The sequence below is a fragment of the Phenylobacterium sp. genome, from assembly GCF_036821595.1.
Taxonomy (GTDB): Bacteria; Pseudomonadota; Alphaproteobacteria; order Caulobacterales; family Caulobacteraceae; genus Phenylobacterium.
In genome coordinates, this window is the sequence record NZ_DAISJG010000026.1 from 1 (window position 1) to 42,242 (window position 42,242).

The following is a 42,242-nucleotide window of genomic DNA, read 5'->3' on the forward strand; positions in this document are numbered from 1 at the left end:
CTTCAATCCCCGGCGGCAGTCCTGGGTCAACGAGCTCGGCGCGGCGGTGATCATCCCCAACGTCCGGGGCTCGTCCGGCTACGGCAAGAGCTACATCAACCTCGACAACGCCGAGAAGCGCGAGGACTCGGTGAAGGACATCGGCGCCCTGCTGGACTGGGTAGCCAAGCAGCCCGACCTGGACGCCAGCCGCGTCGCCGTCGTCGGACAGTCGTACGGGGGCTACATGGTCCTGGCGGTGGCCGGCCACTACAACGACCGGGTGGCCGGGATCATCGACCTCTACGGCATCTCCGACTTCGTGACCTTCCTCAACAACACCGAGGGCTACCGCCGCGACCTGCGCCGGGCGGAGTACGGCGACGAGCGGGATCCGAAGATGCGCGCGGTCTTCGACCGCATCGCCCCGATCCGGATGAGCGACCGGATGAAGAAGCCGATGATGGTCTTCCAGGGCGCCAACGACCCGCGCGTGCCGAAGAGCGAGTCCGACCAGATGGTGGCCCGCCTCAGGGCCCAGGGCACCGAGGTCTGGTACGTGGTCGCCAAGGACGAGGGCCATGGCATCCAGAAGAAGGCCAACCAGGAAGCCGTCCGCGCCACCGAGGTGGTGTTCCTGAAGAAGGTGCTGGGGGTTCCCTAGGCAGGCGCCTCCGCGGTCGCGGCCTCCTCGGTCGCGGCCGGCCCGCTCGCGGGAGGATCGGGCTGCAGGAACGGCAGGTTCTCCGCCCGGATGCGCGCGCCGGCCTCGTCGTAGAGGAACGGCAGGTAGGCGTAGCGGCGGCCCCGGGTCACCGGCGTCGCCTCGTGCAGCAGGGTGCAGGAGAACACCACCGCGCCGCCCGTGGGCGGCCGGTAGGTGCGCGGCCCGAACTCGGGGAAGCGCAGATCCCCGCCCTCGAACTCCTCCGCGTTCAGGTTGATGGAGACGGCGAACTTGCGGTGCGCCGTGCCCTTGGTGGTGTTGTCCCGGTGCGGCCGGAAGTAGCCGCCCTCCTCGGCGTCGTAGCTGGCGACGATGTAGCGCTCGATGCGCGTCGCCTCGAACTGGAAGGCCTTGGCGATCTCCGGCAGCAGCCGGCGGCCGAGCCGGGTCCGGAGCGCCGCCTGCAGGGCCGGGTCGCGGATGAACACGTCCCGCCGCTTCTTGAAATCGTCGAGGACGCCGACCGTGCGGCCATCCACCTCGCGCATGACGCCGGACGGCTGGCCGCCCTCGGCCTCGTAGAGGTCGATCAGCCGCCGGCAGAGGTCGGGCTCCAGCACCCGCGGGACGATGAGCACCGGCGCGTGCAGGGTGACACCGGCGTGATCCTCGACCTTGGGGAGCGTGGCCAGCCGCGCCAGCATGGCGTCCGCGGCGTCCAGAGGGGCGATGGACAGCACCCGCAGGGCGGGGTCGAGCAGCACCCACATGGGCTTCTCGCCGCCCGTCTCGTCGAGCGCGCCCCACAGGCGCGAGACCTCTCCGTCGGCGTCGAGGAACCAGCGAAGCCCGCGCCCGTCACGCGCCCGCTCGATGGCGTGGGCGTCCCGGAGCACCACGAAGGCCGACACGGTGTTGTCGTCCAGCAGCGCCCGGCGCGCCTGCAGCGCCGTCAGCGCCGCCGTCTGCGCCTCGCCGCCGGCCGGCATGAAGCCCAGCAGGACGTAGCGGCCGGCGATGCTGGAGAAATGGAAGCGCGGATTGGTCGGTGTCGGGGCGGTGAACCAGGGCGCCGGCTCCCCGAGCGCGAACCGGCTCACGGCCGCGGGCCCCGGCGCGGCGGGGCGGCGAGCGCGGCGAAGATGATCAGCGGGGCGGCGGCCATCGGCGTCTCCGTCGCCCCGGACGCGGTCCTCCGGCCTTCTGGCCGGATGTGCTCCGGCGCCGCGCCCGGGGTCGCCTGAGAGATGCGGCCGGACACCCCGGGAGCCAAGCATAAGAAACTTATAAGTCAGTGACTTAGACGCCCCATAAGGCGCCCATAATTGACCTCCCGGCCCAGCCGTCCACTGTGGGGTCGGCCCGCGCTCCCCCCGCGGTCCGCGCCGGCGATGCATATCGCCCCCGCATCCTCGGGCGCTATGCTCGCCGGCGCTCCTCTTCCCCCGACAAGGCGACATGCCGCTCACGCCCGCGACCTCTACCAGCCTCTGGAGATACCCCGCCGCCCTGGCCATCGTGGCGGCGTCCTCCGGCGCGGCCGAGATCCTGTACCGGGTGACCGAGAACACCCGCCTGTCGATGGTCTTCCTGGCGGGCGTGCTGGTGACCGCCTTCCTGTTCGGCTCGGGCCCGGCCTACTTCGCCGCCGCCGCCGCCTTCCTGGTCTACAACTTCTACCTGGTGGAGCCGCGCTTCACCTTCTCCTTCGAGGCGGAGGACGCCGCCACCCTGGCCGTCTTCCTCGCGGTGGCCATGCTCACCGGCCACCTGACCGGCCGCATCCGCGACGAGGCCAAGCGCACTGCGGCGCGTGCCCGCGCCACCCAGGTCCTGCTCGACGCCACGCGCGACTTCTCGGCCAGCGACGACGAGGCCGTGGTCCGCGAGCGGCTCGCCCGCCGGCTCGGCGAGGCGGCCAGGGGCAAGGCGATCGTCCGGGACGCCGAGGGGACGTCGCGCGACGGCGGCCCCGGCCGGGCGGCGGTCATGGAGGCTTTCGCCCTCGCCCGGGCCGGACGGCTCGCCACCACCCGCGCCGAGGGCTGGGCGCTGCGCCCGCTGTGGGCCGACGGGGACCCGCAAGGGGTCGCCGCCTGGCGCAGCGACGCCGACCAGGTGCTCGGCCCGGACGAGCACGCCCTGCTGGACATCCTGGTGGACACCGCCGCCGCGGCGATCGCCCGCGCGCGGCTGGCCGCCGCCAAGACCGACGCCGAGACGCGGGCCCGTACGGAGACGCTGCGCAACGCCCTGCTCTCGTCCGTGTCCCACGACCTGCGCACGCCGCTGGCGGCGATCATGGCCTCGGCCAGCAGCCTGCAGGAGTTCGGCGAGACCTTCACGCCGGAGGTGCGCAACGACCTCGCCGCCACCATCCAGGAGGAGGCCGTGCGGCTGGACGCCTTCGTCGCTAACCTGCTCAACATGACCCGCCTGGAGGCCGGCGCGCTCGCCGCCCAGCGGATCGCCTTCAGCGTGCCCGAGGTGGTGGAGCGCACGCTTTCACGCCATGGCGGCGGATCCGGCCGGCGGGTCTCGTTCGGCGCGCCCGGCGACCTGCCGGAGGCGGTGGGGGACCCGGTGCTGTTCGAGCAGGCCCTGGGCAATGTGGTGGAGAACGCCCTGCGCTACGCCGCGCCCGGACGCCCGGTGGAGGTTTCGGCCCGGGTGGCGGCCGACCGGCTGGAGGTTGAGGTCCGGGACGAGGGCGCGGGCGTCGCCGAGCCCGACCTCGAGCGGATCTTCGAGAAGTTCTTCCGCGCCGCCGACGCGGCCCGGCGTCCGGGCGCGGGCCTCGGCCTGTCGATCACCCGCGGCCTGATGGAGGGCATGGGCGGGCGCGTGTCCGCCCGCAACCGGGCCGACGGCGTGGCGGGCCTCGCGGTGACCATGACCCTGCCGGTGGCCGCATGACCGCCGCCGGACGCCTCCTCCTGGTCGACGACGAGCCGCAGATCGTCCGCGCGCTCACGCCCGCCCTCACCGCCGCCGGCTACGTGGTGGAGACGGCGGCGAACGGCGAGGCGGCGCTCACCTGCATGGCCGCGGAGCCTTGCGACGTGGTGATCCTGGACCTCGGCCTGCCCGACATGGACGGCAAGGCGGTGATCGAGCGGCTGCGGGAATGGACCGACGCGCCGATCATCGTGCTCTCCGCGCGCGACCTGGAGGCGGAGAAGATCGCCGCCCTCGACCTGGGCGCCGACGACTTCGTCAACAAGCCGGTGGGCGTGGGCGAGCTGCTGGCCCGGGTGCGGGCCTCGCTGCGCGGGCGCGAGCGCCGGTTCGCCTCCCAGGCCCGGTTCCGATCCGGCGACCTGCAGATCGACTTCGCCATGCGCCGGGTGTCGGTGCAGGACGAGGAGGTCAGGCTGACACCGCGGGAATACGACCTGCTCCGCATCCTCGCCCGGCACGCCGGCCGAGTGGTCACCCACCGGCAGGTGATCACCGCCGTCTGGGGCCCGAGCGCCCAGGTTGACGCCCAGTTCGTCCGGGTGCTGATCGGCCAGCTTCGGCAGAAGCTGGAGGCCGAGCCCTCCGCCCCCCGGCTGGTGCTCACCGAGCCCGGCGTCGGCTACCGGCTGCGGGCCGAAGAGGGCTCCTGAGGGCGCTGGCGCCGGGCGGCCCGCTGCCGCTAGGCTGCCCCTACAGTCAGGGGGCTTCGCCGTATGTTCAGGACCTTCACCCTCGCCGCGGCCGCGGCGGCGCTCGCCGGCGGTGCGGCGGCCCAGCCGGTCACGCCCTATTCGTCGGCCGCGGCGCAGCAGCAGGCGATGCGCGCCGGAGCGGTCACCTCCGAGCAGCTGGTGCGGCTGTCGCTCGACCGGATCGCCCAGATCGACAAGGCCGGGCCGAAGCTGAACAGCGTCCTGGCGATCAACCCGCATGTCATGGCCGACGCGCGCAAGGTCGACGCCGAGCGGAGGGCCGGTCGGGTGCGTGGGCCGCTGCACGGCGTGCCGGTGCTTCTCAAGGACAACATCGAGAGCTGGGACGGCACGGCGACCACCGCCGGCTCCCTCGCCCTCCTCGACAACGTGCCGCAGCGCGACGCGCCGGTCGTGCGGCGGCTGACCGACGCCGGGGCGGTGATCCTGGGCAAGACCAACCTGTCGGAATGGGCGAACTTCCGCTCCACCCGCTCGATCAGCGGCTGGAGCGCGGTGGGCGGGCTGGTGCGCAACCCCTACTCGCTCGACCGCACCGCCTGCGGCTCCTCCTCCGGCTCCGGCGTCGCGGTGGCGGCAGGCCTCGCGGCCATCGCCATCGGCACCGAGACCGACGGCTCTGTGACCTGTCCGGCGGCGATGAACGGCGTGGTCGGGCTGAAGCCCACGGTCGGCCTGGTCTCGCGCACCTTCATCGTGCCGATCTCTCCGGAGCAGGACACCGCGGGGCCGATGACCCGCACCGTCGCCGACGCCGCCGCCGTTCTCACGGTCATCGCCGGGACCGACCCGGCCGATCCGGCCACCGCCGAGGCCGACAAACGACGCACGGACTATGTGGCCGCCCTGGACGCCAATTCGCTGAAGGGCGCGCGCATCGGGGTGCTGCGCAACCTGGCCGGCCGGCACCCGGACACCGACGCGGTCTACGAGAAGGCGCTGGCGGCGATGCGCGAGGCCGGCGCCGTGCTGGTGGACGTGAAAGGGCCGGAGGACTCCGTCCTGGCCCAGGTCGGGGCGGCCGAGGGCGACACCCTGCGGGCCGAGTTCAAGGCGGCGCTCGACGCCTATCTCGCCAGCACGCCCGAGGCGGTGAAGACCCGCAGCCTGGAGGCGCTGATCGCCTTCAATTCCGCCGAGCCGCGCGAGACCCCGCTGTTCGGCCAGGAGATCTTCGAGCAGTCGGCCAAGGCGCCGGCGCTCACCGACCCGGCCTACCGGAAGCAGCGGGCCGACGCGAAGACGCTCGCCGCCCAGACCCTGGACAGGCTGATGCGCGAGGCCGGCGTCGAGGTCCTGGTCTCGCCGAGCGGCGGGCCGGCCTCCATCGTCGACCCGGTGAACGGCAGCCGCTTCTTCGGCTCCCCCTCCAGCCTGCCGGCGGTCTCCGGCTATCCGCACCTGACCGTGCCCATGGGCTATGTCCGCGGGCTGCCGGTGGGGATCTCCTTCATCGGCCCGGCCTGGTCGGAGGCGCGCCTGCTGTCGCTGGGCCATGCCTTCGAGCTCGCCACCGAGGCACGGCGGCCCCCGGAATTCTTGCCTTCCGTCAATGCGCGACCCGAGGTGGCGCGCGCATACGATCCACGCTGAGGCCCTTGCCGGGCCCGGCTTCCGCCCCAATCTGGGAGCGAAGCTTGGGCGTGGCGCGAAGGCGCGTCGCGGAACGTGAGGACAGGGAGGCCGCGCCGACCGTGGGAGATCGTGCAACCTCGTTCGCCCGCGGGGGGTTCATGGGACGCCGGGGCCGCCGGCCCTTCCCCAATGAACGGAGTTTCCCATGAGGATCAGCGAGATCATGTCGCGTGACGTGAAGGTCGCGCGACCGCAGGACACCATCCAGGACGTCGCCCGCCGCATGGTCGAGATCGACGCCGGGGCCATCCCGGTGTGCGACGGCGACCGCCTGCAGGGCATGGTCACCGACCGGGACATCGTGGTGCGCGCGGTAAGCGAGGGCCGCAGCTTCCAGTCACCGGTTTCCGAGGTGATGACGCCCGACGTGGAGTGCTGCTACGAAGACGACGACATCGGCGAGGCCGCCGACCGGATGGCCGAGCTCCAGGTCCGCAGGCTCGCGGTGGTCGACCGCGACAAGCGCCTGGTCGGGATCGTCGCGCTGGGCGACATCGCAAGGCAGGCGAAGGACAAGACCACTGGCCAGACTCTGGAAGAGATCAGCGAGCCGAACCGCTCCGTCTAAGGTGCGGGCGATGAAGCAGCGCGGCCGGGATCGTTCGGCCGCGCTGTTCGTTGCCGCTTCAACGAGCATCATCGAGAGACCGAGGGCACGCCGAATGTTCGACGTCGTCGCGCCGGAGCACGAGAACCTCATCCGGCTTGACCCCGCCGAGGCGCCCGCCTTCCCCGGTGACGCGGAGGGCTTCCACCTCATCGACACGACCATGATGTACGCGCCGAAGTCCGGCGGCGTGAAACGCTATCTGATGGCCAAGCGGGCCTGGCTGGCGAAGCGGCGGCCGGACGTGCGCCACACCCTGGTGGTGCCGGGCGCCCGCACCCAGGCCGACGGCGACGGCCTGGTGACCATCTCCGCGGCCCGCCTGCCCTTCGGCGACGGCTACCGCATGCCCGCCAGCCTGACCAAGTGGGAGACGGTGATCCGGATGCTGGAGCCGGACATCGTGGAAGCCGGCGACGTCTTCGTGCCCGGCCACGCGGCGCTGGAGGCCGGTGAGGCTCTGGGCGTGCCGGTGGTGGGCTTCTGCCACACCGACGCCGCGACGCTGGCGGCCCTGCACTTCGGCGAGTGGGCCGAGGCGCCGACCTTCAACTTCTGGGCCCAGGCCTACCAGCGCTTCGACCATGTGGTGGCGCCCAGCCAGCATATGGCCAACCGCCTGCGCGAGGCGGGCGTCGAGCGGCTGACCGTCCAGCAGCTCGGCGTCGACACCGACCTGTTCCACCCGGCCCGCGGCGACCGCGCCCGGCTGCTGAAGCGCCTGGGCCTCGCCGCCGACACCCGCCTGCTGGTCTTCGCCGGCCGCCCGGCCCGGGAGAAGAACATCGATTCCATGGTGGCCGCCGTGGAGCGGCTGGGCGCCCCCTACAAGCTGCTGCTGATCGGGGCCGGCAAGGACGTGGGCTATTCGCCGAACGTCATCTGCCTGGACTACGAGCGCGACCCGGTGAAGCTCGCCGGCATGATCGCCTCCTGCGACGCCTGCCTGCACGCCAACGAGAACGAGATCTTCGGCCTCGTGGTGCTGGAGGCCATGGCCGCGGGCCTTCCGGTGGTCGGCGCGGGCAAGGGCGGCGTGGCCGAGCTGATCGACGAGACCGTGGGCCAGCGCGCCCGCAACGTGGAGCCCGCGGGCCTGGCCGAGGCCATCGAGGCCCTGTTCGCCCGCGACCTCGACGCCCTGAAGGCCGCCGCCCGCCGGCGCGCAGAGACCCGGCACGGCTGGGACACCACCTTCGAGGGCCTGACCCGCCTCTACGCCCAGCTGCTCGGGACGAACACCCGCCGGAGCCCGCTCGCGCTCAGCGCCTGAGCGACAGCTCCTCCCCACGTGCGGGGGATGCGCGGGCTCACCGCCCCGTCGGCATGTCCTTGAAGGGCACGTCCTTGTCGACGCGGATATCGCCGGGCAGGCCCAGCACGCGCTCGGCGATGATGTTCTTCAGGATCTCGTCGGTGCCGCCGGCGATGCGCAGGCCGGCCGCGCCCATCAGCGAGCCGTGGAAGCCGCCGCGCAGGGGCGCCAGGGCCGGGTCGTTGATGATCCCGTACTGGTCCAGCATCTCCACCGCGGTGTTGGCCAGGTCCTGCATCTGCAGCGCCGAGACCACCTTGCCGATCGAGCTCTCCGGGCCCGGAGTCTGGCCGCGCGACAGCGCCGTCAGGGTCCGGTTGCGGGTGTGCTTCAGGCCCTCGGTGGCCACGTACCAGTCGGCGATCTTCTCGCGCAGCGCCTGGTCCTTGAGCGCCGGGCCGCCATCGAGCCCCGGGATGTGGCGCGCCGCCTCCATGAACTCGGAAGGCCCGGCGCCCGAAGGCCCGCCCACCGCCAGCCGTTCGTTCATCAGGGTGACCAGGCTGACCCGCCAGCCGTCGTCCACCGCCCCCAGCCGCTGGCTGTCCTTGACGCGGACGTTGGTGAAGAACACCTCGTTGAAGCCGGAGCCGCCGGACATCTGGTGGATCGGCCGCACCTCGATCCCCGGGTCCTTCATGTCGACCCAGAACATGGTAAGGCCCTTGTGCTTGGGCGCGTCGGGGTTGGTCCGCGTGACGACGATCCCGAAGTCGGAGAACTGGGCCCCGGTGGTCCACACCTTCTGCCCGTTGATCACCCACTCGTCGCCGTCGCGCACCGCCCGCGTCCGGGCCGCCGCCACGTCGGAGCCGCCGGAGGGTTCGGAGAACAGCTGGCACCAGATCTCCTCCCCGCGCAGGGCGGGCCCGACGAACCGCTTCTTGGTCTCCTCGTCGGCGAAGGTCATCACCGTGGGCACGCACATGCCCAGGCCGATCTGGAACGGGTTCGGCGGGATCGGGTGCTTCGCCTCCTCCTGGTTGAAGATCACCTGCTGGATCGGCGTGCCGCCGGGGCCGCCCCATTCCTTCGGCCAAGTGATCTGGGCGTAGCCGGCGGCGGCCTTCTTAGCCTGCCAGGCCTTCGACGCCGGCATGGTGTCGCCGCCGCCCTCCAGGTCGTTGCCGGAGACCGGCTTCTTCGGCGCGTTGGCCTCCAGCCAGGCGCGGACCTGGGCGCGGTAGGCGGCTTCTTCGGGGGAGTCGTTGAAGTCCATGATCTGATCCTCAGGCCGCGTTGCGACGCTCGAGCTGGCTCACCAGCCGCTCCTTCCAGACGCGCGGGGCGCCGGCGACCAGGGCCAGTTGGCGCGAGCGGCGGTAGAACAGGTGGCAGTCCATCTCCCAGGTGAAGCCGATGCCGCCGTGGGTCTGGATGTTCTCCTTGGCGGCGAACCAGTAGGCCTCCGACCCCGAGATCCGTGCGGCGCTCGCCGCCACCGGCAGCTCGGCGGCGCCCGTGTTGAGCGCCCAGGCGCCGTAGTAGGCGTTGGACCGGGCGAGCTCGTTCTTCACGTACATGTCGGCCAGCTTGTGCTTGATCGCCTGGTAGGAGGCGATCACCCGGCCGAAGGCGTAGCGCTCCAGCGCATAGGCCTTGGCCATCTCCAGGCAGCGGTCGGCGCCGCCCACCTGCTCGAAGGCCAGCAGCACCGCGGCGCGGTCGAGCACCTGCTCCAGCAGGCTGAAACCCTCCCCCGCCCCGCCGAGCCGCCTGGCCGGCGCCCCGTTGAAGGAGAGCTTGGCCGCGTCGCGGGTCGGGTCGAGGGTCTGCAGCGCCTCGCGACCGACGCCTTCGCCGGTAAGGTCGACGACATAGAGCCCAGCCTGACCGTTCTCCTTGGCGAGCACCAGGGCCAGGGTGGCGACGTCGCCGTCGGTCACGGGCAGCTTGGTCCCGGTCAGCCTGCCGCCCGAGACGCTGGCCTGGATCGAGCCGGGCGTCACCGGGCCCGGGCCCTCGGAGGTGGCCAGCGCGCCGATCACCTCGCCCGCGGCGATCTTCGGCAGCAGCTCGGCCTTCTGCCCCTCGTCGCCGGCCAGCATCACCGCCTCGGCCAGCATGTAGACGGTGGAGGCGAACGGAATCGGGGCGGCCGCGCGGCCCAGTTCCTCGGCGATCACGCAGAGCTCGAGGTGGCCCAGGCCGAGGCCGCCGTATTCCTCGGGGATCGCCGCGCCCAGCCAGCCCTGGGCGGCCACGGCCTTCCAGAGCGCCTCGTCATGGGTCCTGGCGTCCTCGTCCAGCACCTTGCGCACCTGGGCCGTGGAGCTGTTGGCCTCCAGGAACTTGCGCGCCTCGGATTTCAGGAACTTCTGGTCGTCTGAGAAGTCGAAATTCATGCCCTGCTTCCCGCCGTTGGCCGGCTCGGAGTGTTTCCTCCCCGGCACCATACGCCGGGGCGGCGGGCTGAAAAGCGTGACCTCGCGTCAGGCTTCCGCAGGGGTGAAGACGCCGAGCTTGGAGACGCGGCCGATCAGCCGGCCGCCCTCCCAGAGCTCCATGGCGGCGGGGCGGCCGAGCGCCTGCACGTGAGTGACGGCGCCCTCGTCGTCCGGGGCCTCGAAGGTCTCGCCAAGCTGCAGGCGGCCGCCGGCGGCGACGACATATGCTCGATAGGTGGCCACTGATCCGGCTCCGACGCCCCCGCCGCCCCCCTTCTACGGGCGTGGCGCGGGCCGTCTGTCGGGCGCCCGACGCCCGGAGCAGATTTGCACGCAGGAACTCCTCCGCCGCCTCGGCGGTTGGCGGCCGATGTCTGTCGAGAAGTCGACCCCCATGCAGATCCTGGTGGCATGGCGGGTCAACAAGTGGGTGGTGTCGCGCGACACGGTCGAGGTGGGCGCCTACGCCTACCGGACACACGCCATGGATATGGCCAAGCGCCTGCATGCCGAGGCGATCGCGCTCGGGATCGAGTGCTACATGCTCCTCAGGGAGAAGGACGGCGGCTGGGAGGAACGCCGCTGCCCTTCCCCTCCGAGGGCGGAGAGCCGGGGCTGAGGGAGGGCCCGGGCGCCGGCGCTAGAACTTGTAGCCCACGCCCGCGGAGACGACCCACGGGTCGAGGTTCACCTTGGACTTCACCCCGTTGTAGGGGTCCTTCGCGTCGGTCTCGAAGAAGATCTTCTTCACGTCGACATTGGCGCTCCAGGGACCCTGGATGGCCACGTCCGCGCCGGCCTGCAGGGCCAGGCCGAAGCCGTTGTCGATGTCGAGGCCGAAGCCGTTGTGGTCCTTGTCCGCGTAGAACAGCATGTAGTTCACGCCCGCGCCCACGTAGGGGCTGACCTTGGCGGACGGGGCGAAGTGGTACTGGACGCTGAGGGTCGGCGGCAGGACCCAGGTCTCCTTCACCTTCACGTCGACGCCCGCGCCCTGGGCGCGCACGGTGTGCTTGGTGGTCCCGGCGATGATCTCGACGGCCACGTTGTCGGTGACGAAGTAGCTGAGGCCGATGGTCGGCATGATGCTGTCGCCGACGTCGGCCTTGAGGCCCGTGGGCGCGCCGGCGAGCGTGGTGATCGGGTCGCCGGCGTCAGGCGCGACGTCGGTCACGCGGACGTTCAGCATGATCGTGCCGGCCTGCTTCGGCTGGAAGTCCTGCGCCTGGGCGGCGCCCGCGACGGCGAGCGCCGCGCCAGCGGCGAGCGCGAGACGGATCGAGTTCATGGTCTATCCCCTTGATTGGCGGCAGAGCCGCGGGGCGTAGGTGCGCGCGCCCGGCAAGCGCCGCCTTGATCCGTCTCAATCCTTAGTTTGCTTCAGGACGCCCGGAACCGGCGGTGGCGGGTGGCGAGGCGCGTCGAGCGGGTCTAAATCCCTGGGATGCGCACAGAGACCCCCCAGCCCATCCGGCTCTCCGACTACCGTCCGCCTGCGTACCTCGTGGACGAGGTCCATCTGTCCTTCGATCTGCAGCCCAACGCCACGCGGGTGAAAGCCCGCCTGCAGGTCCGCCGCAACGGCGACCACGCCGAGCCGCTGAGGTTCAACGGCGAGCGGCTGAAGCCCGTCTCGGTGGCGGTCGACGGCCGCGTGCTGGCCGAGACCGAGCGGACCATCGACGGCGAGTTCCTGACCATCCCGGACGTTCCAGGCCGGTTCGTGCTGGAGACCGAGGTCGAGATCGATCCGGAGAACAACAAGGCGCTGGAGGGCCTCTACATGTCCGGCGGCCGCTTCTGCACCCAGTGCGAGGCGGAGGGCTTCCGAAAGATCACCTTCTGGCCCGACCGGCCGGACGTGCTGTCCCGCTTCACGGTGCGGATAGAGGCGGACAGGAGGTTCCAGCACCTGCTGTCCAACGGCAATCTGATGGAGGCGGGCGACCTGCCGGGCGGGCGCCACTACGCCGTCTGGAACGACCCCTTCCCGAAGCCCTGCTACCTGTTCGCCCTGGTGGCCGGCGAGCTGGACGTGCTGGAGGACCGGCTCGTCACCATGAGCGGGCGGACGGTGGAGCTGAAGATCTTCGTCGATCCCGGCATGGCGCCGCGCGCCGCCTACGCCATGGACGCCCTGAAGCGGTCGATGAAGTGGGACGAGGAGGCCTTCGGCCGGGAGTACGACCTCGACCTGTTCATGATCGTCGCCGTGCGCGACTTCAACTTCGGGGCCATGGAGAACAAGGGGCTGAACATCTTCAACTCCTCGCTCCTGCTGGCCGACCCGGCGACGGCGACGGACATGGACTACGAGCGCATCGAGAGCGTCGTGGCCCACGAGTACTTCCACAACTGGACCGGCGACCGGATCACCTGCCGCGACTGGTTCCAGCTCTGCCTCAAGGAGGGGTTGACCGTCTTCCGCGACCAGAGCTTCTCCGGCGACATGCGCGGCCACGCCGTGCAGCGCATCAAGGACGTGAAGGCGCTGCGGGCCCGGCAGTTCGCCGAGGACCAGGGGCCGCTGGCCCACCCGGTGCGGCCGTCCAGCTACCTGAAGATCGACAACTTCTACACCGCGACCATCTACGAGAAGGGCTCCGAGGTCATCCGGATGCTGAAGACCCTGATCGGGCCGGAGGCGTTCCGGCAGGGCATGGACGCCTACTTCGAGCGCTGGGACGGCCAGGCCACGACGGTCGAGGCCTTCATCGCCTGCTTCGAGGAGGCCTCCGGCCGCGACCTCGCCGACTTCTTCGCCTGGTACGAGCAGGCCGGCACGCCGAAGGTGACGCTGAAGAGCCGCTACGACGAGGCTGCCCGGACGCTCGAGCTGGAGCTTGCCCAGGAGACGCCGCCCACGCCGGGGCAGCCGACCAAGCGGCCGCTGCCGATCCCGGTCACCGTGGGCCTGCTGGACCAGGAGGGCCGCACCCTGGCCTTCGAGCGCGACGGCCAGGCGGTGGACGAGACGGTGGTGGTGCTGGACGCGGCCCGGGCCAAGGTGACGCTGAGCGGCGTGGACTCCCGCCCGGTCGTGTCAGCGCTGCGCGGCTTCTCGGCGCCGGTGCTGCTGGAGACCGACGCCCCCGCCAAGGACCGCTACGTCCAGCTGGCCGGCGACCCGGACCTGTTCAACCGCTGGGAGGCCGGCCAGGACCTGGCCCGGGCGCTGATCCTGGCCCGCGCCGGCGGCAAGCCGGACGAGGTGAACGAGGAGCGCTACGCCGAGGCTGTTGGCCGGGCGCTGGCCGACCAGGCCGCCGATCCGGCGTTCAAGGCCCTGCTGCTGACCCTGCCTTCTGAGTCCGACCTGGCGCTGGCCATGAAGCCCGCCGACCCCGCCGCCCTGCACGAGGCGCGCGAGGCCCTGCGGGTGCGGCTCGCCCTGCACCTGAACGGCGAGCTGCGCCACCTGCACACCGGCCTTCAGGACCTCGGCGAGTTCTCGCCCGACGCCGCGGGCGCGGGCCGCCGGGCGCTGCGCAACGCCGCGCTGGAGCTGATGGCCGCCAATCCGCGCAGCGACATCGCCGACATCGCCGAGGGCCACTACCGCGCCGCCGCCAACATGACCGACGCCATGGGCGGGCTCTCCGCCCTGATGCAGATCGGCGGCCAGGCCTACGAGGCGGCGCTCGAGGACTTCTACACGCGGTGGAAGAGCGAACCCCTGGTGATCGACAAGTGGTTCGCCGTGCAGGCGCGCGACCCGTCGGAGACGGCGCTCGGCCGGGTCATGGGCCTGACCGCGCACCCGGCCTTCGACGCCAAGAACCCCAACCGGCTTCGGGCGCTGGTCTCCAGCTTCGCCAACTTCAATCCTGCGCGATTCCACGACCCCAGCGGCGCGGGCTACCGCTTCCTCGCCGACCAGATCCTGGCGGTCGACGGCTTCAACCCGATGATCGCGGCCAGGCTCGTCGACCCGCTCGGCGGCTGGCGGCGCTACACGCCGGAACTGGGCGCCCTGATGAAGGCCGAGCTGCAGCGGATCCTTGCGACCAAGGGCCTGTCGAAGAACGTCTACGAGCTGACCAGCCGGGCGCTGGGCGAGGACGGCGGCGGCTGAAACGCCGCGCCGCGGACCGGTGACGGATTCCGCGACGCACCTTAGACTCAGCCTCCGAGTGGGTGACTCGGCTCGGAGGGGGGCGGCAGGCGTTGGCCAGGCGCGGTGGCGAGGACGCGGCTGACGCGGCGCGGCAGGATCGGCCGTCCGATCGCGGGGCCGTGCCCGGCCCGCCGTCCTACCGCTTCGGCCGCATCGCCATCCTCGCCGCCCTGCTGCTCATGGCGATCTACGCCGCCGTGGCGGTGGCCCGCCTGCAGGCCGGCTCGCCCGGGCCGCGGGAGCAGATCGTCTGGCTGACCGCGCCCCTGGCGGCGGCCTTCGGGCTGGGGCTGATCCTCCTGCTGGAATGGCGGCGGGTGGAGCGGGCGCACGCCGCCTATTCGGATTCCGAGCACCGCTTCCGACTGGCCGTGGAGGCCGCGCGCTGCGGCATCTGGGAGTGGGACCTCACCGCCGACCGGATCTTCATGTCGGACGTGACCGGCGCCCTGTTCGGCTGGCGCGGCGGGGTGGTGGACGGCCAGCAGGTGCTGGACCGCGTCTCGCCCGGCCATCGTGACGGCCTGCGCGATGCGCTCGCCAACGCCGCCATCTACGGCGGCTTCGACGTCTCCTTCCAGGTGCCCTCCCCGATCGGCGGCCGGCCGGTATGGATCGACGCCCGCGGCCAGGGTTTCGGCCATGCGGCGGAGGGCGGCTACGCGCGGATCATCGGCGTTGCCCTGGACGTCACCGAGGAGCGGCTGGCCCAGGCCCGCGCCCAGACCGCCGAGACCCGGCTGCGCGACGCCATCGAGAGCGTCTCGGAGGCCTTCGTGCTCTGGGACCGGCACGGCCGGCTGCTGATGTGCAACAAGAACTACCGCAGCTTCTTCCGGCTCGATCCCCAGCTCCTGAAGCCCGGCGTGCAGCGCGAGCAGGTGGACCGCTTCGCCCAGCTGGCGGTCCGCCAGGAGCTGCCGACCCAGGGCGGTGCGCGCGGCGTGCGCGAGGCCGAGCTGGTGGACGGCCGCTGGGTGCAGATCTCCGAGCGTGGGACGGCCGAGGGCGGCCTGGTGGTGACCGCCGCCGACATCACCGCGCTCAAGACCCAGGAGGAGGCGCGCCGGCGCAACGAGGAGGCCCTGCGCAAGGCGGTGGCCAACCTGGAATCCAGCCAGACCGAGCTGTCCGACCTCGCCCGCAAGTACGAGGCCGAGAAGGTCCGCGCCGAGAGCGCCAACCAGGCCAAGAGCGAGTTCCTGGCCAACATGTCCCACGAGCTTCGGACCCCGCTGAACGCCATCAACGGCTTCTCGGAGATCATGCTGGGCGAGATGTACGGGCCGCTGGGCGACAAGCGCTACAAGGACTACGCCCGCGACATCCTGCATTCCGGTCAGCACCTGCTGGCGCTGATCAACGACATCCTCGACATGTCGAAGATCGAGGCCGGCAAGATGAGCCTGCGCTTCGAGCCGGTGTCGCTGGAGGAGGTGGCCGAGGACGCCGCCCGGCTGGTGCGCAACCGGGCTGAGAGCGCGGGCCTGTCGCTGGCGGTGGACTTCCCGAACCTGCCGGAGGTGGAGGCCGACTACCGGGCGGTGAAGCAGGTGCTGCTGAACCTGCTCTCCAACGCCATCAAGTTCACGCCGCGGGGCGGGCGGATCACCATCCGCGCCGAGCTGCGCGCCGAGCACCTCGGCGAGCGGGTGCGGGTGAGCGTGCACGACACCGGCATCGGCATCGCCCGCGAGGACCTAACCCGGCTCGCCCGCCCCTTCGAGCAGATCGAGAGCCAGCACGCCAAGACCCAGCAGGGCACGGGCCTGGGGCTGGCGCTGACCAAGGCGCTGGTGGAGATGCACGGCGGTCTGCTCGACCTGCAGAGCGCGCCGGGCCAGGGCACGGAGGCGAGCTTCCTGCTGCCGGTGCGCCAGACCCAGCCGGAACCGATCCGCGGCGAGCCGGCGCTGGTGTGAGAGGAAGCCCTCCCCCGCGGGGGAGGGCGTCCGCCTTAGCCGGGCTTGCGCTCCCCGTGGCCGCCGTGGTGGCCGGGACCGTGGCCGCCGCGGCCGCGCTTCATCTTCTGCAGCTCGTCGCCGGACAGCGCGCCGTCCTTGTTGGCGTCGGCGGCCTCGAAGCGGCTGCGCGCGGCGGCGTCCATCTCGGCGCGGGTGACGGCGCCGTCCTTGTTGGCGTCCATCATGGCCACCATGCGTCCGCCGCCGCCCTGGCCGGCCCCGCGGCGATGACCGCGCTCGCCGTCCGGCTTCTGCGGCCGGGCGGCCTGCATCTCGGCGGTGGTGATCCGGCCGTCCTTGTCGGCGTCCATGCGCTCGAACATCCGGGCGCTGCGCTGGGCGTGCATGGCCTGGAACTCGGAGAGGGTGACGCGGCCGTCGGCGTTGGCGTCGGGGTTCGGGCGCTGCGGGGCCTGGCCCTGCGGCTGGGCGATGGCCGCGCCGGCAAGCGCGGCGAGCGCCGCGGCGGAGAGGAGAAGACGTTTCATCGGGTTTTCCTTCGGGATGCACAGATCTGGCAGGCGCTCCCGTCCGAACGTCGCCGCCTACAGCAGAGCCGCTCAGGGTTGCACGATGATTTCGTAAGCTTTCCGCGCGGCGACGCGGGCCGCCACAAGTTTGGCGTAAAGTCCCTTGAGGTCGCGGGCCCCGCCGGCCCGCGCCAGCAGCGCGCGGAACGCCTTGGGCTCGGCCGCGGGATCTGGGTTGTCCTCCAGCGCGACCTTCAGAAGCTGGGTGAGGTCCTGCTGCAGCCGCCAGGCCTTCTCGAGGTCGGTCAGCGGCGCGGCGGGCGCGAGCCCGGCCTCGCGGAAGGCGGCGAGCGCCTGGGCGGTGTTGGGGTTCAAGGGCCCGCCGCCGGCGGCGTGGGCGAGCTGCAGGAACTGGGCGGCGAACTCGATGTCCACCAGCCCGCCGGGCGAGAGCTTGAGGTCCCAGTCGCCCTTCGGCGGCCGCTCGTCCTCCAGGAGCTGTCGCATGTCGCGGACGTCGGCGGCGGTGCGGGCCCGGTCGCGGGGCCGCCGCAGCGCCGTCTCGATGGCCGCCGTGGCCGCGCCGGCGAAGTCCTCGGAGGTCGCCCAGACCACCCGGGCCCGGGTCAGCGCCAGCAGCTCCCAGGTCTCCGCCTCCCCCTGGTAATAGGCGTCGAAGGCGGTGGCGCTCACCGCCACCGGGCCCTTGGTGCCCGACGGCCGCAGCTGCATGTCGACCTCGTAGAGGCCGCCCTCCGCGGTCTGGCTGGACAGCGCCGCGATCAGCCGCTGGGTGAACCGGCCGTAGAAGGTGGAGGCGTCCCAGCCCTTCCCCGCCGACGCCGCGGCCGGGTCGGCCGCGCGGTAGAGCGTCATCAGGTCGAGGTCGGAGCCGGCGCTCATCTCCCGCGAGCCGCACTTGCCCAGGGCGACCACGGCCACGTCGCCCTCGAAGTCCCCGCCCAGCCGAACGGTCTCGGCGAGCGCCACCGGCCCCAGCGCCTCGATGACCACGTCGGCGAGGTCGGCGAAGGCCTTGCCGGCGACCTCGGCGGTGGCCGTCCCGCTCATCACCTGCACGCCCACCCGGAAGGCCTGCTCGCGGTGGACGCGGCGGACCTCGTCCATGGCCGCCTCGAAGCCGTCGGCGCGGGCCACGGCGACGGCCATCATCGCCCGGTCCTCGGCGATGTCGATCGGCTCGAAGAAGCCGCCGTCGAGCATGGCGTCGATCGCCGCCGGCCGCCGGGCCAGGGTGGCGGCCAGCTTCGGCGCGTAGGCCATCACCTGCACCACCAGCTCGAACAGCTTCGGCTGGGCCAGGAACAGCGACTGCAACTGAACCCCCGACGACAGCCGCGCGAAGAAGTCGGAGAAGCGGTTGAAGGCCACGTCCGCCGCCCCGGTGGCCTGGAAGGCGTCCAGCATGCGCGGCGCCAGCCGGGTGAACAGCTCCCGCCCGCGCTCCGTGCGGGTGGCGGGGATGTGGCCGTGGTGCCAGCTGCGGATGGTCTGGGAGACCCGCGCGGCGTTCGCGAAACCCATGCGGCCGAGCGTGGCCAGGGTCTCGGGGTCGTCGTCGACGCCGGTGAACACCAGGCTGCCGAAGCGGGAGGACAGTGGCTCCTCCTCCGGGAAGAGTTCGGCGTAGCGGCCGTTCACCAGCTTCAGGATGCGGGTGATGGCCGCGTCGAAGCTGCGCAGGCGGTCGTAGCCCCCGAGCGCCGCCACGCGCCGGCGCTCGGCGTCGGATTCCGGCAGGCGGTGGGTCTGCTCGTCGGCCAGCATCTGGATGCGGTGCTCGACCGCGCGCAGGGTCCGGTAGGCGTCGGCGAGCTCGGCGCAGGCGTCGGGCTCCACGTGGCCGGCGTCGCGCAGGGCGGCCAGCGCGTCCAGGGTGCGGTTGCTGCGCAGCTCCGGATTGCGGCCGCCCAGGATGAGCTGCTGGGTCTGGACGTAGAACTCGATCTCGCGGATGCCGCCGCGGCCGAGCTTGAGGTCGACGCCCTTGGCCGAGACGCGCTCGTCCACCTTGTGGGCGTGGATCTGGCGCTTGATGGAGTGGATGTCGGCGATGGCGGCGAAGTCGAGGTTGCGCCGCCAGATGAAGGGCTGCAGCTCGCCGAGGAACGCCTGCGCCGCGGGGATGTCGCCGGCGCAGGGGCTGGCCTTGATGAAGGCGGCGCGCTCCCAGTTCTGGCCGACGCTCTCGTAGTAGTCGAGGGCCGCGGGCACGGGCACCGCCGGCTGGGTCGACGAGGGATCCGGCCGCAGCCGCAGGTCCATGCGGAAGACGTAGCCGTCGGCGGTCTTGGCCTGCATCAGGTCCGACAGCCGGTGGGTGAGGCGCACGGCGAAGGCCTGGGGCTCGACGCCTTCGGCGAGCGGCATGGCGTCGGGATCGAAGAAGACCGAGACGTCGATGTCGCTGGAGTAGTTCAGCTCGTAGGCGCCCTGCTTGCCCATGGCGATGCAGAACCAGCCGGGGACCGGACCTTCCTCGCCCTCGCCGAGACGGGCGAGGCGGCCGGCCTCCACCTCGCCGCGGGCCGCGACGGTGAGCGCCGAGGCCACGGCGGCGTCGGCGAAGCGGGTGAGCGCGCCGGTCACCTGGTCGAGGTCCCAGACGCCGCCCAGGTCGGCCAGCGCCGTGAGCAGGTGCAGTTCGGCCTTCAGCCTGCGCAGCTCGACGGTGGCGGCTTCCGAGTCCAGGGCCGCGGCCGCGGCGGTGCGCGCCAGGACGTCGGCCAGGCGCTCGTCCGGGTCGGATTCCAGGATGCGGCCCAGCATCCGCGGGTCGCGGCGCGCGAGGCTGGCGAGGTAGCTGGAGGCGCCGAACACCGGAGCCAGCGCCGGCCAGGCCTGGTCGAGGGCGGGACCGGACCAGGTGTCGGCGACGATCTCCCGCGCGCGCTCCGCGGCCTTGGGATCGACGACGGGACCGCACGGCGCGAGCCGCTCCGCGATTACGCTCATTTAACTGGCTCGGCCGGTTCGGACGCAGGCACCATGCCGCGCAACGGACGGGGACCCTTGATGACGCTCGCCAGGACGCTGCTCACCCTCTCGCCGCTTGAGCGCGGCGCCGACGCGGCCCTGCTCGCCATGAGAGTGGGCGTGGGCTCGTTCCTGGTCTTCGGCGTGTGGGACAATGTCACTAGCGCAGAGCACATGGCGGAGTTCGTGAGTTTCCTGGCGCGGTTCGGCTTCCCCTATCCGCACCTTCTCGCGCCCTTCGACGTGTGGGTCCAGTTCGCGCTCGGCGTCGCCTTCGTGCTCGGGCTGCTGACCCGCTGGGCGGGGCTGCTCTGCGCGGTCAATTTCATCGTCGCCATCGCCATGGTCGACCATCACGCCGGCTGGCGGGGCTCGTTCGGGTCCATGTGCCTGGTGCTGATCGGGCTCTACCTGGCGACGCGCGGACCGGGGGCCTTCTCGCTCGACCGGCTGCTGTTCCGCGAGGACCGCGGCTTCGCCCGCAGGCTCTAGGCGCGCGGCAGCACGAGCGCGACCCGCAGGCCCGGCCCCATCTCGCCGACCTTCCCTGGCCCCTCGGCCAGATCGAGCCGCCCCCCATGCGCCTCGGCCACCGCGGCGACGAGGGACAGGCCGAGGCCTGCGCCGGGCTCGTTGCGGCTGTTCTCCAGGCGCACGAAGCGCTCCACCACCCGGGCGCGGTCCTGTTCGGGGACCCCCGGGCCGGTGTCGGTGACCGAGAACTCCACCTCGCCGGAGGACCTGCGGCGGACGCGCAGCATGATGGCGCCGCCCTCGGGCGTGTACTTGATGGCGTTGTCGAGGATGTTGGCCAGCGCCTGGGCCAGGAACTCGCGGTTGCCGCGGACCTGCAGGTCCTTGGTGAACTCGGCGGCGAAGTCGATGCCCTTGTCCTCGCACAGCGGCTCGTAGAGCTCGGCGATGTCGGCGGCGAGTTCTGCGGGGTCGAACAGCACCGGGTCCGGCGCGGTCCCGGCCGCCTGCAGGCGGGCGATGGAGAGCACCGCGCCGAAGGTCTTGAGCACGCCGTCGGTGTCGGTCAGCGCCTGGGCCAGCGCTTCCTGCGGGTCCCCCTTGCCGGCCTCCACGTCCAGGTAGGCGGCCTCCAGCCGGGCGCGCAGGCGGGTGAGCGGGGAGCGCAGATCGTGGGCGATGGCGTCGCCGGCGTGCTTGTGGCCGGCCATGGAGCGCTCCAGCCGGTCCAGCATCTCGTTCAGGCCCTGGGCCAGTTCGTCGAACTCGTCGCGGGCGCCTCGGACATGGGCCCGCGCGCCGAGGTCGCCGTTGCGGACCGCGTCGACCACGGAGGTAAGCCCCGCCATGCTGCGGCTGACGTTGCGGCTGACCAGCACGCCGCCCGCCAGGCCCAGGATCACCACCAGGGCGCCGGCGCCCCAGAGCGCGTTGATGATCTTCAGGACATAGGCCTCGTCCTCGCCCACGTCGGCGCCGACGAACAGGATTTCGCCGCCGGAGAGGCGTTCCTGCAGGCCGCGGGCGGGACGGCGGACGGTGCGGCCCTGGGCCTCGTCGGTGACCTGGAAGCTCGTCCAGGTGGGCCCGCCGTTGAACTCGTCCACCGGGCTCTCCTCGATGGAGCCGGAGATGGTGTCGCCGTCCTGGTCCATGAGCAGGTAGAGGAAGGGCCGCTCGCTGGCCGCCCGCTCGATCAGGGACTGGTTGACCGCGGCGACGCCGGCGCGGTCGTAGGCCGCCACCAGCGAGCGCATCTCGCGGGTGATCTCCTGGTCCGTGCGGCGCGTCGCCTCGCCGGCGGTGGCCACGTAGATGTAGGCCAGGAAGGCGGACGCGGCGCTGGCGAACAGCGCCAGGAACAGCAGCGTCAGCCGGAACGGCGTGGTGCGGAAGATGCGCGGCAGGCGCATGGGTTCCGCCGCCTCTTCTTAGGCGTCCAGGCGGTAGCCCGCCCCGCGGACGGTCTGCAGCATCGGGCGGTCGAAGCCCTTGTCGATCTTCGAGCGCAGGCGCGAGATGTGGACGTCGATGACGTTGGTCTGGGGGTCGAAGTGGTACTCCCAGACCTTCTCCAGCAGCATGGTGCGGGTCACCGACTGGCCGGCGTGGCGCATCATGAACTCCAGGAGCTGGAATTCCCGCGGCTGCAGGTCGATCTCCTTGCCCTGGCGGTGCACGGTGCGGGCGATCAGGTCCATCTCCAGGTCGCCGACCCGCAGCAGGGTCTGCACCGAGCCGGTCTCGCGGCGGCGGGCGAGCGCATCGACCCGGGCGGTCAGCTCGGCGAAGGCGTAAGGCTTCACCAGATAGTCGTCGCCGCCGGCCTGCAGCCCCGCCACCCGGTCGCCCACCTCGCCCAGGGCCGAGAGGAACAGCACAGGCGTCTGGTCGCCCTCCCGGCGCAGGGTCGTGACGAGGGTGACGCCGTCCATCTTCGGCATCATCCGGTCGACGATCATCACGTCGAACTCGCCGGCCCGGGCCGCGGCGAGGCCCTCCTCGCCGTCGGCCGTCCGCACGCAGGCGTGACCGGCCTCGGTAAGGCCGCGCTCCATGGCCTCGGCCGCCTCAAGGTCGTCTTCGACGATCAGGATCCGCATGATTCCGCCCCCCGCAGAGCCAAGCCTAGCCTGAAATGTTCAGCGGCAGGAAGGAGGTGCGGCCGTTGCGGTAGACGCCCACCAGCACGCTGGTGCGGTTGGCCCGCTTGGCGGCCTCCACCACCGCGGCGAGATCGGCGGCGCTGGTCACCGCCCGGTCGCCGGCGCGGGTGATCAGGTCGCCGCGGCGCAGGCCCTTCTCGGCCGCGTCGGAACCCTGGTCCACGCTGGTGACCAGCGCGCCGCGCACGTCGGCCGGCACGTTGAGCTGCCGGCGGGAGGCGTCGTCGAGCGGGGCCAGCGCCAGCCCGATCACCGGCGGCGCCTGCGTCGGCGGGGCCGGCGCGCCAGGGGCGCGGCCCGGCGTGTTGTCGTTGGCCGCGAGCTCGCGCTCGGAGGGCCGGGTGCCGGAGCGGACCGTGACCTGCTGCCGGCGGCCGTCGCGGATGATGTCGAGCCGCAGGGCGTCGCCCGGACGCGCCTGGGCCACCCGGCGGGTGAGCTCCGAGGAGTTCTTCACCGACTGGCCGTTGATCGCCACGACCACGTCGCCGACCAGCAGGCCGGCGCGGGCCGAGGGGCCGCCGGTGACGAGGTCGGCGACGATGGCGCCGCGCTGTTCGCCCATGCCCTGGGCCTCGGCCATCTCGCGGGTGAAGTTCTGGATCGAGGCGCCGATGTAGCCGCGCTCGATCTTGCCGCCATTGATCAGTTGCTTGGTCACCGTGTCCGCCACCTCGGCGGGAATGGCGAAGCCGATGCCCACCGAGCCGCCGGACGGCGAGAAGATCGCCGTGTTCACGCCGATCACCCGGCCGTAGATGTCGAAGGTCGGGCCGCCCGAGTTGCCCCGGTTGATGGGCGCGTCGATCTGGATGTAGTCGACGAAGGTCTCGCCGATGTCGCGGCCGTAGGCGGAGATGATCCCGGCCGTAGCGGTGCCGCCCAGGCCGAAGGGATTGCCCACCGCGATGACCCAGTCGCCGACCCGGGGCTTGGCCGAATCCTCGAAGTTCACGAACGGGAACGGCCCCTTGCGGCCCTTCACCTTCAGCACGGCGAGGTCGGTGCCCTCGTCGCGGCCGACGATCTCGGCCTCGAGCTCGGTCTCGTCCTTCATGACCACGGTGATCTTCTCGGCGTTCTCGACCACGTGGTTGTTGGTCACGATGTAGCCGTCGGCCGAGATGAAGAAGCCCGAGCCCGAGGACTGCTGGCTCGGCAGCCGGGGCTGGCCGCGTTCGGTCTGGCCGCCCCGGGGCGGGGCGGTCGGATCGTCGCCTTCCTCCTCGTCCGGCTGCGGCAGCAGGAACGGCAGGCCCGGGATCGCCCGGCGCAGGGCGTTGGGGTCCATGCGGCTGGTGACGTTGATCGAGACCACGGCGGGCGACACGCGCTCGAAGATGTCGGCATAGGACATCGGCGCGCCCGGCGGCGGGGCGAAGATCGGCGCGGTCGAGGCGCGGATCAGCTGGGGCTGCTCGGCATGGGCCATGGGAAGCCGCATGCCCGCGCCCGCGACCGCCGCGGCCATGACACCGGCGCCGGCGACGGCGCCCAGGAGGTAACCGGTCTTCTTCGAGGTCATCAGCCTTCTGTTCCCTGTAGGCGGCCCGCGAGGTCCGCAGTCCGCCCGAAAAACCTAGGTTCGATGCACGAGAGTGCAACGGCTCTCAAGTTACATTCAGGTCACCCTAAGCGCCGCTTCGCGTCCAATGTTGGGCGCCATCTTGTCAGGGGCTCTCGCCCTCCGACAGCCTGTTCAGCCGCTCGCTCTCCTCCTGCGATAGCTCCGCCTCGGGCGATCGGTTCCGGAGCCGCAGGAACAGCAGGCCCGCGCCCAGCAGGACCACGATGAAGGGACCGATCCAGAGCGCCAGGTTGCCGCCGGAGAACGAGGGGGTGAGCAGCACGAACTCGCCGTACCGCTCGGTCAGGTAGGACTTGATCTGGGCGTCGGAGCGGCCGGCGGAGACCTGCTCGCGGACCAGCTTGCGCAGGTCCTGGGCCAGCTCGGCCTCGGAGTCGTCGATGGACTCGTTCTGGCAGACCAGGCAGCGGACGTCGCGGAAGATCTCCCGCGCGCGGGCTTCCTGCGCCGGGTCGGGGAGGCGCTCGGCGGGGTCCGACGCGGCGGCCATGCAGAAGACCGCGGCGACGGCGGCGAGGACGGCGCGGAGCCTCATGCCGGCTGCTCCCTGCGGCGGGCGACGCCCAGGCGAAGGCGCCGGTCCGAGAGCGAGATCAGCCCGCCCAGGGCCATGATCCCCGGCCCCACGAAGATCAGGGTCGCCCAGGGGTTCCAGTATGCGCGGACCAGCCAGACGGGCGCCTCGGCCCCGGCGCGCCGCTCGCCCAGCACCACATAGACGTGGCTCAGGCCCTGGTAGCAGATGCCGACCTCAGAGGTGCTCTGGCCGCCGGCTGGATAGAAGCGACGCTCGGGCGAGGGCGCGCAGATCGGCTGGCCGTTGCGGGTGACCGAGAGCTCCGCCCGCTCGGCGTCGTAGTTGGGGCCTTCCACGCCGACCACGTCCTGCAGCACCACGTGGTAGGCGCCGGCGTCCAGCGCCCCGCCGATGGGAAGCGCCTCGGCGGCCTCCACCTTCCAGCTCGTCTCGAAAACCGCCCCCAGCACGAAGACCCCCAGGCCCAGGTGGGCCAGCGTCATGCCCCAGGCGCCGCGCGGCAGGCCGGTGAGGCGCCGCCAGCTCTCGGCGGCGGGCGCGCGGAAGGCGCGGACCCGCTCGAGGATCTCGGCCAGGGCGCCCACGATCAGCCAGGCGCCCAGCGCCACGCCCGCCGCGCCCCAGCCGTGCCGGGGGCTGACGAGCAGCAGGGTGGCGAAGCCGACGGCGACCGCGATCAGCGCCGCGGCCCACAGCCGCTGCAGCACGCCGCGGGCGTCGCCACGCTTCCAGGCCAGCAGCGGCCCGGCCGGCAGCAGGATCAGCAGGGCGGCCATCAGCGGGGTGAAGGTCAGGTTGAAGTAGGGCGGCCCGACCGAGATCGCCTCGCCGGTCGCCGCCTCGCGGATCAGCGGGAACAGGGTGCCCAGCAGCACCGTGGCGGTGGCCGCGGCCAGCAGGATGTTGTTGAGCACCAGCGCGCTCTCGCGGCTGACCGGGGCGAACACGCCACCCTGGGCCAGGCCGGGCGCGCGCCAGGCGAAGAGGCCGAACCCCGCGCCGGCGGTGACGCCCAGGATGGCCAGCAGCAGGACGCCCCGCGTCGGATCAACCGCGAAGGCGTGGACCGAGGTCAGCACGCCGGACCGGACCAGGAAGGCGCCCAGCATGGAAAAGGAGAAGGCCGCCAGCGCCAGGAACACGGTCCAGCCGGAGAGCGCGCCGCGCTTCTCCGTCACGATCGCCGAGTGCAGCAGGGCTGCGGCCACCAGCCACGGCATGAAGGAGGCGTTCTCCACCGGGTCCCAGAACCACCAGCCGCCCCAGCCGAGCTCGTAGTAGGCCCAGAAGGCGCCGAGCGTGATGCCGATGGTCAGCATGCTCCAGGCGGCGAGCGTCCAGGGCCGCACCCAGCGGGCCCAGGCGGCCTCCACCCTGCCCTCGATCAGGGCCGCCACGGCCAGCGAGAAGACCACCGAGAGGCCGACGTAGCCGGCGTAGAGGAACGGCGGGTGGAAGGCGAGCGCCGGGTCCTGCAGGAGCGGGTTCAGGGAGCGCCCCTCCACCGGCGCGGGATCGAGCCTGGCCAGCGGGTTGGAGGCGAAGACGGTGTAGGCCAGGAAGACCACGCCCAGCACGCCCTGGACGGCGATGGTCAGCGCCTTCAGGCCGCGGGGCAGCCCGCGCCCGGCGATCGCGGCCATGGCCCCGAACCCGGTGAGCGCCAGGCACCAGAGCAGCATGGAGCCCTCGTGGCTGCCCCAGGTCCCGGCGACCCGGTAGAGCAGCGGCTTGTCGCTGTGCGAATTGGCGGCGACGTTGGCCACCGAGAAGTCCGAGACCACGAAGGCGTGCATCAGGGCTGCGAAGGCCACCAGCACGCCCAGGAAGGCGACGAGCGCCGCCCCCTCCCCGGCCGCGGCCAGCACTGCGGAGCGGCGCACGCGCGCTATGGCCGACAGCCCGATCTGGGCGAGCGAGACGGCGAGCGCCAGGATCAGGGCGAAGGAACCGACCTCTGCGATCACAGGGCGCTGCTCTTCGGGGCGGCGGGCGGGGCCTCGTGCATGGGCTTGCCGCCCTCGCCGTACCACTCGCCCTGTTCCTTCAGCGCCTTGGAGACCTCGCGGGGCATGTAGCGTTCGTCGTGCTTGGCGAGCACGCGCTTCGCCTCGAAGACGCCGTCCTCGCGGAACGACCCCACAGCCACGATCCCCTGCCCCTCGCGGAACAGGTCCGGCAGGTCGCCGGAGAACACCACCTTGTCGGTGGCGGCCTGGTCCTGGACGGTGAACTCTACGCGCCCGTCGGGATGCTTGACCACCGACCCCTCGGCCACCAGGCCGCCGAGCTGGATGGAGCGGCCGGGCGGCGGCTTGGCCGCCTCGGCCTGCGACGGGGTGTAGAAGAACGAGATCGAGTCCCTGAGGCCCCACAGGGTCAGGCCCGCGGCCAGCGCCAGCACCGGCGCGATCGCGAGGATCAGGGTCAGGCGGCGGCGCGCCTTGGGGGACTTGGGCAGCCAGCTCATGGGGGCAGGAAACTCATCGCATCGGCTCCGCCCGCGCGGCCTGCGCGAGCTGGTTCAGGATCTCGGGGTCGCCGCCGTAGCGGCCGCGGGCGGTGGCGAGCGCCGCGTCGCGCTGGGCGGTCTCGCCCAGGACGGCGTAGGCGCGGACCAGGCGCACCCAGCCCTCCGGATCGTCGGGGTTGGTCTTCAGCCGGGCGGCTAGGCCTTCGACCATGCCGCGGATGGCGGCCATCTGGTCGCCGCTGAAGCCGGGCTGGGCCGGCGTCGACTCGGCCTCGGCGATGGCGCGGCGGACCACCTCGGCGCGGGGATCGGCGGGCGGCAGCTCGGCCAGTAGGGCGCGCCAGTCGGCGACGCCGCCGGCCCGGTCGCCGGACAGGATGCGCTGGCGGCCCAGGTAGAAGCGCGGCTCCACCGCCTTGGGATCGCGCTTCAGGGCCTCGCGGAAGGCCTCCTGCGCAGCCTCGTCCACCTCGCCGGCCTGGCTGGCGTAGGCCTCGCCCAGCAGGGTCCAGAGGTCGGCGCGCTCAGGGGCGATCGCCACCGCGCGGCGCAGGGCGCGGACCGCGGCGGCCGGGTTGTTGGCGCTGGATTCCGCCATGGCCAGGAAGCGGTAGAGCTCGGGATCGTTCTTCCGCTCCCGCGTCAGCCGGTTCAGCACCGCGGCGATCTCGGCCGGCTGCAGGGTGGCGAGGTCGCTGGTGCGCCAGGTCTCCAGGCGCTGCGCAAACGGCTGGTCGGGCGCGCCCGGCGCGCCGATCCCGAGGTAGAGGCCGAGCGCCAGCATGGGCGCGAGCACGACCGCGGCCAGCACCGGCGTGCGGGCCCCGGGGCCGGCGCTCCACGCCTCGCCGGGCTTCTCGGTGGCGGCCAGCAGACGCCGCGCGGCCTCGGCGTGGGCGATGCGACGCTCGCTCTCGCCGATCAGGCCACGCTCGGCCAGGTCATCGATCTCGGACAGCTGCCGGCGATAGAGGATGGGCGTCGGGTCCGGCGCCTCGCCCTGCGAGGCGGCCTGTGCGGCCCGGAAAAGGATGAGGCCGGCCGCGGCGGCGGAAAGAACGCCGGCGACCGCCCAGAACGCGATCATGGGCGGCCGTTTAGCCGAAACCGCGGGTCAGCGCGAGAGGGCGCTCAGGCGCCTGCGGCCATCGGCGGCGGCTCGGCCCTGCAGGCGGCGGCGCGGCGGCGGACGAGGTCGGCGGCCTTCTCGTCGCGGACCAGCCGGCTGAACTCCACGACCACCGCCAGGTGCTCGCGGGCCACGGGCTCGTTCTCGCAGTCGCCGGTCTTGATGAGGTCGAGGGTCTCCTCGACGTAGTGGTCGAGCATGTCGCCGACCTTCTCCAGCATCTTGGAGCGCGCCGAGGCGAAGCCGCCGTAGTTGGCGCTGGAGCGGATCTCGCGGGCGAAGTGGAACAGGGTGAGCGCCCGGCGCACCGCCTTCGGATCCGGCGGCAGGGTGTGGCGCGGGATCATCCGGCGGATCCGGCGCAGCCGGGCCGGCTGCATGGGCAGCGCCAGGTTGGCGTACTTCTCGGCCTCGCGGATGCGGCCCTCGACGACGCTGGCCAGCGCGTTCTTCTGCTTCAGCAGCCGGTTGCCCCAGCTGTGCTCGCGCTCGAGCGCGATGCAGGATTCGATCTCCGCCACCTGCAGGGTGACCAGCTCGACGAGCTTGGCGGCGGCCCGCGCGGTCTCCTCGCCGCCGTCCACGTCCAGGGTCTGGATCGACCTCAGGGCGGCGTCGATGTCGTCCATCACCCGCTCGGCGAAGCCGCCGAGTTCGGAATCGCGCAGGTAGCGCTCGCTGGGCTTGTCCATCACCGCCGAGATGATCCGCAGCACCATCCACGGGTGCGGAAGCTGGGCGGCGATCATCTCGAAGAAGGTCGGGCCGGCGTCGTCGGCCACGGCGCAGGCGTCGCGGTAGACCAGGCGGGCGGCCGCGGTGGTGTCGTCGCCGAAGTGGGCGGTCCACTCCGGCAGGCGGTAGGCGGCCCGCCGGACGATGGGGGCGAGGTCCAGGCACAGCTGGAACGCCGCCCCGCCGCCGGGGCGGGCCTGGTCGCACAGCATGGTCACCGTGGCGAACTCACGCGGCTCGCCCGCGCGGACCGCATCGGCGGCGCGCTTCACCAGGGCGTCGAACGGGGCGGGCGAGCTCTCGCCGGGCCGATAGTCGTAGAGCGCCAGGGACGCGGCCTTGATCCCCTGCGGGTCCAGCGCCTTCAGCCCCTTCCAGAGATAGCTCAGCGCGAACGACGGGAAGACCAGGCTGTGCGGGTCGCGGCCGTCGCCCACGCACATCGGGGCGATCGCCTGCAGGATGATGTTGCGCAGGCGCCGTTCGCCGGCCTCGGCGTCCACGAGCCGCCGGACGCCGGCCAGGGCGGAGTCGCCCTGGGCCTCCGCCAGGGCCGCCTGCAGCCCGCCGACCACCTTGTCGGGGGCGGCGGCGACCAGGGCCCTGACGATCTCGATCTTGCGCTCCGAGAGAGCGGGCATGCGAAACTCCACGGGCGGGCGCAGGCCCGCACGGGGCCAACTTGCCCAACCGCGGGTTAAGGTTTTCCAAAGGTTAGGGAATTCAGGCGGCCGCCTGCGGCAGGTCGATCTCCAGGCGCAATCCGCCCAAGGACGAATCCCCGAGCTTCAGGACGCCGCCGTAGGCGCGGCCGAGCTCGTCGATGATCGAGAGGCCCAGCCCCGAGCCCGGGGCGTTCTCGTCGAGGCGCGCGCCGCGGCGGACCACCTCGTCGCGGCGGTCCGGCGGCAGGCCCGGCCCGTCGTCCTCCACCGTCAGGCGGAAGCGGTCGGGGCCGTTGGCGGCGGCGCGCACCCGAACCCGGCTCTTCCCCCACTTGCAGGCGTTCTCCATGGCGTTGCCGGCGATCTCCAGCAGGTCCTGGCGCTCGCCCAGGAAGAACAGGTCGTCGGCGGCGTCCCAGTCGATCTCGACGCCCTTGTCGCGGAAGATGCGATCCAGGGTGCGGGCGAGTTCGTCAAGGATCTCGGCGACCGAGGTGCGCTCCCCCTGCCCCTGGGTGCGGGCCGCGGCGCGCGCGCGGCGCAGGTGGTGGTCCACCTGCTGGCGCATGGTCTCGGCCTGGCGGCTGACCACCTCGGCCAGCGGGCCCGGCCGCTGGCCGGCCTCGGTGAGCATCACCGAGATCGGGGTCTTCAGGGCGTGGGCCAGGTTGCCGACGTGGGTGCGCTGGCGCTCCACGACCTCCTGGTTGTGCGCCAGCAGCGCGTTGAGCTCGTCGGCGAGCGGGGTGAGCTCGATGGGGTAGGCCTCTTCCAGGCGCTCCGCCTTGCCGCGGCGCACGGCCGCCACCTCCCGCTGCAGGTCGTACACGGGCCTGAGGCCCACGCGCACCTGGATGATGATCGCCGCCACCAAGCCCGCGCCCAGCAGCGCGAAGGCGCCGGCCGTCCAGGCGACGAAGTTGCGCACCGCCCGATTGATCGTCGAACGCTCCTCGGCGGCCAGGAAGATGACCGGCACGCCATGCAGCTCGGCGTAGACGGCCCGCGCCCGCAGCGGCTCGTCGAGCGGACCGCGGGTATCGTAGGCGACCGCCTTGCCCGGAGCGGCCTTGAAGCGGGCGACCAGGTCCGGCGGCGTCGGCAGGGCGGAATCGAACAGGGAGTAGGAGCGCACCAGCGGGCGGACCTTCCCGTCGGCGGTGGGCGCCGCGATGGTCCAGTAGCGGCCGGAGAAGGCGCGCAGCGCCCGCTCGTCGGTCAGCGCCGGGGCGAACACCTGGCCGCCGTCGACGGTGGAGTTGGACAGCAGGTTGTCGATCAGCTCGCCCAGGGTCTGATCGACCCGCTGCAGGGCCGCCTGCTGGAACAGCAGAGCCAGGACAGCGGCCGAGACCACCAGGGCCGCGAGGCTCCAGCCCACCGCCAGGAGCACGAGCCGGCGCGCGAGCGACGGCCGGCCGAGCGCCCCCAGCAGCCTCACGGGCGCGGCGTCACGGGTTCGCCGCCTGGCCCACCTCGTCCTCGGGGCAGGTCAGGCGATAGCCGAGGCCGCGGACGGTCTCGATCCGGTCGGCGCCGATCTTCTTGCGCACGCGGCCGATGAACACCTCGATGGTGTTGGAGTCCCGGTCGAAGTCCTGGTCGTAGAGGTGCTCCACGAGCTCGGTCCGGCTGATCACCCGGCCCTGGTGCATCATCAGGTAGTGCAGCAGGCGATATTCCAGCGAGGTGAGCCGGAGCGGCTCGCCGTTGACGCTGGCGCGGGCCGCCCGGGGGTCGAGCCGCAGGCCGCCGCAGGCGAGGTTCGGGGTCGCATGCCCCGCCGAACGGCGCAGCAGGGCGCGCAGGCGGGCCAGCAGCTCCTCTGTGTGGAACGGCTTGGTCAGGTAGTCGTCGGCGCCGGCGTCGAAGCCGGCGACCTTCTCGCTCCAGGCGCCGCGGGCGGTGAGGATGAGCACGGGCGTCGCCATGCTCTCGCGCCGCCAGCGCTCCAGCACCGAGACGCCGTCCACCTTGGGCAGGCCCAGGTCGAGGATGATGGCGTCGTAGGGCTCGGTCTCGCCGAGGAATTGCGCCTCCTCGCCGTCGGGGGCGTGGTCGACGGCGTAGCCGGCGTCGGCCAGGGCCAGCTTCAGCTGGCGCGACAGGTCGGGGTCGTCTTCAACAAGCAGGATGCGCACGTCCGCGTCCCTTTCTAATGATCCGGATCGCCCTACTGGCGGCCGATGATCCGGCCGGTCTGAGCGTCCACCACGATGACCATCACGCGGCCGTCGGGCGTCTGCCACTGGACGAAGTAGGCGGGGCGGCCGCCGGCGTCGCCCATGGTGGTGTTCAGGTGCCGCCCGGGAATCTGCTGGGCGATCGTCTCCAGAACGCGCGACAGCGGCACCTGGCGCCCGGCCTGGACCGGGATCAGGCGCGCCTGCTGGGCCTCGGCCGCGACGGGCGCGGCGGCGGCGCCCAGCAGGGCGGCGATCACGAGAAAGCGTTTCATGGGTCCAGATCTAGCCGGCCAGGACTGAACCGGGCCTGAATACAGGGTTTATGTCCCGGCTGCGGCGCCCTGTCACGCCAAGCCTGGTCACGTGCGCCGCTTCGGCGTGTAGGGCCGCTTCTGCCGCCAGGTCTCGGCGATCTGCTCCAGCTCGGAGTCGACCGTGTCGGGCAGGGTGACCACCAGCCGGGCGAAGAGGTCCCCGCGATGGCCCTTGGAGTCCGACAGTCCCCGGCCCTTCAGGCGCAGCCGCGAGCCGGTGTTGGCGCCCTTGGGGATGGTGAGCGTCACCGGACCGTCCGGCGTCGGCGCCTCGGCCTTGCCGCCCAGCACGGCGTCGTAGACCGTCACCGGCACGTCCATCACCAGCACCTCGCCCTCCCGGCGGAACACCGGATGCGGCAGGATGCTCAGTTCGATGAAGGCGTCGCCGGGGCCGGAGCGGCCGGGGGCGCCCTGCCCCTTCAGCCGCAGCGTCTGGCCCTCCTGCGCCCCCTTCGGAATGGTCACGTCGATGGTGCGGCCGTCGGAGAAGGCGATCCGGCGCTTTCCGCCGCGGATGGCGTCCAGCAGGTCAATCTCGAGCTTCGCGCGCACGTCGGCGCCGCGCTGCGAGAAGCCGCCGAAGCCGCCGCCGGCCCCGCCGCGGCCCTGACGGCCGCCGCCGAACATCTCGCCCAGGATGTCGCCCAGGTCGACGCCTTCGAAGCTCTCGCTCTGGTAGGGCCCGCTGCGCCGCTGATAGCCGCCTTCCCAGCCGGGGCCGCCGGGCTGGCCGCCCCACGGGCCGTGACCGCTGAAGCCGCGCGCCGTCTCACGCCCGTCGGCGTCGATCTCGCCCGCATCGAACTTCTTGCGCTTGTCCACGTCGCCCAGGATGTCGAAGGCCGCGCTGACGCGCTTGAAGCGTTCTTCGGCTTCCTTGTTCCCGGGATTTGCGTCGGGGTGATTCTGCTTGGCGAGCTTGCGGAACGCCTTCCTGATCTCGTCCGCGCTCGCACTGCGGGGGACGCCCAGCTCCTGATAGGGGTCGCGCGCCAAATCCTCTGCCCTTGCCCACATCTTCTAAGACCTCAGGCTTGTAGATTGGTCCGGGCCGAGATGCACGCAAGGGCCGATGTGGCAAAATTGCCACATCACATGTAGTGACGCGGCTCCTGCGGCGGACGCCGGGCGCGGATCGTCCCCTCCTCCTCGGCGGGCGAGACCGAGGCAATGTCGGCGGATCGGGCGCCGCGGGTGAAGATCTCGTCGGCGAAGCGGGCGATGGCGCGGTTGTAGTCCTCCGCCAGTTCCAGAGGGCCGAGGTGGCCCGCCTCCTCCAGGTGGACCGGGCGGGCCTGCGGCATCCGCCGCGCGATGGTCTCGCCGGCGGCCGGCACGGTGACGATGTCCGAGCCGCCGATGAACAGCAGGGCCGGGATGCGCATCTCCGGCAGGGCCTCGGTCGCGTCCCACTCCATCATGGCGATGTTGCCCTTGGCCTGCACGGCCGGCGAGTTGCGGGTGACCGCGCGGGCGACCTGCTCCAGCTGGGCCTTGGTGGGCGTGGTCCCGAAGCCCCCGAAGCGCATGGCCAGATGCGTCGCGCCGGACAGGTAGCTCTGCCAGTTCAGCAGCCAGGCGAGCGGCTGCAGCCAGATGTCGAGGCGCATCAGCGGCTTCACGACCGGCTCCACGGCGTGGAGGGCCTCGCCGAGAACGGTCGTGCGCATGGGGTCGGTGTGGGTGGTGTTCTCCAGGACGACGCCCAGTACCTGGCGGCCCAGGGTCTCCGGGTAGCGCCGGCAGAAGGTCTGGACCGTCATGCCGCCGATCGAATGGCCGACCAGGATCACCTTGCGCGGGCAGGACGCGGAGACCAGCGTCATCAGGTCGTCGGCGAACCGGTCCAGGCTGTACTTGCCGTCACGCGGCGGCGTCGAACGCCCCAGCCCGGCCAGATCGTAGGTCACCACCTGGTAGCGGTCCGCGAGCATCTGGCGGGCCTCCCACCAGACCCCGGCGTCCAGGCCCCAGCCGTGGACGAAGATCAGCACCGGCGCCTCCGGCGGCCCCGAGCGCTCCACGTGCAGGCGGGCGCCGTCGGCGGTTTCAAGGGTGACGCCGGGCAGGCGTTTCAGGCGAGCGCCGTCGTCCTCCGCGCGACCGAGCAGCAGGCCGACCGGAATACGGCCCAGGAACGACCAGGCGATCAGCGCGCCGCCGGTCCAGAGCCGCCAGTCCTGGGTGTCGATCAGGTCGCCCGGCAGGGGATCCAGGATCTCGCGCAGCCGCCACCACGACCAGACGAACCAGCCGCCCATGGCCAGCAGCGCCAGCGAGGCGAGCGCCGCAAGGCGCTGAAACAGGGAAAACAGCATCCCGCTCTCCAACCCACCGGCCAGAGGAACAGCCGCAAGAGGCCGAGGTTCCGCTAGTCCCGCCCGCGTTCCTCGACGAGGTCCCAGGCGGCGAAGTCCAGGGCGTCCTCCGGGTCGGCCAGGGCGGCCTCGTTGATCGTCTGGCCGCGCACCGACACGCCGGCCCGGTGCACGCTCTCCGGATCGCCCGAGATCAGCGGGTGCCAGTCGGCCAGGTCGCGCCCCTCATGGATGCGGCGGTAGGCGCAGCTCTTCGGCATCCACTCGAGCGCCTCGATGTTGTGTGGCGTGAGCTTGATGCAGTCCGGCACGTGCCGCTTGCGGTTGGGATAGTCGGTGCAGGCGCAGAGACTGGCGTCGAACAGCTTGCAGTGGACGCGCGTCGGGATGATCTCGCCGGTCTCCTCGTCCTCGAAGCGGACCAGACAGCAGAGCCCGCAGCCGTCGCAGAGGCTTTCCCACTCCGCCACAGTCATCTGTTCGAGGGTCTTGCGGCGCCAGAAGGGTTCACGCGGCATCGGGGGCATCTAGACCCTCCAGCGCCGGGACCCAAGACCCTGCGGCCGCTCGCGCGCCTTTCCGTCGCGCCTCCGAGCCTCTATGTCAGCGCCCCCATGAGAGCCCCCATCCTCGCGCTGAAGGACGTCCGCCTGGCCGACGGTCCGGTGATGCTGTTCGACGGCGTCGACCTGGGGCTGGAGCCGCGCGTCCGCGCCTGCCTCGTCGGGCGCAACGGGGCGGGCAAGTCGACCCTGCTGCGGGTGATCGCCGGCCAGATCGAGCCCGACAGCGGCGAGCGGACGGTGACGCCCGGCACGCGCATCGCCTTCGTGCCGCAGGAGCCGGAGATCGTGGGCGCGACCCTGCTGGACCACGCCACCGGCGGCGGCGCCGAGCCGCACCGCGCGGAGGCGGCGCTGCAGGCCTTCGGCCTCGACCCCGCCAAGGGCACGGCCGGGCTGTCCGGCGGCGAGATCCGGCGCGCCGCCCTGGCCCGCGCCTTCGCCGAGGACGCCGACGTCCTGCTGCTGGACGAGCCGACCAACCACCTCGACATCCTGGCCATCGAGACCCTGGAGGCAGAGTTGGCGGCAAGCCGCGCCGCCGCCCTGATCGTCAGCCACGACCGCGCCTTCCTGGGGCGGGTGACGAAGCGCTGCTTCTGGCTGGAGCACCGCCAGGTTCGGCGGCTGGACGAGGGGTTCGGCGCCTTCGACGCCTGGGCCGAGAAGATCGAGGCGCAGGAGGCCGAGGAGGCCCGCCGGCTCGAGGTGACGATCCGCAGGGAGATGCACTGGCTGGCCCGGGGGGTCACCGCCCGGCGGACCCGAAACGAGGGCCGCCTGCGCCGGCTGAACGCCATGCGCGAAGCCAAGAGCCAGTGGATGCGGGAGCAGCGCGGCGACCTCAACATGGGGCTGGCCACGTCCGGCGTCTCCGGCCAGCGGGTGGCCGAGGCCAAGGGAATCTCCAAGGCGTTCGGCGAGCGGGTGATCCTGAAGCCGTTCTCCACCCGCATCATCCGGGGCGACCGGGTGGCCATTGTCGGGCCCAACGGGGCGGGCAAGACGACGCTGGTGAAGCTGCTGCTGGGCGAACTGGAGCCCGACACCGGCTCGGTGAAGCTCGGGACCAACCTGGAGATCGCCTACATCGACCAGGCCCGCGCGGCGCTCAGCCCCGAGATGACACTGAAGGACGTGCTGACACCCAACGGCGGCGACCAGGTCATGGTCCGCGGCCGGCCGATGCACTATGCCGGCTACGCCAAGGACTTCCTGTTCCGCGACAGCCAGCTGCGCCAGCCCGTGCGCAGCCTGTCCGGCGGCGAGCGCAACCGCCTGCTGCTCGCCCGGGCGCTTGCCCAGCCCTCGAACGTGCTGGTGCTGGACGAGCCCACCAACGACCTCGACATGGATACGCTGGACCTGCTCGAGGACCTGCTGGCCGACTACGAGGGCACCCTGATCCTGGTCAGCCACGACCGCGACTTCATCGACCGGCTGGCCACCTCCACCATCGGCCTCGACGGCACGGGGCGGGCGGTGGAGACCCCCGGCGGCTGGCAGGACTTCATCGCCCAGAACCCCGGCTTCTTCGGGGTCCGCGTGACGCCGGCTCCGGCCAAGGCGGCGGCCCCCAGGCCGAAGGCCGCGCCGGCCGCGGCCGCCAAGCTCTCGTTCAAGGAGCAGCGCCGGCTCGCCGAGCTGGACGCCCTGATCCACGACCTGCCGCAGAAGATCACGATCCTCGAGAAGGGGCTGTCCGATCCGGACCTCTACGCCCGCGACCCGACGGCCTTCGACCGCTACTCCCGCGCGCTCGATGCGGCCCGCGAGCAACTGGCGGCGGCGGAGGAGGAATGGCTGTCGCTGGAAGAACGCCGTGAGGCGCTGGAAGCCGGCCGCTGAGGCGGCCACCCGCTTTCCTGTGGATAGATCAGCGCATTGAAAAGCCTCAGGGATCCGCGCGGGATCCCCGGGTTGTTAACACTTTATTCACAGAAGAGTGACGGTTCGCGCACACGGGGGCGCTTTCGGGCGCTTGCCTCATAACGGGTTCAGGCGCACCGTCAAGTCGTCGAGAGGGACTGAGGCGCAGAGTTGAACCGGCGACGGGAACGCTCAAGCGAACAGGAGGCTCCTCCAGAGGCGAAGAACCGGGGCGACCCGGGACGAGTTTCGAAGAGCGGCACCGATCACGGCGGAAAACCAGCGGGGCGACCCGCGAACCGAAGCCGCGATGACCTAGCGACACAGATCCCCCAACGGATCTGGATGAGAGGGCGACGCCTCGGGAAACCGGAGCGCCGCCCTCTTGCTTTTGGGGCTTGGCCGTGGCGGCCCTTGGGCTAGGTTTCCCGGCCTGATCCGGGGGTCGTCCATGAAAGCCTTGCGCCTGCTCGCCGTCGCCTTCGCCGCGCTGGTCGCCGCCTGTTCGCCCGCGAAGCGGGAGGAGGCGGCCTCCGGCCAGCCGCAGCGCACGGTGATCCGCTTCGCCACCGACTGGCGGGCGCAGGCCGAGCACGGCGGCTTCTACCAGGCGCTGGCCTCGGGCGAGTACGCGAAGCGTGGTCTCGACGTGCAGATCGTCCAGGGCGGGCCGGGCGTGAACGTGCCCCAGCTGCTGGCGTCCGGCGCGGTCGAGCTCGGCATGGGCTCCAACAGCTTCATCGTCATGAACCTTGCTCAGGAGGGCGTGCCCGTGAGGGCGGTCGCGGCCTTCATGCAGAAGGACCCGCAGGTCCTGCTCGCCCATCCCGGCCAGGGCATCGACTCGATCGCCGACCTGAAGGGCCGGCCGATCCTGCTGTCCGACGCCTCGGTGACGGCCTTCTGGGTGTGGCTGAAGGCGAGGTACGGGTTCACCGACGACCAGGTGCGCAAGTACACCTTCAATTCCGCGCCGTTCCTGGCCGACAAGCGGGTGGCGCAGCAGGGCTATGTCACCTCCGAGCCCTATACCATCGAGAAGGCCTCGGGGATGAAGCCGCAGGTCTTCCTGCTCGCCGACGAGGGCTACCCCGGCTACGCCACCATGGTGCTGGCGCCCGACAGCCTGATCGCCAGGAACCCGGCCGCTGTGCAGGCCTTCGTGGAGGCCTCGGCCAAGGGCTGGGCGGACTACCTGAACGGCGACGCCTCGGCGGCCGACGCCCTCATCCGCAAGGACAATCCGGAGATGACCCAGGACGTCCTCGACCAGGCCCGGGCCAAGCTGAAGAGCTACCGGATCGTCGAGGGCGACGAGGGCGCGGCCATCGGGGCCATGAGCGACGCGCGCTGGAAGACCTTCTTCGACATGGCGAGCGCCCAGGGCGTCTATCCGACGACGCTCGACTACCGGGCCGCCTACACCCTGCAGTTTACGCCGAAGTGAGCGTCGCCGCGCTGAGCGAGGTCGAGGTCGACTACGCCTCGCGCGGGCGGGCGCTGGGGCCGTTCAGCCTGGCGGTCGGCGAGGGCGAGATCGTCGCCCTGGTCGGGCCGTCGGGCTGCGGCAAGTCCACGGCGCTCAGGCTGCTCGCGGGGCTCGAACAGCCGAGCCGGGGCGAGGTGCGGCGCACCCCGGGCCGGGGCGAGACCTCGGTGGTGTTCCAGGCCCCGACCCTGGCGCCCTGGCTGTCGGCGCGGGCCAATGCGGCCCTGCCGCTGGAGCTGGCGGGCGTGGCCAGGGGCGAGGCGCGGCAGAGGGCGGACGCCGCGCTGGCGCGGGTCGGTCTGTCCGGCGCGGAGACGGCCCGGCCGGCGCAGCTCTCGGGCGGCATGGCCATGCGGGTCTCGCTGGCCCGGGCGCTGGCGACCGAGCCCAGGCTCCTCCTGCTCGACGAGCCGTTCGCGGCGCTGGACGAGATCACCCGCCGGGCCCTGGCCGACGACGTGCTGGGCCTGTGGGCGCAGTCGCGGCCGGCGATCGTCTTCGTGACCCACAACGTCGAGGAGGCCGTCTACATGGCCGGCCGCGTGGTGGTCATGACCCGCGGGCCCGGCCGGACGGCGGGGGAGGCGCGGGTGGCGGGGCCCCTGCCCCGGCCGGCGGGCTTCCGGACCACGGAGGCGTTCCGCGACACGGTCGAGGCGGTCTCGGGCCTGCTCGGCCAGGGGATGGCGGCGTGAGGCGGCTGGCGGGCCTGATCGCGCCGCTGACGCTGGCGGCGGTGCTGCTGGCCGGCTGGGAGCTGGCCTGCCGGGCGCTGGCCGTCCCGGCCTACTTCCTGCCGACGCCGTCGGCGATCGGCCAGGCGCTGGCCGCGGACCCGGGCGGCCTGCTGAAGGCCTCGGGCTACACGCTGCAGAACGCCCTCATCGCGCTCGTCATCGCCAGCCTGCTGGCCCAGGCGCTGGCGGTCGCGGTGGCGCTCAGCCGGCTCATGGAGCAGGCGGTCCAGCCGCTGGCCGTCGTGCTCCAGGTGACGCCGGTGGTGGCCATCGCCCCGATCGTCAACATCTGGGCCGGGACCGACCACCCGGGCCGCGCCGTGGTGGCCCTGGCCGTGGTCGTGGCCTTCTTCCCCATCTACTCCGGCGCGCTCACCGGGCTTAAGTCGGCCGACCCGGACCTGGCCCGGCTGTTCGACCTCTACGGCGCCGGCCGGCTCCAGCGGCTGGCGCGGCTGCAGATGCCGTCGGCCCTGCCCTTCCTGCTGCAGGGCCACAAGGTCGCGGCGGGCCTGGCGCTGGTGGGCGCCGTGGTCGCCGAGTTCGTGGCCGGCTCCGGCAGGGTCCAGGGCCTGGCCTGGCGGATCATGGACGCCAGCTTCAAGCTCCAGACCGCCCGGATGTTCGCGGCCCTGGTCGTCCTGGGCCTGATGGGCGCGGCGCTCTACGCCCTGCTCGAGGCGGCCGAGCGCGCCGGGCTGAAGTGGTGGCGCGGCCGCTAGCGGGCGGCCTGCACCTGGGTCAGCTCGTAGCGGATCGGCACGCGGACCTTCTGGCCGAAGGTCGGCAGGCCGTCGGTGGACCAGGCCGCGACCCGGAACTTCGGCGCCAGCGCCAGCGCGGCCTGGCCGTAGCCCTGGCCGGCCGGCTCCTCGCGGTCGACGGCGCAGTCGGCCAGCGCCCCGCCCGGCTGGGCGGTGCAGACCAGCGCCACGCGGACGCTGTTCACGCCGTTCTGGGTCTGCGGGAAGGTGGCCTGGAAGTCCTGGGCGGTGGGGATCGAGGTCCAGGCGGGGTTGCGGATCGTGAGCGGGCCGGCGGCGGCCAGCTCCGGGGCGAAGGTCACCGGGACCTCCACCTCGACGCCCTTGTGGAGCCCGGCGCCCGGCGCGGCGGCAAGCCCGGCGGCGACCTTGCGGGCGGCGGTGGCGAAGCCGTAGCCGGACGGCGTCTCGCGCAGGGTGGCGCAGTCGCGCGGGACGAGCGCCGTGCTGAGGGTGCAGGTCAGCAGCACCACACCGCCCACGCCCGCGGCCCGGGCCTTCGGCGGATAGGCGGCGGCGACATCGGCCGCGGTGGGGGTCTTGGCCCAGGCGACGGCGGGCTGGGCCTGGGCGGCGGTGGCGGCCAGCAGGGCCGCGGCGGCGGCGGCGGCGAAGACTTCGAAGCGCATGGGCTCTCCTCCGCCGGCGAGCTTGCACCCGGCGGCGCCGCTTGAGAAGGCGCGGCGACGAACGGTCATTCCGGTGCGGCGGGTGACGGCGGCGGCCTCCGCTAGACCGCCGTGCGCGGGGTGCGCGTGGCGCCGGCGCGGACGCGGTCGAGGGCGTCCTGGGCGGCGACGGCGAGCGAGCGCAGGCCGTGCTCGCCGAACACCTCGAGCGCGGCGTCGAGGGCGGTGACGGCGGCGGCGCGCTGGCCGCGGTCCTTGCCCGTGATGTCGATGCGCGCCTCGTAGAGCCGGGCGAGGTTGAGCTGGGCCAGCGCCCAGCCCACCGGATCCTTGCCCGGCCGCGCGGCGGCCAGCTCGATCTTCATGGCCGCCTCGGCGGCGTCGAGCACGGCGAGGTCGCCGGTGAGCTCGGCCGAGCGGGCGAGGCAGACGGCGCGGGAGCCGGCGGCCAGCCCGCGCAGCGGCAGGGCGACGGCGTCCTTCAGGACCAGGTTCGCCCGGTCGTAGCAGGTGACGGCCTGTTCGAAGGCGCGCTCGTCGGCGCAGGCCTCGCCGAGCGTCTGCAGGGTCTGGGCGAGCGCCAGCTGGGTGCGGGCCCAGTCGAGCGGGCTGTGGTCGCGGGTGAGCTCGTCCAGCGCCGAGGCGAGCGCGGTGGCGCCGGCCGAGATGGCGTCGAGGTCGCCGAGCGCCTCGCCCCACAGGGTGAGCGCCTGGCCGCGCAGGGCCTCGGCGCGGGCCCAGGTCAGCGGCTCGTAGGCCGGGTCGAGGCGGCGCGCGGCGGCCGAGGCGTCGTCCACGGCCATCTTCAGCAGCACCTCGTCCTTCAGCCGCACGCCCCAGCCGCACATCAGGTCGGCGCGGACCAGGCGGGCCTCGGCGGCGAGCGCCCGGGCGGCGACCACCCGGCGGGTCTGGGCGTCGAGCGCGGCGATCGGGGCGGCGAAGGCGCGGGAGATCAGGTGGGCGTCGGCGGCGTCGCCCCGGCCGAGGAGCTGGCGGCCCTGGACGGCGGCCAGGCCGATGTCGGCCAGGGGGGCGGCGAGCCCGCCGCGGGCGGCGGCGCGGGCCTCGCGGAAGGCCACCTCGGCGGCGGCGTCGAGGCCGGGGTCGCCGAACAGTTCGGCGCCGGTGAGCGCGCAGAACCCCTGTTCGGTCCGGGCCCGGGCCCAGGCCTCGCCCTTGCGGCGGCCCTCGAAGGCGACGGCCGCCATCTCGGCGGTGGCGGCGGCCTTGCGCAGGGCGGCGGCGTCGCCGGTGCGGCGGGCGACCTCGCGCCAGACGGCGGCGGCCTCCAGGCGGCGCTGGCCGGGGTTCTTCGCGCCCACGCGGCCGGCGGCGACGTCGGCCGCCTTGCCCTCTTCGCGCAGCAGCTTCAGGTCGAGGAGTTCGAGCAGGGCGGGATCGCCGCCGGTGATGCCGTCCTGCGGCAGGTGGGCGGCCTCGGCCCCGAACAGCCGCTTCAGCTCGCGTCCCAGCTCGAACATGGCGCTCCTCCAGCGGACCGGGCGTCCCGCGATGAAACGCGACGCCTGCGCCCTGACGGAGGTCAGCAAAGCCGGAGCCGAAGGGTTTAACAAGTCATTAACGTCTTGGTTATGGTTAACGAATGCCTGCCATCCACAAGTAAAGGCGCATGTTGTCGGTGTGTTCCGCGCAGGGCTCGTCTCGCGGCGTCTCGCGGGGTGGGTGAGATGAGAAGGGAGGAAGGAACCACGGATTACACGGATCACACGGACGGGCGCGGCGCTGAACGTGCCAGCCGGGCGGCGTGGGGAACGTGAATCGCGCGCC

General features: G+C 72.4%; 37 protein-coding genes. 14 read left to right on the top strand and 23 right to left on the bottom strand.

What is annotated here, in order from left to right; translation table 11 throughout:
• A partial coding sequence (locus V7Z97_RS12575; protein ID WP_334163773.1) for an alpha/beta hydrolase family protein occupies positions 1-643 on the top strand: 643 nt, incomplete at its 5' end.
• Here V7Z97_RS12575 and V7Z97_RS12580 read toward each other — a convergent pair.
• The gene (locus tag V7Z97_RS12580) at positions 640-1,746 is read right to left on the bottom strand and encodes a 2OG-Fe(II) oxygenase (protein ID WP_334163774.1); all 1,107 of its coding nucleotides are present in this window, start codon (positions 1,744-1,746) and stop codon (positions 640-642) included. The genes V7Z97_RS12575 and V7Z97_RS12580 overlap by 4 nt on opposite strands.
• A 358-nt stretch (positions 1,747-2,104) precedes the next feature.
• Here V7Z97_RS12580 and V7Z97_RS12585 point away from each other — a divergent pair, with 358 nt between their 5' ends.
• From V7Z97_RS12585 to V7Z97_RS12605, 5 genes are all read left to right on the top strand, one after another.
• Entirely contained in the window at positions 2,105-3,562 is a 1,458-nt protein-coding gene (locus V7Z97_RS12585) for an ATP-binding protein (RefSeq protein ID WP_334163775.1), read from the top strand.
• Complete coding sequence (locus V7Z97_RS12590) at positions 3,559-4,257, top strand: response regulator transcription factor (RefSeq protein WP_334163776.1); 699 nt, start codon at positions 3,559-3,561, stop codon at positions 4,255-4,257. Before V7Z97_RS12585 ends, V7Z97_RS12590 begins: the two co-directional genes overlap by 4 nt.
• 63 nt (positions 4,258-4,320) lie before the next feature.
• Entirely contained in the window at positions 4,321-5,913 is a 1,593-nt protein-coding gene (locus V7Z97_RS12595) for an amidase (protein WP_334163777.1), read from the top strand.
• Between the two features lie 187 nt (positions 5,914-6,100).
• Positions 6,101-6,523, top strand: a complete 423-nt coding sequence (locus V7Z97_RS12600) for a CBS domain-containing protein (protein ID WP_334163778.1) — start codon at positions 6,101-6,103, stop codon at positions 6,521-6,523.
• 94 nt (positions 6,524-6,617) lie between these two features.
• The gene (locus tag V7Z97_RS12605) at positions 6,618-7,835 is read left to right on the top strand and encodes a glycosyltransferase (protein WP_334163779.1); all 1,218 of its coding nucleotides are present in this window, start codon (positions 6,618-6,620) and stop codon (positions 7,833-7,835) included.
• A gap of 37 nt (positions 7,836-7,872) precedes the next feature.
• On the opposite strand, the gene V7Z97_RS12610 is transcribed toward V7Z97_RS12605, so the two are convergent.
• From V7Z97_RS12610 to V7Z97_RS12620, 3 genes are all read right to left on the bottom strand, one after another.
• On the bottom strand, positions 7,873-9,096 hold the full coding sequence (locus V7Z97_RS12610; RefSeq protein ID WP_334163780.1) for an acyl-CoA dehydrogenase family protein: 1,224 nt from the start codon (positions 9,094-9,096) through the stop codon (positions 7,873-7,875).
• 10 nt (positions 9,097-9,106) lie between these two features.
• Positions 9,107-10,222, bottom strand: a complete 1,116-nt coding sequence (locus V7Z97_RS12615; protein ID WP_334163781.1) for an acyl-CoA dehydrogenase family protein — start codon at positions 10,220-10,222, stop codon at positions 9,107-9,109.
• A gap of 87 nt (positions 10,223-10,309) precedes the next feature.
• Positions 10,310-10,507: a hypothetical protein gene (locus tag V7Z97_RS12620; protein ID WP_334163782.1), complete on the bottom strand. Its 198-nt coding sequence runs from the start codon at positions 10,505-10,507 to the stop codon at positions 10,310-10,312.
• A 151-nt stretch (positions 10,508-10,658) separates the two neighbouring features.
• On the opposite strand from V7Z97_RS12620, the gene V7Z97_RS12625 reads away from it, so the two are divergent.
• Complete coding sequence (locus V7Z97_RS12625) at positions 10,659-10,883, top strand: hypothetical protein (protein WP_334163783.1); 225 nt, start codon at positions 10,659-10,661, stop codon at positions 10,881-10,883.
• 21 nt (positions 10,884-10,904) lie between these two features.
• Here V7Z97_RS12625 and V7Z97_RS12630 read toward each other — a convergent pair whose 3' ends face one another.
• On the bottom strand, positions 10,905-11,552 hold the full coding sequence (locus tag V7Z97_RS12630; protein ID WP_334163784.1) for an OmpW/AlkL family protein: 648 nt from the start codon (positions 11,550-11,552) through the stop codon (positions 10,905-10,907).
• 156 nt (positions 11,553-11,708) lie between these two features.
• Here V7Z97_RS12630 and pepN point away from each other — a divergent pair, with 156 nt between their 5' ends.
• Together pepN and V7Z97_RS12640 are read left to right on the top strand one after the other, a co-directional pair.
• Positions 11,709-14,339, top strand: coding sequence for an aminopeptidase N (gene pepN / locus V7Z97_RS12635; RefSeq protein ID WP_334163785.1), 2,631 nt, complete (start codon positions 11,709-11,711; stop codon positions 14,337-14,339).
• Positions 14,340-14,500: 161 nt separating this feature from the next.
• A complete protein-coding gene (locus V7Z97_RS12640; protein ID WP_334163786.1) occupies positions 14,501-16,303 on the top strand; it encodes a sensor histidine kinase in 1,803 nt (600 codons plus the stop codon).
• A 35-nt stretch (positions 16,304-16,338) separates the two neighbouring features.
• Here the strand turns inward: V7Z97_RS12640 and V7Z97_RS12645 are convergent, their stop codons facing one another.
• Positions 16,339-16,833, bottom strand: a complete 495-nt coding sequence (locus V7Z97_RS12645) for an EF-hand domain-containing protein (protein ID WP_334163787.1) — start codon at positions 16,831-16,833, stop codon at positions 16,339-16,341.
• A 72-nt stretch (positions 16,834-16,905) separates the two neighbouring features.
• Positions 16,906-19,791, bottom strand: coding sequence for a bifunctional [glutamine synthetase] adenylyltransferase/[glutamine synthetase]-adenylyl-L-tyrosine phosphorylase (locus tag V7Z97_RS12650; protein WP_334163788.1), 2,886 nt, complete (start codon positions 19,789-19,791; stop codon positions 16,906-16,908).
• A 60-nt stretch (positions 19,792-19,851) separates the two neighbouring features.
• Between V7Z97_RS12650 and V7Z97_RS12655 the strand changes: the two genes are divergently transcribed.
• Complete coding sequence (locus V7Z97_RS12655; protein WP_334163789.1) at positions 19,852-20,304, top strand: DoxX family protein; 453 nt, start codon at positions 19,852-19,854, stop codon at positions 20,302-20,304.
• On the opposite strand, the gene V7Z97_RS12660 is transcribed toward V7Z97_RS12655, so the two are convergent.
• The 14 genes from V7Z97_RS12660 to V7Z97_RS12725 form a co-directional block, all read right to left on the bottom strand.
• Positions 20,301-21,698 carry a sensor histidine kinase gene (locus V7Z97_RS12660; RefSeq protein ID WP_334163790.1) on the bottom strand — a complete coding sequence of 466 codons (1,398 nt, stop codon included), beginning with the start codon at positions 21,696-21,698 and terminating at the stop codon, positions 20,301-20,303. The genes V7Z97_RS12655 and V7Z97_RS12660 overlap by 4 nt on opposite strands.
• An 18-nt stretch (positions 21,699-21,716) precedes the next feature.
• A complete protein-coding gene (locus tag V7Z97_RS12665; RefSeq protein ID WP_334163791.1) occupies positions 21,717-22,388 on the bottom strand; it encodes a response regulator transcription factor in 672 nt (223 codons plus the stop codon).
• Between the two features lie 25 nt (positions 22,389-22,413).
• Complete coding sequence (locus V7Z97_RS12670) at positions 22,414-23,976, bottom strand: Do family serine endopeptidase (RefSeq protein WP_334163792.1); 1,563 nt, start codon at positions 23,974-23,976, stop codon at positions 22,414-22,416.
• Positions 23,977-24,121: 145 nt separating this feature from the next.
• Complete coding sequence (locus tag V7Z97_RS12675) at positions 24,122-24,574, bottom strand: cytochrome c-type biogenesis protein (protein ID WP_334163793.1); 453 nt, start codon at positions 24,572-24,574, stop codon at positions 24,122-24,124.
• Complete coding sequence (locus V7Z97_RS12680) at positions 24,571-26,544, bottom strand: heme lyase CcmF/NrfE family subunit (protein WP_334163794.1); 1,974 nt, start codon at positions 26,542-26,544, stop codon at positions 24,571-24,573. Before V7Z97_RS12680 ends, V7Z97_RS12675 begins: the two co-directional genes overlap by 4 nt.
• Positions 26,541-27,047, bottom strand: a complete 507-nt coding sequence (ccmE, locus tag V7Z97_RS12685; RefSeq protein ID WP_334163795.1) for a cytochrome c maturation protein CcmE — start codon at positions 27,045-27,047, stop codon at positions 26,541-26,543. Before ccmE ends, V7Z97_RS12680 begins: the two co-directional genes overlap by 4 nt.
• A gap of 13 nt (positions 27,048-27,060) precedes the next feature.
• Positions 27,061-28,137 carry a c-type cytochrome biogenesis protein CcmI gene (gene ccmI / locus V7Z97_RS12690; RefSeq protein ID WP_334163796.1) on the bottom strand — a complete coding sequence of 359 codons (1,077 nt, stop codon included), beginning with the start codon at positions 28,135-28,137 and terminating at the stop codon, positions 27,061-27,063.
• Between the two features lie 44 nt (positions 28,138-28,181).
• Positions 28,182-29,555 (bottom strand): hypothetical protein, encoded by a 1,374-nt coding sequence (locus V7Z97_RS12695; RefSeq protein ID WP_334163797.1) that lies wholly within the window; start codon positions 29,553-29,555, stop codon positions 28,182-28,184.
• Between the two features lie 82 nt (positions 29,556-29,637).
• Positions 29,638-31,020, bottom strand: coding sequence for an ATP-binding protein (locus V7Z97_RS12700; RefSeq protein ID WP_334163798.1), 1,383 nt, complete (start codon positions 31,018-31,020; stop codon positions 29,638-29,640).
• A 10-nt stretch (positions 31,021-31,030) separates the two neighbouring features.
• Positions 31,031-31,720, bottom strand: a complete 690-nt coding sequence (locus V7Z97_RS12705; RefSeq protein ID WP_334163799.1) for a response regulator transcription factor — start codon at positions 31,718-31,720, stop codon at positions 31,031-31,033.
• Between the two features lie 32 nt (positions 31,721-31,752).
• Positions 31,753-32,037, bottom strand: a complete 285-nt coding sequence (locus V7Z97_RS12710) for a PepSY domain-containing protein (protein WP_334163800.1) — start codon at positions 32,035-32,037, stop codon at positions 31,753-31,755.
• Between the two features lie 87 nt (positions 32,038-32,124).
• On the bottom strand, positions 32,125-33,078 hold the full coding sequence (locus tag V7Z97_RS12715; RefSeq protein WP_334163801.1) for a DnaJ C-terminal domain-containing protein: 954 nt from the start codon (positions 33,076-33,078) through the stop codon (positions 32,125-32,127).
• A 95-nt stretch (positions 33,079-33,173) separates the two neighbouring features.
• Positions 33,174-34,400 (bottom strand): alpha/beta fold hydrolase, encoded by a 1,227-nt coding sequence (locus V7Z97_RS12720; protein WP_334163802.1) that lies wholly within the window; start codon positions 34,398-34,400, stop codon positions 33,174-33,176.
• A 53-nt stretch (positions 34,401-34,453) separates the two neighbouring features.
• Positions 34,454-34,918, bottom strand: a complete 465-nt coding sequence (locus tag V7Z97_RS12725; RefSeq protein ID WP_334163808.1) for a YcgN family cysteine cluster protein — start codon at positions 34,916-34,918, stop codon at positions 34,454-34,456.
• A 96-nt stretch (positions 34,919-35,014) separates the two neighbouring features.
• Here V7Z97_RS12725 and V7Z97_RS12730 point away from each other — a divergent pair, with 96 nt between their 5' ends.
• From V7Z97_RS12730 to V7Z97_RS12745, 4 genes are all read left to right on the top strand, one after another.
• Positions 35,015-36,811 (top strand): ABC-F family ATP-binding cassette domain-containing protein, encoded by a 1,797-nt coding sequence (locus V7Z97_RS12730; protein ID WP_334163803.1) that lies wholly within the window; start codon positions 35,015-35,017, stop codon positions 36,809-36,811.
• A 472-nt stretch (positions 36,812-37,283) separates the two neighbouring features.
• The gene (locus V7Z97_RS12735) at positions 37,284-38,279 is read left to right on the top strand and encodes an ABC transporter substrate-binding protein (protein ID WP_334163804.1); all 996 of its coding nucleotides are present in this window, start codon (positions 37,284-37,286) and stop codon (positions 38,277-38,279) included.
• Positions 38,276-39,016 carry an ABC transporter ATP-binding protein gene (locus tag V7Z97_RS12740; protein WP_334163805.1) on the top strand — a complete coding sequence of 247 codons (741 nt, stop codon included), beginning with the start codon at positions 38,276-38,278 and terminating at the stop codon, positions 39,014-39,016. The genes V7Z97_RS12735 and V7Z97_RS12740 overlap by 4 nt, the downstream gene beginning before the upstream one ends.
• On the top strand, positions 39,013-39,780 hold the full coding sequence (locus tag V7Z97_RS12745) for an ABC transporter permease (RefSeq protein WP_442958036.1): 768 nt from the start codon (positions 39,013-39,015) through the stop codon (positions 39,778-39,780). The genes V7Z97_RS12740 and V7Z97_RS12745 overlap by 4 nt, the downstream gene beginning before the upstream one ends.
• On the opposite strand, the gene V7Z97_RS12750 is transcribed toward V7Z97_RS12745, so the two are convergent.
• Both V7Z97_RS12750 and V7Z97_RS12755 read right to left on the bottom strand, forming a co-directional pair.
• On the bottom strand, positions 39,777-40,451 hold the full coding sequence (locus V7Z97_RS12750; protein ID WP_334163806.1) for a hypothetical protein: 675 nt from the start codon (positions 40,449-40,451) through the stop codon (positions 39,777-39,779). The two genes, V7Z97_RS12745 and V7Z97_RS12750, sit on opposite strands and share 4 nt — an antisense overlap.
• Before the next feature lie 101 nt (positions 40,452-40,552).
• Complete coding sequence (locus V7Z97_RS12755) at positions 40,553-41,935, bottom strand: hypothetical protein (protein ID WP_334163807.1); 1,383 nt, start codon at positions 41,933-41,935, stop codon at positions 40,553-40,555.
• Between the last annotated feature and the right edge of the window lie 307 nt (positions 41,936-42,242).

Coding starts and splice junctions, on each gene's coding strand:
- V7Z97_RS12645 (WP_334163787.1), bottom strand. CDS start 16,833: ATGAAACGTCTTCTCCTCTCCGCCGCGGCGCTCGCCGCGCTTGCCGGC.
- V7Z97_RS12670 (WP_334163792.1), bottom strand. CDS start 23,976: ATGACCTCGAAGAAGACCGGTTACCTCCTGGGCGCCGTCGCCGGCGCC.
- V7Z97_RS12610 (WP_334163780.1), bottom strand. CDS start 9,096: ATGGACTTCAACGACTCCCCCGAAGAAGCCGCCTACCGCGCCCAGGTC.
- V7Z97_RS12725 (WP_334163808.1), bottom strand. CDS start 34,918: ATGCCGCGTGAACCCTTCTGGCGCCGCAAGACCCTCGAACAGATGACT.
- V7Z97_RS12660 (WP_334163790.1), bottom strand. CDS start 21,698: ATGCGCCTGCCGCGCATCTTCCGCACCACGCCGTTCCGGCTGACGCTG.
- V7Z97_RS12585 (WP_334163775.1), top strand. CDS start 2,105: ATGCCGCTCACGCCCGCGACCTCTACCAGCCTCTGGAGATACCCCGCC.
- V7Z97_RS12600 (WP_334163778.1), top strand. CDS start 6,101: ATGAGGATCAGCGAGATCATGTCGCGTGACGTGAAGGTCGCGCGACCG.
- V7Z97_RS12665 (WP_334163791.1), bottom strand. CDS start 22,388: ATGCGGATCCTGATCGTCGAAGACGACCTTGAGGCGGCCGAGGCCATG.
- V7Z97_RS12595 (WP_334163777.1), top strand. CDS start 4,321: ATGTTCAGGACCTTCACCCTCGCCGCGGCCGCGGCGGCGCTCGCCGGC.
- V7Z97_RS12605 (WP_334163779.1), top strand. CDS start 6,618: ATGTTCGACGTCGTCGCGCCGGAGCACGAGAACCTCATCCGGCTTGAC.
- V7Z97_RS12655 (WP_334163789.1), top strand. CDS start 19,852: ATGACGCTCGCCAGGACGCTGCTCACCCTCTCGCCGCTTGAGCGCGGC.
- ccmI (WP_334163796.1), bottom strand. CDS start 28,137: ATGATCGCGTTCTGGGCGGTCGCCGGCGTTCTTTCCGCCGCCGCGGCC.
- V7Z97_RS12695 (WP_334163797.1), bottom strand. CDS start 29,555: ATGCCCGCTCTCTCGGAGCGCAAGATCGAGATCGTCAGGGCCCTGGTC.
- V7Z97_RS12675 (WP_334163793.1), bottom strand. CDS start 24,574: ATGAGGCTCCGCGCCGTCCTCGCCGCCGTCGCCGCGGTCTTCTGCATG.
- V7Z97_RS12650 (WP_334163788.1), bottom strand. CDS start 19,791: ATGAGCGTAATCGCGGAGCGGCTCGCGCCGTGCGGTCCCGTCGTCGAT.
- V7Z97_RS12625 (WP_334163783.1), top strand. CDS start 10,659: ATGCAGATCCTGGTGGCATGGCGGGTCAACAAGTGGGTGGTGTCGCGC.
- V7Z97_RS12730 (WP_334163803.1), top strand. CDS start 35,015: ATGAGAGCCCCCATCCTCGCGCTGAAGGACGTCCGCCTGGCCGACGGT.
- V7Z97_RS12630 (WP_334163784.1), bottom strand. CDS start 11,552: ATGAACTCGATCCGTCTCGCGCTCGCCGCTGGCGCGGCGCTCGCCGTC.
- pepN (WP_334163785.1), top strand. CDS start 11,709: ATGCGCACAGAGACCCCCCAGCCCATCCGGCTCTCCGACTACCGTCCG.
- V7Z97_RS12755 (WP_334163807.1), bottom strand. CDS start 41,935: ATGTTCGAGCTGGGACGCGAGCTGAAGCGGCTGTTCGGGGCCGAGGCC.
- V7Z97_RS12615 (WP_334163781.1), bottom strand. CDS start 10,222: ATGAATTTCGACTTCTCAGACGACCAGAAGTTCCTGAAATCCGAGGCG.
- V7Z97_RS12590 (WP_334163776.1), top strand. CDS start 3,559: ATGACCGCCGCCGGACGCCTCCTCCTGGTCGACGACGAGCCGCAGATC.
- V7Z97_RS12750 (WP_334163806.1), bottom strand. CDS start 40,451: ATGCGCTTCGAAGTCTTCGCCGCCGCCGCCGCCGCGGCCCTGCTGGCC.
- ccmE (WP_334163795.1), bottom strand. CDS start 27,047: ATGAGCTGGCTGCCCAAGTCCCCCAAGGCGCGCCGCCGCCTGACCCTG.
- V7Z97_RS12720 (WP_334163802.1), bottom strand. CDS start 34,400: ATGCTGTTTTCCCTGTTTCAGCGCCTTGCGGCGCTCGCCTCGCTGGCG.
- V7Z97_RS12735 (WP_334163804.1), top strand. CDS start 37,284: ATGAAAGCCTTGCGCCTGCTCGCCGTCGCCTTCGCCGCGCTGGTCGCC.
- V7Z97_RS12710 (WP_334163800.1), bottom strand. CDS start 32,037: ATGAAACGCTTTCTCGTGATCGCCGCCCTGCTGGGCGCCGCCGCCGCG.